General features: G+C 76.0%; 41 protein-coding genes and 1 tRNA gene. 28 read left to right on the top strand and 14 right to left on the bottom strand.

The window, feature by feature from the left end; genetic code table 11:
* Positions 1 to 129 precede the first annotated feature (129 nt).
* Genes ACI79B_RS12080 through ACI79B_RS12070 form a run of 3 tightly spaced genes read left to right on the top strand, consistent with a single transcriptional unit; the run spans position 130 to position 3,552 of the window.
* Positions 130 to 1,470: a 3-oxoacyl-ACP reductase gene (locus ACI79B_RS12080; protein WP_456928221.1), complete on the top strand. Its 1,341-nt coding sequence runs from the start codon at positions 130 to 132 to the stop codon at positions 1,468 to 1,470.
* Positions 1,470 to 2,321 (top strand): MaoC family dehydratase, encoded by an 852-nt coding sequence (locus ACI79B_RS12075; RefSeq protein WP_456928222.1) that lies wholly within the window; start codon positions 1,470 to 1,472, stop codon positions 2,319 to 2,321. The genes ACI79B_RS12080 and ACI79B_RS12075 overlap by 1 nt, the downstream gene beginning before the upstream one ends.
* A gap of 16 nt (positions 2,322 to 2,337) precedes the next feature.
* Entirely contained in the window at positions 2,338 to 3,552 is a 1,215-nt protein-coding gene (locus tag ACI79B_RS12070; protein ID WP_456928223.1) for an acyl-CoA dehydrogenase family protein, read from the top strand.
* Positions 3,553 to 3,573: 21 nt separating this feature from the next.
* Here ACI79B_RS12070 and ACI79B_RS12065 read toward each other — a convergent pair whose 3' ends face one another.
* The gene (locus ACI79B_RS12065; RefSeq protein ID WP_456928224.1) at positions 3,574 to 4,755 is read right to left on the bottom strand and encodes a hydroxymethylglutaryl-CoA reductase; all 1,182 of its coding nucleotides are present in this window, start codon (positions 4,753 to 4,755) and stop codon (positions 3,574 to 3,576) included.
* Between the two features lie 143 nt (positions 4,756 to 4,898).
* Here ACI79B_RS12065 and nagB point away from each other — a divergent pair, with 143 nt between their 5' ends.
* On the top strand, positions 4,899 to 5,681 hold the full coding sequence (gene nagB / locus ACI79B_RS12060) for a glucosamine-6-phosphate deaminase (protein WP_456928225.1): 783 nt from the start codon (positions 4,899 to 4,901) through the stop codon (positions 5,679 to 5,681).
* Here the strand turns inward: nagB and nagA are convergent.
* Complete coding sequence (gene nagA, locus ACI79B_RS12055) at positions 5,678 to 6,805, bottom strand: N-acetylglucosamine-6-phosphate deacetylase (protein ID WP_456928226.1); 1,128 nt, start codon at positions 6,803 to 6,805, stop codon at positions 5,678 to 5,680. The genes nagB and nagA overlap by 4 nt on opposite strands.
* A 158-nt stretch (positions 6,806 to 6,963) precedes the next feature.
* Here nagA and ACI79B_RS12050 point away from each other — a divergent pair, with 158 nt between their 5' ends.
* The 6 genes from ACI79B_RS12050 to ACI79B_RS12025 all read left to right on the top strand — a co-directional run bounded on the left by ACI79B_RS12050 (position 6,964) and on the right by ACI79B_RS12025 (position 14,318).
* Positions 6,964 to 8,727, top strand: coding sequence for a glycoside hydrolase family 2 protein (locus ACI79B_RS12050; RefSeq protein ID WP_456928227.1), 1,764 nt, complete (start codon positions 6,964 to 6,966; stop codon positions 8,725 to 8,727).
* A gap of 105 nt (positions 8,728 to 8,832) precedes the next feature.
* On the top strand, positions 8,833 to 10,362 hold the full coding sequence (locus tag ACI79B_RS12045) for an ABC transporter substrate-binding protein (protein ID WP_456928228.1): 1,530 nt from the start codon (positions 8,833 to 8,835) through the stop codon (positions 10,360 to 10,362).
* Positions 10,359 to 11,303 (top strand): ABC transporter permease, encoded by a 945-nt coding sequence (locus tag ACI79B_RS12040; RefSeq protein ID WP_457000144.1) that lies wholly within the window; start codon positions 10,359 to 10,361, stop codon positions 11,301 to 11,303. The genes ACI79B_RS12045 and ACI79B_RS12040 overlap by 4 nt, the downstream gene beginning before the upstream one ends.
* A complete protein-coding gene (locus ACI79B_RS12035) occupies positions 11,300 to 12,238 on the top strand; it encodes an ABC transporter permease (RefSeq protein ID WP_456928229.1) in 939 nt (312 codons plus the stop codon). The genes ACI79B_RS12040 and ACI79B_RS12035 overlap by 4 nt, the downstream gene beginning before the upstream one ends.
* Positions 12,235 to 13,254, top strand: a complete 1,020-nt coding sequence (locus ACI79B_RS12030) for an ABC transporter ATP-binding protein (RefSeq protein WP_456928230.1) — start codon at positions 12,235 to 12,237, stop codon at positions 13,252 to 13,254. Before ACI79B_RS12035 ends, ACI79B_RS12030 begins: the two co-directional genes overlap by 4 nt.
* Positions 13,251 to 14,318, top strand: a complete 1,068-nt coding sequence (locus ACI79B_RS12025) for an ABC transporter ATP-binding protein (protein ID WP_456928231.1) — start codon at positions 13,251 to 13,253, stop codon at positions 14,316 to 14,318. Before ACI79B_RS12030 ends, ACI79B_RS12025 begins: the two co-directional genes overlap by 4 nt.
* Positions 14,319 to 14,381: 63 nt before the next feature.
* Here ACI79B_RS12025 and ACI79B_RS12020 read toward each other — a convergent pair whose 3' ends face one another.
* A complete protein-coding gene (locus tag ACI79B_RS12020; RefSeq protein ID WP_456928232.1) occupies positions 14,382 to 16,121 on the bottom strand; it encodes a helicase-related protein in 1,740 nt (579 codons plus the stop codon).
* A gap of 307 nt (positions 16,122 to 16,428) precedes the next feature.
* On the opposite strand from ACI79B_RS12020, the gene ACI79B_RS12015 reads away from it, so the two are divergent.
* The 4 genes from ACI79B_RS12015 to ACI79B_RS12000 all read left to right on the top strand — a co-directional run bounded on the left by ACI79B_RS12015 (position 16,429) and on the right by ACI79B_RS12000 (position 20,887).
* Positions 16,429 to 16,947 (top strand): cupin domain-containing protein, encoded by a 519-nt coding sequence (locus ACI79B_RS12015; protein WP_456928233.1) that lies wholly within the window; start codon positions 16,429 to 16,431, stop codon positions 16,945 to 16,947.
* A 59-nt stretch (positions 16,948 to 17,006) separates the two neighbouring features.
* Positions 17,007 to 17,093 (top strand) — tRNA-Ser (locus tag ACI79B_RS12010).
* 90 nt (positions 17,094 to 17,183) lie between these two features.
* Positions 17,184 to 19,742, top strand: a complete 2,559-nt coding sequence (locus ACI79B_RS12005) for an EAL domain-containing protein (RefSeq protein WP_456928234.1) — start codon at positions 17,184 to 17,186, stop codon at positions 19,740 to 19,742.
* A 104-nt stretch (positions 19,743 to 19,846) separates the two neighbouring features.
* Positions 19,847 to 20,887, top strand: coding sequence for a GGDEF domain-containing protein (locus tag ACI79B_RS12000; RefSeq protein WP_456928235.1), 1,041 nt, complete (start codon positions 19,847 to 19,849; stop codon positions 20,885 to 20,887).
* Positions 20,888 to 20,922: 35 nt separating this feature from the next.
* Here the strand turns inward: ACI79B_RS12000 and ACI79B_RS11995 are convergent, their stop codons facing one another.
* The gene (locus ACI79B_RS11995) at positions 20,923 to 22,032 is read right to left on the bottom strand and encodes an NAD(P)/FAD-dependent oxidoreductase (RefSeq protein WP_456928236.1); all 1,110 of its coding nucleotides are present in this window, start codon (positions 22,030 to 22,032) and stop codon (positions 20,923 to 20,925) included.
* 80 nt (positions 22,033 to 22,112) lie between these two features.
* Here ACI79B_RS11995 and ACI79B_RS11990 point away from each other — a divergent pair, with 80 nt between their 5' ends.
* Positions 22,113 to 22,661 (top strand): mycothiol transferase, encoded by a 549-nt coding sequence (locus ACI79B_RS11990; RefSeq protein ID WP_456928237.1) that lies wholly within the window; start codon positions 22,113 to 22,115, stop codon positions 22,659 to 22,661.
* Here ACI79B_RS11990 and ACI79B_RS11985 read toward each other — a convergent pair.
* A complete protein-coding gene (locus ACI79B_RS11985) occupies positions 22,658 to 23,227 on the bottom strand; it encodes an LOG family protein (RefSeq protein WP_456928238.1) in 570 nt (189 codons plus the stop codon). The genes ACI79B_RS11990 and ACI79B_RS11985 overlap by 4 nt on opposite strands.
* A 7-nt stretch (positions 23,228 to 23,234) precedes the next feature.
* Positions 23,235 to 23,693, bottom strand: a complete 459-nt coding sequence (locus ACI79B_RS11980; protein ID WP_456928239.1) for a MaoC family dehydratase — start codon at positions 23,691 to 23,693, stop codon at positions 23,235 to 23,237.
* Positions 23,694 to 23,785: 92 nt separating this feature from the next.
* On the opposite strand from ACI79B_RS11980, the gene ACI79B_RS11975 reads away from it, so the two are divergent.
* Positions 23,786 to 24,265, top strand: coding sequence for an NUDIX domain-containing protein (locus ACI79B_RS11975; protein WP_456928240.1), 480 nt, complete (start codon positions 23,786 to 23,788; stop codon positions 24,263 to 24,265).
* Positions 24,266 to 24,267: 2 nt separating this feature from the next.
* On the opposite strand, the gene ACI79B_RS11970 is transcribed toward ACI79B_RS11975, so the two are convergent.
* Positions 24,268 to 25,071, bottom strand: coding sequence for an endonuclease/exonuclease/phosphatase family protein (locus ACI79B_RS11970; RefSeq protein ID WP_456928241.1), 804 nt, complete (start codon positions 25,069 to 25,071; stop codon positions 24,268 to 24,270).
* 131 nt (positions 25,072 to 25,202) lie between these two features.
* Here ACI79B_RS11970 and ACI79B_RS11965 point away from each other — a divergent pair, with 131 nt between their 5' ends.
* From ACI79B_RS11965 to ACI79B_RS11950, 4 genes are all read left to right on the top strand, one after another.
* Complete coding sequence (locus tag ACI79B_RS11965) at positions 25,203 to 25,994, top strand: hypothetical protein (protein ID WP_456928242.1); 792 nt, start codon at positions 25,203 to 25,205, stop codon at positions 25,992 to 25,994.
* 34 nt (positions 25,995 to 26,028) lie between these two features.
* A complete protein-coding gene (locus ACI79B_RS11960) occupies positions 26,029 to 26,919 on the top strand; it encodes a 1,4-dihydroxy-2-naphthoyl-CoA synthase (protein WP_456928243.1) in 891 nt (296 codons plus the stop codon).
* A gap of 11 nt (positions 26,920 to 26,930) precedes the next feature.
* Positions 26,931 to 27,263, top strand: coding sequence for a hypothetical protein (locus ACI79B_RS11955; protein WP_456928244.1), 333 nt, complete (start codon positions 26,931 to 26,933; stop codon positions 27,261 to 27,263).
* A 117-nt stretch (positions 27,264 to 27,380) separates the two neighbouring features.
* Positions 27,381 to 27,977: a TetR-like C-terminal domain-containing protein gene (locus ACI79B_RS11950; protein WP_456928245.1), complete on the top strand. Its 597-nt coding sequence runs from the start codon at positions 27,381 to 27,383 to the stop codon at positions 27,975 to 27,977.
* Positions 27,978 to 28,004: 27 nt separating this feature from the next.
* On the opposite strand, the gene ACI79B_RS11945 is transcribed toward ACI79B_RS11950, so the two are convergent.
* Together ACI79B_RS11945 and ACI79B_RS11940 are read right to left on the bottom strand one after the other, a co-directional pair.
* Complete coding sequence (locus ACI79B_RS11945; RefSeq protein ID WP_456928246.1) at positions 28,005 to 28,691, bottom strand: TetR/AcrR family transcriptional regulator; 687 nt, start codon at positions 28,689 to 28,691, stop codon at positions 28,005 to 28,007.
* A 52-nt stretch (positions 28,692 to 28,743) separates the two neighbouring features.
* Positions 28,744 to 29,205, bottom strand: coding sequence for a DUF5946 family protein (locus ACI79B_RS11940; protein ID WP_456928247.1), 462 nt, complete (start codon positions 29,203 to 29,205; stop codon positions 28,744 to 28,746).
* 153 nt (positions 29,206 to 29,358) lie between these two features.
* Between ACI79B_RS11940 and ACI79B_RS11935 the strand changes: the two genes are divergently transcribed.
* Entirely contained in the window at positions 29,359 to 30,471 is a 1,113-nt protein-coding gene (locus ACI79B_RS11935; protein ID WP_456928248.1) for an NDMA-dependent alcohol dehydrogenase, read from the top strand.
* 193 nt (positions 30,472 to 30,664) lie between these two features.
* Here ACI79B_RS11935 and ACI79B_RS11930 read toward each other — a convergent pair whose 3' ends face one another.
* From ACI79B_RS11930 to ACI79B_RS11915, 4 genes are all read right to left on the bottom strand, one after another.
* Positions 30,665 to 31,633: a glucosyl-3-phosphoglycerate synthase gene (locus ACI79B_RS11930; protein WP_456928249.1), complete on the bottom strand. Its 969-nt coding sequence runs from the start codon at positions 31,631 to 31,633 to the stop codon at positions 30,665 to 30,667.
* An 81-nt stretch (positions 31,634 to 31,714) separates the two neighbouring features.
* Complete coding sequence (locus ACI79B_RS11925) at positions 31,715 to 33,871, bottom strand: phage holin family protein (protein WP_456928250.1); 2,157 nt, start codon at positions 33,869 to 33,871, stop codon at positions 31,715 to 31,717.
* Positions 33,868 to 34,509 carry a DedA family protein gene (locus ACI79B_RS11920; protein WP_456928251.1) on the bottom strand — a complete coding sequence of 214 codons (642 nt, stop codon included), beginning with the start codon at positions 34,507 to 34,509 and terminating at the stop codon, positions 33,868 to 33,870. Before ACI79B_RS11920 ends, ACI79B_RS11925 begins: the two co-directional genes overlap by 4 nt.
* Complete coding sequence (locus ACI79B_RS11915) at positions 34,506 to 35,315, bottom strand: MBL fold metallo-hydrolase (protein WP_456928252.1); 810 nt, start codon at positions 35,313 to 35,315, stop codon at positions 34,506 to 34,508. Before ACI79B_RS11915 ends, ACI79B_RS11920 begins: the two co-directional genes overlap by 4 nt.
* Before the next feature lie 118 nt (positions 35,316 to 35,433).
* On the opposite strand from ACI79B_RS11915, the gene ACI79B_RS11910 reads away from it, so the two are divergent.
* Entirely contained in the window at positions 35,434 to 35,691 is a 258-nt protein-coding gene (locus tag ACI79B_RS11910) for a hypothetical protein (RefSeq protein WP_456928253.1), read from the top strand.
* 62 nt (positions 35,692 to 35,753) lie between these two features.
* Here the strand turns inward: ACI79B_RS11910 and ACI79B_RS11905 are convergent, their stop codons facing one another.
* Positions 35,754 to 36,230, bottom strand: a complete 477-nt coding sequence (locus ACI79B_RS11905) for an ANTAR domain-containing response regulator (RefSeq protein ID WP_456928254.1) — start codon at positions 36,228 to 36,230, stop codon at positions 35,754 to 35,756.
* 342 nt (positions 36,231 to 36,572) lie between these two features.
* Between ACI79B_RS11905 and glmS the strand changes: the two genes are divergently transcribed.
* From glmS to ACI79B_RS11875, 6 genes are all read left to right on the top strand, one after another.
* Entirely contained in the window at positions 36,573 to 38,555 is a 1,983-nt protein-coding gene (glmS, locus tag ACI79B_RS11900; protein WP_457000140.1) for a glutamine--fructose-6-phosphate transaminase (isomerizing), read from the top strand.
* Positions 38,556 to 39,124: 569 nt separating this feature from the next.
* Positions 39,125 to 39,382: a hypothetical protein gene (locus ACI79B_RS11895; RefSeq protein ID WP_456928256.1), complete on the top strand. Its 258-nt coding sequence runs from the start codon at positions 39,125 to 39,127 to the stop codon at positions 39,380 to 39,382.
* On the top strand, positions 39,379 to 40,710 hold the full coding sequence (locus ACI79B_RS11890) for a glycosyltransferase family 2 protein (protein WP_456928257.1): 1,332 nt from the start codon (positions 39,379 to 39,381) through the stop codon (positions 40,708 to 40,710). Before ACI79B_RS11895 ends, ACI79B_RS11890 begins: the two co-directional genes overlap by 4 nt.
* A 13-nt stretch (positions 40,711 to 40,723) precedes the next feature.
* Positions 40,724 to 41,356 carry a family 16 glycoside hydrolase gene (locus ACI79B_RS11885; protein WP_456928258.1) on the top strand — a complete coding sequence of 211 codons (633 nt, stop codon included), beginning with the start codon at positions 40,724 to 40,726 and terminating at the stop codon, positions 41,354 to 41,356.
* A gap of 2 nt (positions 41,357 to 41,358) precedes the next feature.
* The gene (gene wecB, locus ACI79B_RS11880) at positions 41,359 to 42,585 is read left to right on the top strand and encodes a non-hydrolyzing UDP-N-acetylglucosamine 2-epimerase (RefSeq protein WP_456928259.1); all 1,227 of its coding nucleotides are present in this window, start codon (positions 41,359 to 41,361) and stop codon (positions 42,583 to 42,585) included.
* Between the two features lie 10 nt (positions 42,586 to 42,595).
* Complete coding sequence (locus ACI79B_RS11875; protein ID WP_456928260.1) at positions 42,596 to 44,350, top strand: DUF2334 domain-containing protein; 1,755 nt, start codon at positions 42,596 to 42,598, stop codon at positions 44,348 to 44,350.
* Positions 44,351 to 44,417: the final 67 nt, after the last annotated feature.

Below are 44,417 nucleotides of genomic sequence, written 5' to 3'. Positions count from 1 at the left end.
CCCCCCCCCCGCCCCGCCCCCCCCGCGCCCCCCGCGCGCGCCGGCCCCCCCCGCGGCCCCCCCCCCCCCCCCGCCCCCCCCCCCCCCCCCCCCCCCCCCCCCCCCCCCACGTCTCGGAGAGGAACACCCGTGAGCGACTGGTACACGACCTTCGCCAACTCCGGCGTCGGGTCCGGCGTCGTCAGGCAGCTCGGCCTGCCCCGGCCGGCCGTGCTGCGCCGGTACGAGCCCGGGCAGCCCCTGCTGCCCGGCCCGGCCGTCGTCGGGACGGCGGGGGAGGGCCGGCTGGGCGGCACGCTGGCCGCCGTCCTCCGCGACGCCGGCGTGACCGTCCCGGCCGCCGACGACGAGGGCGAGCGGCCCGCCGCCGTCCTGCTCGACGCCACCGGCCTGACCGGGCCCGGGCAGCTGGCCGCGGCGCACGCCTTCCTCGCCCCGGCGGTCACGCGGCTGCGGCCCACCGGCCGGGTGCTCGTGCTCGCCGACCCGCCCGCCGACGCCGGCTCCCCGGCGCAGGCCGCGGCCCGGCAGGCCCTGGAGGGGCTGGTCCGGTCGGTGGCCAAGGAGCTGCGCGCCGGGTCGACGGCGAACCTCGTGGTCGTGCCGGAGGGCGCCGAGGCGTCGGTCGGCAGCGCCGTGCGGTTCTTCCTCTCCGGCCGGTCCGCCTACGTGGACGGGCAGGTGCTCACCGTGTCGGCGGCCGACGTGCCCGCGGACGAGGACCCGGTGCGCCCGCTCGCGGGGAAGGTCGCCGTCGTCACCGGGGCCGCGCGCGGCATCGGCGCGGCGATCGCCCGGGTCGTGGCCCGCGACGGCGCGCACGTGGTCGCCGTCGACGTCCCGGCGGCCGGGGAGGCGCTGGCCGCGGTGGCCAACGAGGTCCGCGGGACGGCGTTCCAGCTCGACATCACCGCCCCCGACGCCGCCGGGCGATTGGTCGCCCACCTGCGCGAGCGGCACGGCGGGGTCGACGTCGTCGTGCACAACGCCGGGATCACCCGGGACAAGCTGCTGGTCAACATGGACGCCGCCCGCTGGGAGTCGGTCATGGCGGTCAACCTGCAGGCGCAGCTGGACCTCACCCGCGCGCTGCTCGACGCCGACGGCCTGCTCCGGCCCGGTGCCCGCGTGGTCGCGGTGAGCTCGCAGTCGGGCATCGCCGGCAACCGCGGGCAGACCAACTACGCGGCGAGCAAGGCCGGCGTCATCGGCATGGTGCGCGCCTGGGCCCCGGAGTTCGCCGGGCGCGGGGCCACGATCAACGCCGTCGCGCCGGGCTTCATCGTCACCGAGATGACGGCGAGGATGCCCTTCGGCACCCGCGAGGTCGGCGCCCGGATCAACTCGCTGCAGCAGGGCGGCCTGCCGGTCGACGTCGCCGAGACGATCGCCTGGCTGTCCTCGCCCACGGCCGCCGGCGTGAACGGGCAGGTCGTGCGCGTGTGCGGCCAGTCGGTGCTGGGCGCCTGATGGTCACCGTGCTGGAGTCGGCGCCGGCGATGGCGCCGCTGTTCGTGCGGGCCGCGCTCACCGCGCGGGGCCGCGGCGGCGACCTGCCGGCCACCCGGCTGGCCCGCCGCGGCGTGACCGTGGACCCGGCCGAGGTGGCCGCCTACGCCCGGGTCTGCCGGTTCCCGCTGGCCGACGCGCTGCCGGTGACCTTCCCGCACGTGCTGACCTTCCCGCTGCAGGTCGCGCTGATGAGCGACCGCGCCTTCCCGCTGGCGCTGCCGGGCCTGGTGCACGTCCGCAACCGGATCGACGTGCTGCGGCCGGTCGGGCTGGGGGAGGGCCTCGACCTCGAGGTGTGGGCCGAGCGGTTCGCCGTCCACCCGCGCGGCGCGACCGTCGACCTGTGCGGGTCCGTGTCGGCCGGCGGCGCCGAGGTCTGGCGCGGCCGCTCCACCTACCTGGCCCGCGGGGCGCGGGCGCCGGAGGGCGCGCCCGCATCCGACGTCGACGTGACCGTCGGCGACCTGCCCCCGGGGACCGTCCGCTGGCGCGTCCCGGCCGACGCCGGCCGCCGCTACGCCCGGGTCTCCGGCGACGTGAACCCGATCCACCTCTCGGCGCTGACCGCTAAGGCCTTCGGCTTCCCGCGGGCGATCGCGCACGGGATGTGGGCCAAGGCGCGGGCGCTGGCCGCGCTGTCGGGCCGGCTGCCCGGGGCGCTCACCGCCGACGTCGGCTTCCGCCGGCCGCTGCTGCTCCCCTCGACGGTCGCCCTGGCCAGCGCGCCGGTGGACGGCGGGTGGGACCTCGCGGTACGCGACCCCCGGGACGGGTCCGACCACCTCGTGGGCACCGTCCGCCCGCTCTGACCGGAGGAGATGCACCGTGGCCGTGTCGTTCCAGCTCACCGAGGACCAGGTCGAGCTGCAGAAGTGGCTGCACGAGTTCGCCGCGGACGTCGTCCGCCCGGTGGCCGCCGAGTACGACGAGCGCGAGGCGTTCCCGTGGGAGGTGCTGCAGGAGGCGGCGAAGATCGGGCTCTACTCGCTCGACTTCTTCGCCACCCAGTGGTTCGACGAGTCCGGCCTCGGCATCCCGCTCACCATGGAGGAGCTCTTCTGGGGTGACGCCGGGATCGGCCTGGCGATCGTCGGCACCACGCTGGCGGCCGCCTCGGTGCGCGCCAACGGCACCGACGAGCAGGTCGGGCAGTGGATCCCCGCCATGTTCGGCACCGAGGCGGAGCCGAAGGTGGCCGCGTTCTGCTCGTCGGAGCCCGACGCCGGCTCCGACGTCGGGGCGATGCGCACCCGCGCGGTCTACGACGAGGCGACCGACGAGTGGGTGCTCACCGGCACCAAGACCTGGGCCACCAACGGCGGCATCGCCGACGTCCACGTCGTCACCGCCGTCGTCGACCCGGAGCTGAAGGCGCGCGGGCACGCCAGCTTCGTCGTCCCGCCGGGCACCAAGGGGCTCGCCCAGGGGCAGAAGTTCCTCAAGCACGGCATCCGCGCCTCGCACACCGCCGAGGTCGTCCTCGACGGGTGCCGGGTCCCCGGCGACTGCCTGCTCGGCGGCCGCGAGCGGCTCGAGGAGCGGCTGGCCCGGGCGCGGGAGGGCCTGCGCAGCGGCCGCACCCAGCCGTCGATGGCCACCTTCGAGCGCACCCGGCCCGGCGTCGGCGCCCAGGCGGTCGGGGTGGCGCGGGCGGCCTACGAGTACGCGCTGGACTACGCGAGGCAGCGGGTGCAGTTCGGCCGGCCGATCGTGGAGAACCAGGCGATCGCCTTCATGCTCGCCGACATGAAGACCTCCATCGACGCCGCCCGGCTGCTGGTCTGGCGGGCCGCGTGGATGGCGCGCACCGGCCAGCAGTTCACCTCCGCCGAGGGCTCGATGAGCAAGCTGGTCGCGGGCGAGACGGCGGTGCGGGTGACCGAGCAGGCCATGCAGATCCTGGGCGGCAACGGCTACACGCGCGACTACCCCGTCGAGCGCATGGCCCGCGACGCCAAGATCTACACGATCTTCGAGGGCACCTCGGAGATCCAGCGACTGGTCATCGCGCGGACGATCTCCGGCGTCCAGATCCGCTGAGCCGGGGTGCGCCGGGCCGGGTCACCGGTTGCGACCCAGCGCGTCGTGGCTGGTGACCCAGTCGCCGGCGAGGATCGCCGAGGTCAGTGACACGTCGCCGGCCAGCACCACGCCGGCGCAGATCTCGGCGAACTTCTGCACCTTGCCCGAGCCGTAGCAGCCGAGCAGCTCCAGGCACTCGCGCTGGGTGGGCAGCCCGGTGCCGCCGCCGTAGGTGGCCACGATCAGCGAGGTCAGCGTGGTCGACCAGTAGTAGTCGCCGTTCTCCAGCAGCTGGGTGTAGGTGACCCCGGAGTGCGACTCGCTGACGTTGGCCACGTCCTGGCCGGTCGCGATGAACAGCGCGGTCAGCCCGTTCGCCGCGTGCGCGCCGTTGTAGGCCGCGCCCGACATGAACGAGCCGGCCATGCCGATCTGCCGGTACTCGAACAGGTCCCGGGTGTCGACGCCGGTCAGCCGCTGCAGCACCTCCCGGGGGATGGTGGCCTCGGCGACGACGCGCTTGCCGCGGGTCATGAGCATGTTGATCTGCGAGTGCTTCTTGTCGGTGTCGATGGCCCCGGACAGCACGTAGCGCGGGTGGTCGGGGTGGTTCTCCCGGATCCACTCGCAGGCGGCCAGCGTCGCCTTGCCGGTCATGTTCTGGCCCGCGGCGTCGCCGGTCGTGTAGTTGACCCGCAGGTACCGCAGCGGCCCGATCTGGTGCTGGCCGATGTAGGTCAGCCGGCCCGAGCGGGTGGTGGCCTCGGCGGCGGCGCGGATGTCGTCGAGGTGCTCGTCGACCCAGCGGCCGAACTCCCGGGCCTGCAGGGCGTCGTCGAACATGAAGGCGGGGGCCCGCTGCATGTGGTCGTCGACGACGGTGGTGCGGATGCCGCCGCTCTCGCCGAGCACCCGCATCCCGCGGTTGTAACTGGCCACCAGCGTGCCCTCGGTCGTGGCCAGCGGGACGAAGAAGTCGCCCTGCGCGTGCTCGCCGCGCAGGGTCAGCGGGCCGGCCAGCCCGATGGGCACCTGGGCGACGCCGGTGAAGTTCTCGATGTTGCCGGGCAGGACGGCGGGGTCGAAGGAGTACTGGCGGACGTGGTCGAGGCCCGCGCCGGTGCGCTCGGCGACGAAGGCCTGGCGCTTGTCGGCCATCTCACGGGTGTAGTCGTGCTCGCGGTCCCGGGGGATGCGGGTGCGGTGGGCGGTGTCGGTCATCAGGGCACCTCGGCTCGGATGCGGACGGCGCACCCAGTGTGATCCGGCCCACGTTCGTCCGCGACTCCGGTCTGGACCCGCGGCCGGTCCGCGCGGCCCCGGCGCTCCCGCTCGCCCCGTGGGCGGGGTGGGACAGTGGCCGGGTGGAGGTGGTCGTCCTGCCCGGCCCGGACGACGTCGCCCGGGTCGCCGCCGACGTGGTCGCCGACGTCGTCCGGCACCGGCCCCGGGCGGTGCTGGGCCTGGCCACCGGGTCCTCGCCGGTCGGCGTCTACGCCGAGCTGGCCCGCCGGGTCGCCGCCGGGGAACTCGACCTCTCCGGCGTCAGCGGGTTCGCGCTCGACGAGTACGTGGGGCTGCCGCCCGGGCACCCGCAGGGCTACGCGGCGGTGATCGCCCGCGACGTCACCGGCCCGCTGGGCCTGGACCCGGCGCGGGTGCACGTCCCCGACGGCGGCGCGGCCGACCTGGAGGCGGCGGCGGAGGAGTACGAGCGGGCGATCGCCGCGGCCGGCGGCGTGGACCTCCAGCTGCTGGGGATCGGCGCCAACGGGCACGTCGGGTTCAACGAGCCGACGTCGTCGTTCGGCTCGCGCACCCGGCTGACGACCCTCGCCCCGCGCACCCGCGCGGACAACGCCCGCTTCTTCGCCTCGCCCGACGAGGTGCCGCTGCACTGCCTCACCCAGGGACTCGGCACGATCCTCGAGGCGCGGCGGCTGCTGCTGGTCGCGCAGGGGGGCGCCAAGGCCGAGGCGGTCGCGGCCGCCGTCGAGGGGCCGCTGACCACCGTCTGCCCGGCCTCGGCGCTGCAACTGCACCGGCGGGCGACCGTCGTCGTCGACGAGGCCGCCGCGGCGCGGCTGACCCTGCTCGGCCGCCACCGGCACACCCACGCGGCCCAGCCGCACCGGCAGCGGCCCTAGCGGACCCGGCGCCCGGCCGCCCAGACGGCCCTGACGGACCGGTCCGCGTCGAGGGCGACGAGGTCCGCGGCGGCGCCGGGCGCCAGCAGGCCCAGCCGGTCGCCGAGGCCGAGGACCCGCGCCGGGGTGGCGGTCAGCGCGGTCACCGCGGCGACCGGGCCGACGCCGGCGGCGAGGGCGGTGCGCAGCGCGGCGTCCTGGGTGAGCGTGGACCCGGCGATGGTGCCGGTGCCGGCCAGCACCGCCCGGCCGCCGCGCACGGTGACCGCCCGCCCGCCCAGCCGGTGGTCGCCGTCCCCGGCGCCGGCGGCGGCCGTCGCGTCGGTGACCAGCGCGACCCGGCCGGGCGCGCCGGCCACCAGCAACCGCGCGACGACGGGGTGCACGTGCACGCCGTCGAGGACGAGCTCCAGGGTGACCCGCGGGTCGGCCAGCGCGGCGCCGACCGGGCCGGGCTCGCGGTGGTGCAGGCCCGGCATGGCGTTGAGCGCGTGGGTGAGCAGCCGGGCGCCGGCGTCGAACGCGGCCGCGGCGAGCGCGGCGTCGGCCTCGGTGTGCCCGACGGCGACGACGACGCCGGCGGCGGTGAGGTCGCGCACCGCCTCCAGCGCGCCGGGCAGCTCGGGGGCGACGGTCACCTGGCGCAGCGTGCCGCGGGCGGCGGTGAGCAGCCGGTCGACGGCGTCCGCGGTGGGGGCGCGCAGGTGGCGGGGGTCGTGCGCGCCGCAGCGGGCGGGTGCGAGGAACGGGCCCTCGAGGTGCGCGCCGAGCACGGTGGGGTCCGCGGCGGCCACCTCGGCGATGCCCGCCAGGGACGCCTCCAGCCCGGCCAGCGGCGCGGCCACCAGGCTGAGCACCGAGCGGGTGGTGCCCGCGGCGCGGTGCACGGCCAGCGCGGTGCGGATCGCGTCGGGGCCGTCGTCGAAGGCCGCGCCCCCGCCGCCGTGCGCGTGCAGGTCGACGAAGCCCGGGGTGAGCTCCGCGCCGGCCAGGTCGAGGGTCTCGCCGGCGTGCCCGGGCGACGGGCCGGTGCCGGTGGCGGCGATCGTGTCCCCGTCGATCAGCACCCAGCCGTCGTCGGCGACCCCGCCGGCGTCGAGCAGCCGGACGCCGGTCAGCAGCACACCGGGATCCTCCTCCACACGGTGCGGCCGGCGGCGTGCGCGCCTGCGCGCCCGTCGTCGACCTGCGGTCGTCTCGCGCGGCCCGAGGCGGCCGCAGGTCGACACCCGGCGGCCGCGGGGCCGTGCGGGGCCCGCCCGGGTCCGGTGAGGTGGGAGGCGTGGACCGCCGCGACGACCCGACCGCCCACCCCCGCCCGCTGCTGCGCCGGCCCTGGCGCTCGCTCGACGGGGACTGGCAGTTCGCGGCGGACCCCGACCTCGCCGCCACGCCCGGCACCGTGCGGTTCGACCGCACGATCCGCGTCCCCTTCGCCCCGGAGACCCCGGCCAGCGGCATCGGGTGGACCGGCCCGCTGCACCGCGCCTGGTACCGCCGCCCGCTGCCCGGCCGGCAGGGCGACCGCCGCACGGTGCTGAACCTCGGCGCAGTGGACCGCGTGTGCGACGTCTGGGTGGGCGGCGCGCACGTCACGCGGCACGAGGGCGGCTACACGCCCTTCCGGGTCGACGTCACCGACTCCCTCGGCGACGGCGCCGACCTCCTCGTCCGGGCCGACGACGACCCCCGCGACCTCGAGGCGCCGCGCGGCAAGCAGGACTGGCGCGACGAGCCGCACGCGATCTTCTACCCGCGCACCACCGGCATCTGGCGCACGCCGTGGCTGGAGTCCGTGGCGCGGGAGCACGTCACCGACGTCGTCTGGCGCGGTGACCCGCGCACCCTGCGGGTCGACGTCCGGGTGGAGCTGTCGGTCCCCGTCACCCGCGCCCGGCTGCACCTGCGCCTGTGGGCCGGGGAGCGGCTGCTCGCCGACGACGCGGTCCGGGTCGACGGCACGGTGGTCGAGCGGACGCTGCGGGTCGGCGACGGCGGCACCGACGACCGCTGGCACCTGACCTGGGAGCCCGGCCCGGACCCGGTGCTCCTCGACGCCGAGATCGCGCTGGTCCGCGACGACGGCGAGGTCCTCGACGAGGTCGCGAGCTACACCGCGCTGCGCTCGGTCGAGGTCGACGACGGGCGCTTACTGGTCAACGGCCGGCCGGTGCCGCTGCGCCTGGTGCTCGACCAGGGCTACTGGCCGCACACCGGCGCCACCCCGCCCGACGTCGCCGCGCTCCGCCGCGACCTGGAGCTCACCCGCGCGCTGGGTTTCACCGGCGCCCGCAAGCACCAGAAGACCGAGGACCCGCGGTACCTCGCCCTCGCCGACCGCACGGGCCTGCTGGTGTGGACGGAGATGCCCGCGGCGTACCGCCCCGGCCCGACGTCGGCCGCCCGGCTGCTGCGCGAGTGGACCGAGGTGGTGGTCGCCCACCGCGGGCACCCGAGCGTGGTCGCGTGGGTGCCGCTCAACGAGTCGTGGGGCGTGCAGGAGGCGGCCGCCGACCGCACCCAGCGCGGCCTGGTCACCGCCCTGGCGGCCACGGCCGACGCGCTCGACGGCACCCGCCCGGTCTCGGCGAACGACGGCTGGGAGGCCCTCGGCGGGAGCATCCTCGGCGTCCACGACTACGAGCAGGACCCGGCGGTGCTCGCCGCCCGCTACGCCACCGCCGCCGACCTCGAGCGCCTGGCCGGCGGGCGGCGGCCCGACGGCCGGCTGACCGACCTCGACCGCGCGGGCGTCGCCGGCCGCGCCGTCGTCCTGTCCGAGTTCGGCGGGATCGCGCTGAACGCCGGGCGCTCCGACCCCGACCGCACCGAGCCGTGGGGCTACGCCGACGCCCGCTCCCCGGAGGACCTGCTCGCCCGCTACCGCGACCAGTGGGCCGCGGTGCACGCGAGCACCGCCCTGGCCGGGGCCTGCTGGACCCAGCTCACCGACACCTACCAGGAGGTCAACGGCCTGCTGACCGCCGGCCGGGTGCCCAAGTGCGACGTCGAGGCGATCCGCCGGGCCACCACCGGCGCCGGGTGACGGCCGGGTCGAGGAACCGTAACGATCACGGTCTCGAACTGCGGGGACGGCGGGACAGGGCCAGTGTCGGGGGCGGAGACGACACCGAGCCCCGCGGAGGTCCCCGTGCGCACGAACCGGCTCCTGCCCCTCGCCGCCGCGGCGGCCCTCGTCCTCTCCGCCTGCGGCGGCGGGGAGAGCGTCGACACCGGCGGAGGGGGAGGCGGGGGCGGAGGGGACGACGTGCTCGTCGCCGCGGTCAGCGCCGAGCCGGACCAGTTCGACCCGCACGTCACCAACGCCTACGCGAGCTTCCAGGTGCTGGAGAACGTGTACGACACGCTCGTCGTCCCCAGCGCCGAGGACCTCACGATGCAGCCGAGCCTGGCCGAGTCGTGGACGACCAGCCCCGACGGGCTGACCTGGACCTTCACCCTCCAGGACGGCGTCACCTTCCACGACGGCAGCGAGTTCGACTCCGCCGACGTCGTCTACAGCTACCGGCGGATCATCGACGAGGACCTGTCCAACGCCTACCGCTTCGCCACGGTCGCCGACGTGCAGGCGCCCGACCCGCGGACCGTCGTCATCACCCTGACCCGGCCGACGCCGAACCTGCTCGAGCTCATCGGGTCGTTCAAGGGCATGGCGATCGTCTCGGAGAACGCCGCCGAGGAGTTCGACCTGCAGAGCGAGGCCAACGGCACCGGCCCGTTCCGGCTGGAGAGCTCCGACGCCAACGCCACCACCCTCACCACCTTCGACGACTACTGGGGCGGGGCACCGGGCATCGACGGCGTCGAGTTCCGCTACATCTCCGAGCCCAGCTCCGCGCTGACCGCGCTGCGCAACGGCGAGGTCCAGTGGACCGACAACGTCCCGCCGCAGAACGTGGCGGACCTCGAGGACGACGAGGCGGTCGAGCTCGGCTCGGTCACCAGCGTCGAGTACTTCTACCTGTCGATGAACTACGCCGTCCCGCCGTTCGACAACCGGGACGTGCGCCGGGCCATCGCGACCGCGCTGGACCGCGACGAGATCACCCAGGCCGCCCGCTTCGGCACCGCGCAGCCCAACCAGACGGCGATCCCGCAGGGCAGCCCCTGGTACCTGGACTACGCGCCGTTCACCCCGGACGAGGAGGCCGCCCGGCAGCTGCTGGCGCAGGCCGGCGTGCAGACGCCGCTGACGATGGGCCTGATGGTCACCGACGAGTACCCCGAGACGGTGGCCGCCGCCCAGGTGATCGCCAGCGAGCTCGAGCCGATCGGCATCCAGGTGGAGATCCAGGAGGAGGACTTCGCCACCTGGCTGGACCGGCAGTCCCAGGGCGACTTCGACGCCTTCATGCTCGAGTGGATCGGCAACATCGACCCGGCCGACTTCTACGAGAACCAGCACCTGTCCACCGGCGGCAGCAACTACCAGGGCTACAGCAACCCGCAGGTGGACGAGCTGCTGACCCGCGCCGCCACCGAGCCGGACCAGGCCACCCGCAAGGGCCTCTACGACGAGGCCGCGCGGATCATCGTCGACGACGTCAGCTACCTGTACCTCTACAACCCCGACGAGGTGCAGGCCTGGGTGCCGGGGCTGACCGGCTACCAGGTGCGGGCCGACTCGGCGATCGAGTTCGAGAACGTGGAGCTGCCCTGAGCGGCTACCTGCTCCGGCGGGCCGGCCAGGCGATCGTCGTCCTGGCCGGTGTGAGCGTCCTCGTCTTCTCCCTGATCCACCTCGTGCGGGGCGACCCGATCCGCCTGGCCCTCGGCACGAGGTACTCCCAGGAGACCTACGACGCCCTGCGGGAGCGCAGCGGGCTGGACCTCCCCCTGGTCCAGCAGTACTTCCTCTGGGCCGGGCGGGCGGTGACCGGCGACCTCGGGGTGAGCTTCCGCAGCGGCGACACGGTGACCGCGCTGATCGCCGAGCGGCTGCCGGCGACGCTGACGCTGGCGTTCGCCGCGCTGCTGGTGGCGCTGGTCATCGCGCTGCCGCTGGGCATGCTCTCGGCGCTGCACCCGCGGTCGTTCGTCGACCGGCTGGCCACCGTGGTCAGCCAGTTCGGCATCTCGGTGCCCGACTTCTGGCTGTCGATCATGCTGATCCTGGTCTTCGCCGGGACGCTCGGCTGGCTGCCCTCGGGCGGCTACGTGCCACTGACCGAGGACCCGCTGGGCTGGGCGCAGCGGCTGGTGCTGCCCGCGATCGCCACCGGCGTCGTCTCGGGCTCGGTGATCACGAGGTTCGTCCGGTCGAGCACGCTCGAGGCACTGGGCTCCGACCACGTGCGGACGGCGCAGGCCAAGGGCGTCGCGACCCGCCAGGTGCTGACCTGGCACGTGCTGCGCAACGCCCTCCTGCCGCTGGTCACGGTCACCGGCGTGCAGCTGGCCTACCTGCTGTCCGGCGTCGTCGTCGTGGAGATCGTCTTCTCGTGGCCGGGGCTGGGTCAGCTGGCCTACCAGGCGGTGCGCGACCGCGACTTCCCGGTGCTGCAGGGCGCCGTCCTGCTGTTCGCCCTGGTCTTCCTGGTCGTCAACCTGCTGGTGGACCTGCTCTACAGCCGCATCGACCCGAGGATCACCCGCCGATGACGCAGCTGCCGACGCCGGGCGCCACCCCGGCCGTCCCCCCGCCCGCCGAGCCCCTGCCGACGGCGGCCCCGCCGCGCCCCCGCTGGCGGGAGACGCTCGGCCTGCTCGCCCGCAACCCGACCGCCGCGGTCTCGGCGGTGGTCCTGCTCCTGATCGTGCTCATGGCGGTCTTCGACGAGTCGCTCGCCCCCGACGGCCCCAACGAGCAGGACCCGTCGCTCCAGCTGCAGCCGCCGAGCTGGGACCACCCGTTCGGCACCGACGAGTTCGGCCGCGACATCCTCAGCCGGGTCATCCTGGGCGCGGCGACGTCGCTGCGCGTCGGTTTCCTCTCCGTCGCGTTCGCCCTGGTCGTCGGCACGCTGATCGGCCTGCTCGCCGGCTTCTACGGCCGGTGGGTCGACGACACGCTGATGCGGCTGATGGACGTGCTGTTCGCCTTCCCGGCGGTGCTGCTGGCCATCGCCATCGTGGCCATCCGCGGCGCCGGGCCGGCCAACGCGATCCTCGCGATCGGCATCGTCTACGTGCCGATCTTCGCCCGGGTCACCCGCGCCAGCGTGCTCGGCGTGCGCGAGGAGGTGTACGTGCGGGCCTCGCGCTCGGTCGGCGCCTCGGACTGGCGGCTGATCACCCGGCACGTGCTGCCCAACGCCGCGCCGCCGATCATCGTCCAGACCTCGATCAGCCTGGCCTTCGCGGTGCTGGCCGAGGCGGCGCTGTCCTTCCTCGGCCTGGGCCCGCGCCGGCCCAACCCGTCGTGGGGGCTGATGCTCGCCGACGGCCGCGGCTTCATCGAGCAGGCCTGGTGGTACACGGTGTTCCCGGGCCTGGCGATCGTGATCACGGTGCTGTGCTTCAACCTGCTCGGCGACGGGCTGCGCGACGTCCTCGACCCGCGGCAGCGCACCCTCATGGCCGGGGGCGGGCGGTGAGCGCGCTGCCCGAGCCCGCGGTGGGACGGGTCCTGGAGGTCGAGGACCTGCGGGTGGACCTGCGCACCCCGCGCGGGACGGCGCACGTGGTCAACGGGCTGAGCTACACCGTCGGGCCGGGCGAGACGGTCGCCGTCGTCGGGGAGTCCGGCAGCGGCAAGAGCGTGTCGGTGCTCGCGCTGATGGGGCTGCTGCCGGCGCGGACGGCGACGGTGACCGGGCGGGCCCTGCTGCAGGGCGAGGACCTGCTCACCATGTCCCCCGACCGGCTGCGGCAGGTCCGCGGGCCCGGCGTCGGCATGGTCTTCCAGGACCCGATGACCTCGCTCAACCCGGTGCTCACCGTGGGCCGCCAGCTCACCGAGGGCATCCGCGCGCACGGGGCGGTGTCGAAGGCCGCGGCCCGGGCGCGCGCGGTGGAGCTGCTCGGCGAGGTGGGCCTGCCCGACCCCGGCCGCGCGGTGGACCGCTACCCGCACGAGCTCTCCGGCGGCATGCGGCAGCGGGTGGTCATCGCGATCGCGCTGGCCAACTCGCCGGCGCTGCTCGTCGCCGACGAGGCGACGACGGCGCTCGACGTCACCGTGCAGGCGCAGATCCTCGACCTGGTCGAGCGGCTGCAGGCCGACCACGGCACCGGCGTCATCTGGATCACCCACGACCTCGGCGTCGTCGCCGGCATCGCCGACCGGGTGCTGGTCATGTACGGCGGGCGCTGCGTGGAGGACGGCACGGTCGACGACGTCCTCGAGCGGCCGGTGCACCCCTACACCCGCGGCCTGCTCGGCGCGCTGCCCGACCTCGCCGCCGACGACGGCGGCGACCTGGCCACCATCCCCGGGACGCCGCCCGCGCCCACCGACCTGCCCGCGGGCTGCGTGTTCTGGCCGCGCTGCCCGGTGCGCGGCGACGCCCGCTGCGAGACCCGGCAGCCGCCGCTGACGGTCGTCGACCGCGGGGACCGGGTACTGCCGCACCGGGCGGCGACCTGGTGCGCGGAGGGGGAGGCGTCGTGACCTCGACGACGGAGCGGGAGGTCCTGGTCTCCGCCCGCGGCCTGGAGGTGCACTTCCCGGTCCGCTCGGGCGGGCTGCTGCGCCGCACCATCGGCGTGCTGCGCGCCGTCGACGGCGTGGACCTCGACGTGTACCGCGGCGAGACGCTGGGCCTGGTGGGGGAGTCCGGCTGCGGGAAGTCCACGCTGGGCAACGCGCTGCTGCGGCTGGTCCCGCCGACCGGCGGCACGGTCACCTTCGACGGCACCGACGTCACCGCGATGGGGAGGAGGGAGCTGCGCGAGCTGCGGCGCCGGGCCGGGATGGTGTTCCAGGACCCGTTCGCCTCCCTCGACCCGCGGCGCACGGTGGCGCAGACGGTGGCCGAGCCGCTGGAGGTGCACGGCCTGCACCCGGGGCGGCAGGCGCGGGCCGCGCGGGTGCGCGAGCTGCTGGAGCTGGTCGGCCTGGACCCGGCGGTGGCCGCCCGCTACCCGCACGAGTTCTCCGGCGGTCAGCGGCAGCGGGTCGGCATCGCCCGCGCGCTGGCCGGCGAGCCGGACTTCCTGGTCTGCGACGAGGCGATCGCCTCCCTCGACGTCAGCGTGCAGGCGCAGGTGCTCAACCTGCTGCGCCGGCTGCAGCGGCAGCTCGGCCTCACGCTGCTGTTCGTCTCGCACGACCTGTCGGCGGTGCGGCACGTGTCCGACCGGATCGCGGTGATGTACCTGGGCCGGGTGGTCGAGGTCGGGCCCGCGGCCGCCGTCGCCGCGGAGCCGCAGATGCCCTACACGCGGGCGCTGCTGTCGGCGGTGCCGCTGCCGCACCCGGCGCTGGAGCGGTCCCGGCAGCGGATCGTGCTGCGCGGCGACGTCCCCTCGCCGGCGCGGGTGCCCAGCGGCTGCCGGTTCCGCACCCGCTGCCCCGACGTGTTCGAGCCCTGCCCCGACGTCGACCCGGCGCTGCAGCCGGTCGGCTCCGCGCCGGGGCACGTCGCCGCCTGCCACCTGCACGGCGTCGTGGGGGAGCCCGTGGAGCGCGAGCGGCCCGACCAGCCGGTCACCGCGGGCGACCCGGCGACCTGACCGGGCCGAGAACGCGCCGGGCGCCCCCTCCGGACGGCGGAGGGTGCGCCCGGTGCGTGTTCGTCAGCCGCGGCCGGTGCGGGTGGGGCGCCGGCCCTGACGGGAGCCCGAGCGGGGAGTCCGCCGCCCGTCCCGGCCGCCGGCGCGGGGGTGGCCGTCGCGGCTCCGCCCGCGGGGTGCGCTGCACGGGCGGCAGGTGGAGAACCACGGGGCGATCGCGGTGCCGCACTCGACGCAGGCGCTGGAGCGGCTGACCGCGATGGCGTCGGGCAGGAGCTCGCTGATCGCCTCGGCGCACTCCTCCTCGACCCAGGCGGCGTCGTCGGCGTCCAGGTCCGCGACGCCGGGGAACTGCCGCAGCAGCGCCTGGGCGTCGCGCGCGGCCGCGGCGGCCTGCTCGAACTCCTCGACGCTGCCGCCGACCGGGACGTCGGGCAGCACCAGCTCCGGCCGTACCGGCAGGCCCGCGGCGTGCCGCAGCGCGGCGCGGGCGAGCACGAGCCAGCGGGTGCGCCGCGGCGGCTCGTAGTCGACGGGCAGCTGCACCAGGCGCCAGACGGTGCGCAGGTCGCCGACGGCGCCGAGCGGCCCGCGCAGCAGCGGCAGCAGGGCCCGCACCCGCAGCACCAGCTCGCCGACGTCGTCCGGGGTCATCGCCCGGTCGTGGGTGGCCGTCCGGGCCCAGGACTCCCAGCGGACCAGGGCCTCGGGCAGGTCGGCCGCCTCCGTGGCGCCGAGGTCCTCGAGCTCCGGGCGCAGCCGCGCCCCGCGGGCCGGCAGGTCGCTGACCCGCTCGCCGCGGGCCACCTCGGCGGCGACGGTCACGAGCGCCGCCGACGCCCGGAGCCCGGGCACGCCGGCCAGGACGCCGACCGTCCCGTGCCCGGTCAGGCCGTAGCGGCCGGCCCGCCCGGCGATCTGGGCGGCCTCCCAGCTGCGCAGCGGCCGCAGCTCGGTGCCGTCGAACTTCGTCGTCTCGGCGAACAGCACGGTCGTGGCCGGGACGTTGATGCCGTGACCGATGACGTCGGTGGTGACGAGGACGTCGAGCTCGCCGGTGGTGAACCGCTCGATGACCTCGCGCCGGGTGGCCGGGGGCAGCGCGCCGTAGAGGACGCCCACCTTCCCGGGCCGGTGCCGGTCGAGCTCGGCGGCGACGGCGTAGACGGTCTTGCGGGAGAAGGCGACGACGAGGGTCTGCGGGCGGACGCGCGGGGTGCGCACCGGCGCGTGCAGGACGTCGAGCCGGGACAGCCGCCGGTGGTGGACGACCTCGACGTCGTCGGCGTCGGACACCAGCGGCGCCAGCTGCGGGTGGGCCTCGGCGGCCGAGATCAGGTGCATCTCGCGGTACTCGCCGGTGAGCAGCAGCCGGGCCCAGTGGTGCCCGCGGTCGGCGTCGGTGATCCAGTGCGACTCGTCGAGGACGAGCAGCTCGCCGCGCATCGGCGCCTTCTCCACCGTGCAGCAGAGGATCTCCGCCTGCGGGTGGATCTCCTCCTCGCCGGTGGACAGGCCGACGGCGCCCTCGGGCAGGCCGGCGGCGAGTTTGGCGTAGGCCTCGTGGGCGAGCTGGCGCAGCGGCGCGGCGTAGACGCCCGAGCCGGTGGCGGCCAGCGCCTGCAGCGACTCGTGGGTCTTGCCCGAGTTGGTCGGGCCGAGGTGGAAGACGACCCGCTGCGGCGGGGTCGCGCGGACGGGCAGTTCCGGCGCGGCGTCCTCGACCCACAGCTGCTGGGCGCGCCGCTCGGCGCGGGCGGCCTCACGGGCGGCGTCCCGCTCGGCGGCGCGGTCGGCCGTCATCGGGACGGGGCGCTCGCCGGCGGGGCGCCGCACCCGGCGGCGGGTGGACGGCGGGGGAGCGGTCTCGGGCAGGGGGTGTCCTTCGATCGACGTGCGGGGGCGGGGTCGACGCGACGTGCTCGCGGACCGGGTCGGGAGGACAACACCCTCCGGTCCCGGATCATGCCCGGCGGCGCCTCACCGGAGTCTCATCGGCCTCTCATCCAGGCCGCCGCGCGCCGCCCTAGCGTCGCCCTCCCGCCGACCGGCGGGACCCCGGCGCACCAGGGAGGCCGAGATGCCACGGACGGTCGCGAGGAGGACGAGGGTGGCGGCGATCGGGCTCGGCGCGCTGCTCGCGCCGGTGCTGGCGTCGGGCACGGCCGCGGCGGACCCCGACACTGCCGCCGCGCTCGACCCGGCCGGGCGGATCCCCCCGGCCAGTCCCTCGGCGGTGACCTCGGAGCTGCTGGCCCGCGGGTCCGCGGGGGAGTTCCGGCTCGAGGACGCCGAGGCCGGGATCAGCCTGGACGTCACGGAGCCGTCGGACGTGGCGGTGGTCCGGGCCACCCTGGCGCCACGCTCGTCCACCGGCTTCCACCGGCACCCCGGGCCGTCGGTGGTGGTCGTGGTCAGCGGCACCCTGCAGATGATCGAGCCCGCCCACCACGGCGGCGGCCGCTGCACGCAGGAGACGTACCGGGCCGGCAGCGCGTTCCCGCACCCGTCGGGGCCGCACACCTTCGCCAACCGCGGCGCGGAGCCCGCCGTCCTCGTCATCACCTACCTCGTGCCCGAGGGCGCGAGCCCGGCGCCGGTGCCCGTCGACCCGCCGCCCCGCTGCTGACGCCCCGCGGCGCGGCCGGGTGGGTCCTCCCGGGAGGCCGGGTTAGCCTCGACCTGCCGGGAGGGCTCGCCTAGTGGCCGATGGCGGCGGTCTTGAAAACCGCTATGGGGTCAAACCCATCGTGGGTTCGAATCCCACGCCCTCCGCTCGTGCGCCGATCGGTGCTGCGCACCCCTCCCGTCCCCTAACGTGCCCCTCCGCACGGAGATCCGAGTCGGACCGGTCCGGGGAGTGGCATGAGCGCAGGTGCGGCGCCGGAGGAGCCCGCGCTGGAGGACCCCGCGTCCGAGGACCCGGTCCTCGCGCTGGCCCGCAGTCGACGCTGGCTCGCCGAGGCGCAGCGGCTGGCCGCGATGGGCAGCTGGGAGTGGGACGTCCGCACCGGCTCGGTGACCTTCAGCGACGAGCTGTTCGCCGTCTACCGGCTCGACCCCGCCGTGGTGACGCCGACCTTCGAGATCTGCATGCAGATGGTCCACCCCGACGACCGGGGCCGCGCCGAGCAGGCCATCCTCGCCGCGCTCGGGGCGGGCGGGGTGTTCGACTTCGACCACCGGGTCGTCTGCGGCGACGGCGCGCTCATCTGGGTGCGCGCCCGCGGGTCGGTCACCCGGGACGAGGCCGGCAACGCCGTGCTGCTGGTCGGCACGGCGCAGGACATCAGCGAGCGGGTGGCGATCGAGGCGCGCCTGCAGGAGAGCGAGCGGCGGCTGCTGGAGGCGCAGCGGGTGGCGCGGCTGGGCCGGTGGGACTGGGACGCCGTCACCGACACGGTCACCTGGTCCGACGAGATGTACCGCATCTTCGGCGTGCCGCCGGACGCGCTGGTGCCCACGGTCGAGGGCTACCTGGCGCGGGTGCACCCCGACGACCGGGCCGAGCTGCTGCAGCTGCTCGCCGACGTCCGCGCGGGCCGGGAGGAGTACGGCCTCGAGCACCGGGTGCTGCGCGCCGACGGCAGCACCGGCTGGGTGGCCTGCCGCGCCGCCGTCGAGCGGGACGGGAGCGGCGCGGAGGTGCGCGTCCACGGCACCGCCACCGACGTCACCGAGCGCAAGGCGGCCGAGCTGGCGGCCGCCCGGGCCACCGCGGAGCTGGCCGGGCAGGCCGAGCAGCTGCGCCGGCTCGCGTTCACCGACCCGCTCACCGGACTGGCCAACCGGGCGCTGTTCGCCGACCGGCTGGCCCACGCCCTGGAGGCGCGCTCGCCCGCCGGCGTGAGCGTCCTGCTGGTCGACCTGGACGACTTCAAGGACGTCAACGACGTGCTGGGCCACCAGGCCGGCGACCGGCTGCTGGTCGAGGTCGCCGAGCGGCTCACCCGGTGCGTCCGGCCCGAGGACACGGTCGCCCGCCTCGGCGGGGACGAGTTCGCCGTCGTCCTGGCCGAGGCCGACCACGGTGAGCAGGTCGCCCGGCGCATCGGCGCCGCCCTCGACGCGCCCGTCCGGTTCGGTGACCGGCAGGTGGTGCCCAGCGGCAGCATCGGCCTGGCCCGCAGCACCGGGGGCGAGCACGTGCCCGCCGAGGTGCTGCTGCAGCAGGCCGACATCGCGATGTACGCCGCCAAGCAGGCCGGCAAGGGGCGGCACGCGGTCTTCGACCCGGCCATGTCGACGGCGGTCCTCGCCCGCGCGGACGTGGAGAGCGGCCTCCGCCGGGCGCTCGAGGACGACGGGCTCGTGGTCCACCTGCAGCCGCTGGTCGACGTCCGCGCCCGCGCGGCCACCCGGGTCGAGGCGCTGGTGCGCTGGCCGCGTCCCGGTGGCCTGGCGCTGCCGGCGGACTTCCTGCCCGTCGCCGAGCGCAGCGGGCTCGTGCACGAGCTCGGTCAGAAGGTGCTGCGCACCGCGTGCCTGCGCACGTCCGGCTGGCTGGCGGCGGACCGGCGCCGGTCGCTCTCGGTCAACGTCTCGCCGGTGCAGCTGCGCGAGCCGGACTTCGCGACGGCGGTCCTCGGCGTCCTCGCCGGCACCGGCGTGCGCCCCGGGCAGGTGCTGCTCGAGGTGACCGAGACGGTGTTCCTCGAGGCCGGGCCCCGGGTGGTCGGCCAGCTCGACGAGCTGCGCGCCGCCGGCGTCCGGGTGGCGATCGACGACTTCGGGACCGGCTACTCCTCCCTGGGCCGGCTGCAGGCGCTGCCCGTCGACGGCGTCAAGATCGACCGCTCGTTCGTGCAGCAGATCGGCGACGGCGCCGACGACCAGCCGATCCTCACGGCGCTGGTCACGCTGGCGCACTGCCTCGGGCTGGAGGTCACCGCCGAGGGCGTGGAGACCCGCGTGCAGGCGGCCCGGCTGGTCGAGCTCGGCGTGGACCACCTGCAGGGCCACCACCTCGCCCGTCCGGTGCCGCCCGAGGACCTGGCCGGCGCGGTCGCCGCCGCCGGCGTCGTCCTGCAGGCCGCCGGCGACCGGTCCGCGGGGCCGGGCCGGGAGCCGGTCGCGCTGCTCGTCGCGCCCGACGACGCCCGCAGCCGGGCGCTGCGCGGCGTCCTGCTGCGCGACGGCCTCTCCGTCGCCGCGCCGGGGGTGGCGGCGCGGGAGGCCGACGCCGTCCTGCTCGTGACCGGCCGGGGCGCGGACGCCGTCGACCGGGTGGCCGGGCTGGGCGCCGCGCCGGGGACCGCCGTCCTCGTGCTCTGCGACGACGCCGACCGGGCCACCCGGGCGCGGCTCCTCGCCGCCGGCGCCGACGACGTCCTCGTCGACCCCGGCTGCTGCCCGCCCGGCCTGGCCGAGCGGCTCCGCGCGGCGGTGCGGACGGCGGCCGGCGAGGCCCGCCGGCGCGACTGACCCCGCAGCGGTCCCCGGCGTGTCCCCCGGGACACGCCGGGGAGGCCCTCACTCCTGCGGGTGGGTCGGCTCATCCCGGGGGCCCGTGCTGCCGAAGACGGGGTGTGGCCATCCCCCGGGGACTGCGAGCCCGGCAGCCGCGCGCCGCCGCCCGCTCGCTGGTCCTCGTGCTGGGCATCTCCGCGGGCGCCCTCGCCGCGGTCAACGGCTTCGGCGCGAACGCCGCGTCTCCGCTGACCCTGGCGGCGTGCTGGACCGTCGTCGCCGTCCTCGTCGCGAGCGCCGTCGCGTGCCGTCGTGTCGCGCCCGAGCGGCTCGACCGCTGGGGCGTGTTCCCCCTGCTCGGGGTGACCGGGGTCCTGCTGGTCGCCGGGTTGAACCTCGTGACCGAGGACCCGTCGGCCGGCGCCCAGGCCTTCCTCGCCTTCCCGGTGCTGTGGGCGGCCGCCCACCTCCGACGGGCGGCCGTCACCGTGGTCACGGCCCTGGCCGTGGCGGCGAACGCCACCGTGCTGCTGCACCTGGCGCCGGTCGAGAACGCGGTCAGCGACGCCCTCCTCCTCGGCACCGTGCTCGCCGTGGTCGCCGTGATGCTGGAACGGGCCGGCGCGGTGCAGGAGCGGCTGGTCGAGGCGCTCGAGCAGCAGGCCACCGTGGACACCCTCACCGGCCTGGTCAACCGCCGGGTCTTCGACGACGCGCTCGCCGTCGCGCTCACCGGCCCGGCCGTCGCCGACGGCACCGCCCTGCTCCTGCTCGACGTCGACTCGTTCAAGCAGATCAACGACCAGCACGGTCACCCCGTCGGCGACGACGCGCTGGTCCACCTCGCCGGGATCATCCGGCGGCAGATCCGCGCCGGCGACGCCGTCCTGTCCCGGCTCGGCGGGGACGAGCTCGCCGTGCTGCTGCCCGGCTGCACCGCCGAGGTCGCCGTCGCCCGCGCCGAGTCGGTGCTCGGGACGGTGCTGTCCACGCCGCTCACGCTCCCCGACGGCAGCCTGCTGGCGATGTCGGTGAGCGTCGGGGTGGCGCACGCCCGCGGCGCGGCGGTCGGGATGCGCGAGTTCTACGCCGCCGCCGACCGCGCCCTGTACCGCGCCAAGCGCGCCGGCCGCGGCCGCGTCGAGGTCGCCCCCGCCTGAGGGGCCCGTCTCCCGCGCGCGGGAGGCGGGACGGCTCAGCGCAGGTGCCGGGCCGCGGCCGCCAGGGTGCGGGCGGTGAGCCGGCCGTCGGCCAGGCCCAGCGCCACGACGTCGTCGAACACCCGCTGGTCGGCCGCCGCCGCGCGGAACGCCGCGTCCATCACCTGCGGCCACCGGCTGACCCACGACGCCGCCGACGCCGCCCGGTGGTGCGCGCCCAGCCGCCGCCGCAGCGCCCGCCGGTGCACCGCGCCCGCGGCCGCCCCCGCCGACGCGGCCGCGCCGGCCAGCGCCCCGGACAGCACCGCGTAGAAGATCCCCTCGCCGGTCATCGGGTTGACCAGCGACGCCGCGTCGCCGGCCAGCAGCACCCGCCCGTCGGGCTGCCGCGGCCGGCCGGTGGACAGCGGCAGCCGGTGTGCCCGCAGCCCCGCGGGCTCGACCCCGGGCAGCATCCGGTGCAGCCCCTCCACCAGCGCCGCCCGGGTGGCCCCGCCGGAGACCAGCTCGCCGTAGCCGACGTTGGCCCGCCCGTCCCCGAGCGGGAACGACCACGCGTAGGCCGGCCAGCGCTGCTCGGTCGTCACCAGCACCTGGGTGCCGCCCTGGCCGGGCAGCTCGGGCGCGTAGCCGCGCAGCGCCACCGCCATCCGGTCGTCGGCGTTGCGCGGCAGGCCCAGCGTCCGCCGGACGACGGACTCCGCGCCGTCCGCGCCGACCAGCACCCCGGCGGTGAGCACCCCGTCGACGTCGACGCCGTCGCGCCCCGGCGTCACCCGGCGGACGGTGTGCCGCCGGAACCCCGCCCCCGCGTCGAGGGCCGCGGCGAGCAGCCGGGCGTCGAACACCTCCCGCGGCACCACCGACGACGGCCGGTGCGTGGCCCGCTCCACCGCCGCGCCGCCGGGCGAGCGCAGGGACAGCCGCGGCGCGGGGGCGTAGCCGGCGGTCAGCGCGGCGACGTCGGCGCCCAGCCCGGCGAGCACGTCGAGTGCCTCGGGGGCGATGCCGTCGCCGCAGACCTTGTCGCGGGGGAAGTCGGCCCGGTCGAGGACGAGCACCGAGGCGCCGTCGCGCCGCGCGGCCAGCGCCGCCGCCGCGCCCGCCGGGCCGCCCCCGACCACGACGACGTCCCAGCGCTCCACGGGGGCGACGCTAGGCAGCGCCGCGGCCGGCGGCCAGCCGGCGCTGTCCCGTCCGGCTCGACCGGCGCAGGATGGCCCGCGTGACCGCACCCGACGAGCGCGAGCTGCTGCTGCGCCTGCTGGCCAACCAGCGCACCGCGCTGCGCAACACCCTGTACGGGCTCACCGAGGAGCAGGCGCGGGCGACCCCGACCGCCAGCGAGCTGTCGCTGTCCGCGCTGCTCAAGCACGTGACCCAGGGCGAGCGGGCGAACCTTGCCGGCCGGGTCGGGAGCCGTCCGCACGCGGTGGAGGGCGATCCGCAGGCCGAGTGGATGGCCGGGTTCACCGTCGCCCCCGGCGAGACCGTGGAGGTCCTGCTGCACCGTCAGGCGGAGGTGGCGCGCGAGACCGAGGAGGTCGTGCGCGCCGAGCGCGACCTGGACCGGGTGGTCGCGGTCCCCGACGGCGTGGCGCGCTGGCTGCCCGAGGGCACCGTGTTCACCGTCCGCTGGCTGCTGCTGCACCAGATCGAGGAGCAGGCCCGGCACGCCGGCCACGCCGACGTCATCCGCGAGTCGATCGACGGCAAGGGCGCCTGGCAGCTGGAGGCGGAGGCCCAGGGCATCGCCGCCCCGACCTGGACCTAGGTCGGGGTGGGGGCCCACTTCCGCGGCGGGTGCTCGTAGCCCTCGACGAAGGCGAGCAGCCCGGCCGCGTCGGTCACCACGCCGAGCGCGTCGAGCCGGCGCCGCTCGAGGTAGCCGTCGTCGGCCATGCGGCCCAGCTGGGCCAGCAGCGGTGCCCAGAACCCGTCGACGTCGAGCAGCACCACCGGCTTGGCGTGCAGGCCGAGCATCCCCCAGGTCCAGGCCTCGAACAGCTCCTCGAGCGTGCCGGCGGCCCCGGGCAGCGCGACGAAGGCGTCGGCCAGCTCGGCCATCCGCGCCTTGCGCTCGTGCATGGAGGTCACCACCTCCAGCCGCGGCAGGCCGGGGTGGGCCAGCTCGTCGTCGACCAGGTGCTGCGGGATCACCCCGACCACCTCGCCGCCGGCGGCCAGGGCGGCGTCGGCGACGACGCCCATCAGCCCGACGTGCCCGCCCCCGTAGACCACCCCGACGCCGGCCTCGGCCAGGCCCGTGGCCAGGTCCGCGGCGGCCTTCCGGTGCGACTCCGGCCCGGGCCGGCTGCCGGTGAAGACGGCGACGCGCACGCGGTCGTCAGCCGCCGTAGTAGCGGTAGACCGGCTCGGCGATGCAGACCGGCTTCTCGCCGCCCTCGCGCTCGACGACGGCGGAGAAGGTGAGCTGCAGGCCGCCGGTGAACGGCGTGACGTCGGTGAGGGTCGCGGTCAGCCGCACGCGGGAGCCGACCGGCACCGGCGCGGGGAAGCGCACCTTGTTCAGGCCGTAGTTGACGCCCATCGCGGTGTCGGTGACCACGAGGACCTGCGCGAACAGCGGCACCAGCAGCGACAGCGTGAGGTAGCCGTGCGCGATCGGCCCGCCGTACGGGCTCTCGGCCTCCGCCCGCTCGACGTCGACGTGGATCCACTGGTGGTCACCGGTCGCGTCGGCGAAGGTGTCCACCCGGTCCTGGGTCACCTCGAACCAGTCGCTGGTGCCCAGCTCCCGGCCGAGGAGGCCGGAGACCTCGGCCATCGTCGTCGTGGTCGCCATGCGGGGTGCCTCCGTCGTCGTCGCCGGTCGTCCTCCCGATCCTGCCAGTGCGGCTTCCCGGTCCCCGCGCCGGCTGCGGTTCACTTGTCCGGGTGGCGACCATCCGTCTGACCCCCACCGACGGCTGGACCACCTGCTCGCTGGGGCACCGGCACTGGGGGCGGGCCGGTGCGGCCGGCCTGCTGGTGCACCGCGACGGCGACGACGGTCCCGAGCTGCTGCTGCAGCACCGCGCGCTGTGGTCGCACCACGGCGGGACCTGGGGGACGCCGGGCGGGGCACTGCACCTGGACGAGACGCCCGAGCAGGGCGCGCTGCGCGAGGTCGAGGAGGAGCTCGGGCTGGGCGCCGCCGACCTCGTGCTCGGCGCGCGCTCGGTCGACGACCACGGCGGCTGGGCCTACACGACCGTCCTGGCCCGTCCGGTCGGCGACCTCGACCCGTCCCGGCTGCGGCTCGACGGCGAGAGCACCGGCGTCGCGTGGGTGGCGCTGACCGCGCTGAACCAGGTCACGCTGCACCCGGGGCTCGCCGCCTCGATGGACCGGCTGCGGCCGCTGCTCGCCGCCTGAGCTCAGCCGACCGTCACGGTCAGCGCCCGGTGGTCGCCCACGCCCAGCCGGCGGGCGGCGGCGTCCCGGGCGGTCACCCGGCCCAGCGCGAGCAGGTGGTCCAGCTGCAGGCGCGGCCCGTGCGCCGGGAAGCTCGCCTCCTGCACCAGCGCGGTCGCGCCGAGCAGCCGCGCCGGCAGCCCGCCGGGCAGGTTGAGGTCGCCCGCGACGACCACCGGGCCGGGCAGGGACGCCACCCAGCGGCGCAGCCGCCGCAGCTGCCGCACCGCCGTCGGCGGCGAGAACGACAGGTGGGTGGCGACCACGGTCAGCCCGTCCAGGCAGGCGGCGACGGCGACCCGCGGCTCGTCGGGCACCCACCACAGCCGCGGCCGGCCGGTGGCCGGGTCCGGCGCCCGCAGCGGCAGCCGGGCGCGGCCGGACCCGAGCCCGAGCACCGCCCAGTCCCGCACCGGGCGGCGGACCAGCAGCGCGACGCCGTACGCGGGGCCGTCCGCCGCGCTCTCCGGCCCGCGCAGCCCGGGCGGGTCGGCGGCGGCCCAGGTGCCGCGGAACGGGCTCGGCGTCCCGGTGAGGGTGGCCGCGTGCCGCCAGTCGACGGCGTCCAGCGCGCCGGCGAGCACCGCGGCCTGGTCGGTGCCGCCGGAGCGGGGCTGGCCGGCGTCGACCTCCTGGACGGCGAGCACGTCGACGTCGAGCCCGGCGACCGCCGCGGCGAGCGCGGCCGGGGCCAGCACGCGGCCGTCGGCGCCGCGGCCGGAGGCGAGGTTGAGGGTGCCCACGCGCAGGGCGGCGCCGTCGGGCACGGGTCCGACGCTAGCGGCGGCGGGTCGCCCGTGCGCGGGACTCGGCTGGCCGCGCAACCCCGGGGCTGGTACTTCGTTGTACCGGGAGGTGTGAGGGCAGTCTCACCACCTCGACGGAGAGGGGTCGACCCATGGGCGCGCGGCACCGCGCAACGGAGGACGTCGTCGCAGGGGATAGCGCCGCGGCCGCCGGGCCGGCTCCCGAGACCGCGGGGCAGCGCTTCTGGTGGCGCGCGCTCATGTCCTTCGCCGTCACCGGGATCGTCGTCGCCCCGCTGATGGCCACGGCCGGCACGGACGCCTCCGGGGCCGTGGCCGGCGACGGCGGCACGGGCGTCTACTCCGGCGACCCCGGGGTCGCGCAGCCCTCGACCTACGCCCGGCTGACGCCGTCCTTCGGCGTCCCCGGCACGCCCGACGGCTTCCTCTTCCCGGGCTTCGGGACCCCGGCCGCCTCGTCGCAGCGCGCCGGCGGCGGCTCCGCGTCCCCGGCCGGGCTGACCGGCATCGCCGGCTCGGTCGCGGCCGCGACGACCGCGGCCACCGCCCCCGCCGCCCCCGCGCCCGCCGCCCCGGCCGCCCCGGCGCCCGCCGCTCCGGCCCCGGCCGGCGCCGCGGGCGGCACCCCCGCCGGCTCCGGCTCGTCCGCCGCCCCGGCCCCCTCCGCCGGTGCCCCGGCGCCCACGGTCCCGACGTCCCCAGCACCCGCCCCGGCCCCCGTCCCGACGGCGCCCGCCCCGGCGCCCACGGACCCCGTCGGTGACGCCGTGGGCGGCGTGGTCGGCGGGGTGACCGACACGGTGGGCGGCGTGGTCGGCGGCGCCACCGACGCGGTCGGCGACGCGGTCGGCGGCGCCACGGGTGCCGTGGGCGGGGTCGTCGGCGGCGTCACCGGCGGCGTGGGCGGTCTGGTCGGCGGCTGAGGCGGGGCCGCGGGCGCCCGGATAAGTTCCTGTCATGAGCGCCCGCGACGACGTCTCGGAGATCTTCGACAGCGCCGCGTGGCAGCCGGTCGACGGGTTCGACTTCGCCGACGTCACCTACCACCGCGCCGTCGACGCCGGCGTCGTCCGGATCGCCTTCGACCGGCCCGAGGTGCGCAACGCGTTCCGCCCGCAGACCGTCGACGAGCTGATCACCGCGCTGGAACACGCCCGGCTGACCACCGACGTCGGCTGCGTGCTGCTCACCGGCAACGGCCCGAGCCCGAAGGACGGCGGCTGGGCGTTCTGCTCCGGCGGTGACCAGCGGGTGCGCGGGCGCTACGGCTACGAGCACGAGGTGGGCCGCAGCAGCGGCCGGCTGCACGTCCTGGAGGCACAGCGGCTCATCCGGTTCATGCCGAAGGTCGTCGTCTGCGTCGTCCCCGGCTGGGCGGCCGGCGGCGGGCACAGCCTGCACGTCGTCAGCGACCTCACCCTCGCCAGCGCCGAGCACGCGCGGTTCAAGCAGACCGACGCCGACGTCGGCAGCTTCGACGGCGGCTTCGGCTCGGCGTACCTGGCCCGCCAGGTGGGCCAGAAGTTCGCCCGCGAGGTCTTCTTCCTCGGCGAGGAGTACTCCGCCGAGGACGCGCACGCGATGGGGATGGTCAACCGCGTCGTCCCGCACGCCGAGCTGGAGCGCACCGCGCTGGACTGGGGCCGGCGGATCGTGGCCAAGAGCCCGACCGCGCAGCGGATGCTCAAGTACTCGTTCAACCTGATCGACGACGGCCTGGTCGGCCAGCAGCTGTTCGCCGGGGAGACGACCCGGCTGGCCTACACGGCCGAGGAGGCCGTCGAGGGCCGCGACGCCTTCCTGGAGAAGCGCGACCCCGACTTCTCCCGCTTCCCCTGGCACGTCTGAACGGAGGACCCGTGATCGTCGAGGTGGTGGGCGGCGCCGACGAGCGCCCCGAGGTGCGGGTCGTCGACACCGACGACCTGACCAAGCTGCACCTGGCTCTCGGTCAGGTGACCGACGAGGAGGCCGACGAGGTGCTGCGCGAGGCGGGCCTCGGGCGGCTGCAGGACGACGGGACCGGCCTCCTCGACGCCGCCGCGCTGCGGGCCGCCGCCGAGCCCGACGCGGACGTCGCCGACTGGGGCGAGCGCTTCGACCGGATGGTCGAGCAGGCCCGCGAGCACGGCTGGGTGAGCGACGACGGCGCCACCCTCCAGGTCCACGTCGAGGGCGCCGCGGGCGCGTGAGAGACGGATCCCGGCGGTCCGGTCGGGTGACGATACGGCCCCGGTCGTTGTGGTCACTCCACTGACAGGCCAGGATGTGACCGTGCGCAACCTGATGTCGTGCGAACGAGTTCGCTCGTGAGCGGCACCCCCGGCCGCCCGCTGAGCGCCGAGCTGTCCGAGCAACTGGTCGCCGTTGCGGTCGACATCCTCGCCGACGAGGGCTGGGGCCGGCTCAACAGCGACCGGGTGGCGGCCCGGGCGCGCGCGGGCAAGGCCGGCATCTACCGCCGCTGGCCGTCGATGGCGGCGCTGGCGAGGTCGGCGGTCAGCCGCTTCACGCTGGTCCACGCCCCCGAGGACGAGGGCTCCCTGCGGGCCGACCTGGTCGCCCTGGTCGCCTCCTGGCGTCGGCCGCTGTCCCGCGAGGAGCGGGCCGTGGCCAGCCTCGTCGGTGCCGCCCGGCACGACGAGGATCTGCGCGCCGGGCTCGAGGCCGCCCTGGTACGCCCGCTGACCGAGGCCGTCGACGTGCTCGGCGAGCGCTGGGCCGCGCGGGGCGACGAGGTGCCGGCCGACCGGCTGGCGCTGCTGCGCTCGGTGCTCGAGGCCTTCTGGTGGCAGCGGCTCACCGTGGCCGGCGACGGCGGGATGGTCGCCGACCGCGTCGAGCAGGTCGTCGACGACGTGCTGCTGCCGATCGTGGTCCCGGCCGCGGAGCCCGCCCGCCGCTGAGGCGGGGCGGACGGTCCGGGGAGCGGGTCAGACGGCGCGCAGGGCCCGGGCGGCGTCGTCCGCCATCATCGAGCCCACCACGCCCGCCTCGTAGCCGGTGAGCAGCCGAGCGGCCAGCTCGCGCGCGGTACCGGCGACCTCCGCCGCCTGCTCGGGCGCGGGCATCGGCGAGCGTGGCTGGGTGATCAGGATGCGCGTGACCGCCAGCCAGGTGGCCGCGACCACCGCGGCCGTCGTCCGCGGGTCGGCGGGGGCCGGGCGCTCGGCGCACGGGCCGGTCCAGGCCTCGACCAGGGCCTCGCTCAGCCGGGCCTCGGCCGTGTGGTGCAGCTCCCGCTCGGAGGCCTGCAGCGCGGGGGAGCGGTCGAGGTCGGCGACGGTGCAGCGCCCGGTCGGGTCGGCCAGCCGCTCGACGAAGTGCCCCACCGAGTCGACCAGGTGCTCGCGCAGCGCGGTCAGCGCCGGCACCCCGGCGGGCCGCTGCCGCACCGCGGCCGCGGGCCCGTCCACCCACGGCGTCCGGTCGGCCCAGTAGAGCTCTTCCTTCGTCGTGAAGTGGTTGAAGACGGTCTGCACCGCGACGTCGGCCGCGGCCGCGACGTCGGCGATGGTCACGGCGTCGAAGCCGCGCTCGGAGAACAGTCGCTGCGCCGTCTCGCGCACGTGCGCGCGGGTGAGGGCCTTCTTCTGGGCCCGACGGGACTGATCACTCACGGTGCGAAGGGTAGCAACGCTGCGTTGCCGGTCTCGCCGAAACGGAACGACATCATCCGGTCGGGGCGTGCCGCCAGTCGTCGGCCACCGCCCCCGCCCACGTCTCCACCAGCACGGTCAGGTCGATGACGTCGAGGTCGGCGGCGACGTCCGCGATCGTCGTCGTCCACTCCCGCGGGCGGGCCGGGAGCGGGCCGGCCGGCCCGGCGCCGAGGGCCGCCAGGGCGGCGCGCAGCGCGGGCGGATCGGCCGGGTCGGGGTGCTGGGCGGCGTAGGCCGCCTCGGCCAGGACGAGCGCCGGGGCCGGCGCCCCGTCGGGGGCCGGGTCGTCCCGGAGGCCACGGACGGTCTCCTCGAACAGCCGGGTGCAGGCGGCCGAGGCGCCCGGCCGCGCGGCGGGCTCGCCGGGCAGCGGCACGAGGACCGACCCGCAGCCGGGGCAGCGGGTGGTGGGCCGGGGGGTGCCGGTCCCCGTGCCGGGGGCGGGCGGGGCGGCGGGCCGGAGAGCGGGCACCCGGCGATCCTGCCGCACCCCGGCCGGGGACGGTGCGGGGAACCGCACGTGGCACCGGGTGCCACCCCGCCGTCGGGGATCGTCGTCCCGTGGGGTTGGCTGCACGACGGCGGCCGCGCGGGCGGGCGCCGGGCCAGAGGAGGGCCGGGACCGGTGAGGACCAGGGGAGCGGTGCTGCGCGAGGCGGGCACCGAGTACGAGATCGTCGACCTCGAGGTCGTGGACCCGGGTCCCGGCGAGGTCCTCGTCGAGATGGCCTACGCCGGGCTGTGCCACTCCGACGAGCACCTGCGGCACTCCAACCCCGGTGGGCGGTACCCGATCGTCGGCGGTCACGAGGGCTCGGGCGTCGTCCTGGCGGTCGGGCCCGGCGTCACCTCCGTCGCGCCCGGCGACCACGTCGTCACGAGCTTCCTGCCCGCCTGCGGGCACTGCCGGTACTGCGCCACCGGCCGCTCCAACATCTGCGACAAGGGCGCCACCATCGCCATCGGGCAGCTGCCCACCGGCACCTACCCCTTCCGGCTGGACGGCGAGCCCCTCGGCGGCTTCTGCATCGTCGGCGCGTTCGCCCGGCACACGGTGCTCAGCGAGTTCTCCTGCGTGCGCATCGACCCGCACCTGCCCCTGGACACCGCGGCGCTGCTCGCCTGCAGCGTCCCCACCGGCTGGGGGTCGGCGGTCTACTCCGGCGGCACCCGCCCGGGCGACGTCGTCGTGGTGGTCGGTCTCGGCGGGGTCGGCGTCAACGCCGTCCAGGGCGCGGTGCACGCGGGCGCGACGCACGTGATCGGCGTCGACCCGGTGGCCATGAAGCGGGAGTTCGCGGAGACGCTGGGGGCCACGCACACCGTGGCCGACGCCCGCGACGCCGCACAGCTGGCCCGCGAGCTGTCCCGCGGCACGGGTGCGGACGTGGTCGTGGTGACCGTCGGGAAGATGTCGGCCGAGGTGATGGCCGGGGCGTCGGCGTGCCTCGGCAAGGGCGGCACGCTGGTGCTCACCGCGCTGGCCGACCACCCGCGCGAGGGCCACGTGGACCTCAACGGGCAGATGACCACCGTGTTCGAGCACCGCGTGCAGGGCTCGCTGTTCGGCTCGTGCAACCCCTTCCGCGACATCCCGATGCTGGCGCGGATGGCCGAGGAGGGGCGGCTGGAGCTGGGCCGGCTGGTCACCCGGCGGTACGCGCTGGACGAGCTGAACCAGGGCTACCGGGACCAGGCGGCCGGCGAGACGGTCCGGGGGCTGCTCGTCCACGGCTGACTGCGGTCGCCGCACCCGGGGGCGGGGCAGCGCCCCGGGTGGTCGCGGGCGCGGGCGGCTGTCCCGCGCATGCTCGTGCTCTGCCCACACCTGTGTGCAGAGCACGAGCTCCCGACAGGGGGATCCCGCGCTCCCTCGCGCTCTGCCTACACCCGTGTGCAGAGCACGACTGCCGACAGAACCCCCCCGAGGGTCAGACCGCCCCGGCCCGGGAGGCCCGGTACTCGGGGACGGTCACCATCGGCGGCCGCTCGTCGACGGCGACCGGCGTGCTGACCGGCAGGAACCCGCCGCCGTCGGCGCGGAACTGGGTGAGCAGCCCACCGGCGCCGGGCCGCCCGCTGCGGGCCAGCACCGCGGAGACCACCTGGCCGGCCATCCGGCCCAGCGCCTCCTGGTCCTGCGAGGTGTGCCGGCGCACGCCCAGGTCGACCTGCGCCAGCCCGTGCAGACCTAGCAGGCCGAGCAGGTCGACCAGCAGGCCCACCTCCACGCCGTAGCCGGAGACGAACGGCACCTGCTCCAGCGCCTCGCGCCGGCCGGCGTACTCCCCGCCCAACGGCTGCACGAAGCCCGCGAGCTCCGGCCACAGGGCGTTGAGCAGCGGGCGCGCGGTGAGCTCGGTGACCCGGCCGCCGCCGGCCTGGGTGACGCGGCCGTCGACCTCCAGCGGCCGGGTGTAGCAGCCCTTGACGTAGCCGACCTGCGGATCGGTCAGCAGCGGCGCGAGCAGCCCCGGCACGTAGTGCGTGACGTCGCCGAGCAGGTCGGCGTCGAGGAAGACCAGCAGGTCGCCGGTGGTGGCCGCGAGCGACTTCCACAGCGCCTCGCCCTTGCCCGGCCGGCTGCCGTGCGCGGGCAGCACGTCCGCGGCCGCGACGACGTCGGCCCCGGCGGCGCGGGCGACCTCGGCGGTGCGGTCGCTGGAGTCGGAGTCGACGACGAGCACCTCGTCGACCAGCGGGACCAGCCGGACCCAGTGCTCGACCAGGCCGGTGACGAGCCCGCCGACCGTGGTCTCCTCGTCGCGCGCGGGGAGGACCAGGCTCACCCGGTGGCCGCCGCGGCGCTTGGCCCGCAGCAGGCCGAGCACGTCGACGTCGGCGACGGAGCGGACGGCGGACGTGCGGCCGGAGAACCAGGCGGCGGCGTCGGGTCGCATCGCCCCACTGTCCCGGAGCCCTCCGGCCCGCCGCCACGGGCCCGGCCGGTGTTCACGGAGCCGTAGCCAGGCGTTCCGCCGTCAGACGCGGCTGGCGTTCCGGAGGGCCGCGGGGCTGTCCGGTCCCACCTGCGCGCCGGCGCCGTCGGGCTCCGGGTGCCCGAGCTCGGTCAGCCAGCCGCGCAGCACCCGGTGCAGGTGCTCGGCGCCGACGATCTCGCCGGGCGGCGTCAGGACCCGGGGGTGGGCGAGGAACCCGCGCTGCTGCGGGCCGCCGAGCCCGCCGTGCGACCCGACGTGCGGCTCGAAGGGCGAGGCCTCGTCGGTGTCCGGGTCGTAGCGGCTGTTGACCACGACGTCGGGGCAGTGCGGGAACGTGGACACCCGCGCCACCAGCGCGGGCGCGTGCTCGCCGTAGACGGCCAGCGGGTCCTCGCCGACGACCACGCCGGTGGCCAGCCGGTGCAGGCCGTCGCGGCCGAGGACGACCGGCCCGTGCTCCTCGGAGTGCACCAGCACGAAGCCCACGCCGTCGTGGTCGACCAGCGCCGGCAGCAGGTCGGGCCAGTGGTGCTCGATCTCCTCCAGCGGCACCCGGCCGGGCAGGTCGGGGAAGGAGACACCGGCGGTGTGGCCGGAGACGACGACCACCACGCCCGGCGCCACCCGCGCCACCCGGCCCGGCTCCCCGGACGGCGTCCGGTGCGCGTGCTCGCCGGCGCCGGCGGCCACGACCCGCTCGCGCAGGCGGCGGGCGATGAACCCCGGCCCGGACGCCACCTCGGCCAGCGCGCTGGTCACCTGCCAGCCCTCGGCCGCGCGGCGGCTGTCGCGCGGCTCGGGTCCGCGCCGCCCCGGGTCCGGGGTGCCGCCGCAGTGCCGGCCGACGAAGGACTCGATCGTCTCGCCGAACCGCTGGGCGAAGGCCTCGCCCTGGGTCTGGCCGTGGTCGGACAGCAGCACCACGTGGTACGGCCGCGGGGCGAGCTCCCCGGCGCGGGCCAGCCGGCCCACCTGCTGGTCGATGCTGCGCAGCACCTCGAGGGTGTCGAAGCGCTCGACGCCGCTGTGGTGGGCGACCTCGTCGTAGCCGAGGAAGTCGGCGTAGACGGCCGGGCGGCCGGCCATCATGTCCTCCAGGACCGCCGCGACGACGACGTCCCGGGCGATGACCGTCGTCCCGGGCCGGGCCAGCGGGTAGATCCCGCCGCGGCTGACCCGGGGCCGCACGTCCCGGCGCCGCTCGCTGGCGGCGGCGACCACCTCGCGGTAGACGTCGACCAGCGAGACACCGATGGTGCGGACGGCGTTCACCGGGTTGGCGAAGTAGGCGTAGTAGCCGGCGCCCACCCGGTCGCGGCCGCGCCGCGCGCGCCGGCTCCGCCGCGGCACCACGACGGCCAGCGAGCTCATGGTCAGGCTGACGTGCGGGGCGTCGCCGGTGAACAGGTTGCCGCGGCTGGCACCGTCGCCGGCCAGCAGCCCGCGGCCGTCGGAGTGCCGTCGCTCCACCTCGGCGGCGTCGGCCGGGTGGGAGACCGCGACGACGTGGTCGCGGTCCTTCTCGTAGTAGCGGAACCCGAGGACGTCGTGGTTGGAGCCGTGCAGGATGCCGCAGACCGAGGCGCCGGTCTGCGAGCTCCAGTCGGTGTGCCAGGAGGTGAGCGCGTGGCTGCCCGACCGCAGCCACGCGGCCAGGGTGGGCATCGACCCGTCGCGGACCGCGCGCCGGACGGTGTCGGCGCCGAGCCCGTCGATCTGCAGGAACAGCACGCCCGGCGGGCAGGGCCCGGCCGCGGAGGCGGAGCCGGCGCGGCGGCGGGCGCGGCGGAAGAAGAGCTCGTCCTCGTCGATCGCCAGCGCGCTGCTCACCACCGCCGTCACCGCCGCCATGGCGACGACGACCAGGGTGGCGGTGCCCAGGTCGGTGACCACGACGCCCGGGATCGCGAAGGAGACCGCGAGCACCCCGGCGCCCAGCAGCAGGAAGCTGCCCAGGCCGAGGGTGAACAGCGCGAGCGGCAGCGCCACGCGCATGACCAGCGGCCAGACCACGCCGGCGAGCAGGCCGAGCAGCAGCGCGGTCAGTGGCGGCTGCCACCAGGCGGGCATCGCGAAGCCGGCGAGCCAGCGGTCGAGGACGACGAGGGCGAGCGTGGTCAGCAGCCAGGTGAGCAGCACCCGGGCCGGTGCGCGCCCGCGGCCGAGCACCCGTCCGCGCTGGTCCGGCCGGCTCACGCGGGGCCGCACGACGTCGGGCTGCCCTCGTCCTCCGGCTGCCGCTCCGGCTCGGCGGAGCGCCGGCGGCGGGACCCGACCAGGTTGAGCACCGCGCCGACCACGAGGACCAGCAGCGTGGCCACCAGGGTGGCGATCAGCGGGCTGTCGAAGATCCCGCCGCTGGCCACGCCGAGCAGCGCGTAGGCGACCGCCCACAGCGAGGCGGCCAGCAGCGAGGCGGGCAGCAGCCGCCGCCACGGGTAGGCCAGCGCGCCGGCGGCCAGCAGCACGGGGATGCGCCCGGCGGGCAGCAGCCGCCCGGCCACGACGATCTGCCAGCCGTGCCGGCGGAACTGCCCGCGGACCTCCTCGATGCGGTCGGCGTGCTGCCCCCGCGCGACCCAGCGCACCGCGGCCGGCCCGCCGAACCGGCAGACGGCGAAGGTGGTGACGTCGCCGAGCCAGGCGGCGAGGGCGGCGACGACGAGCACCGCGACCAGGTTGAGCTCGTGCGCGGTGACCGCGAACGCGGCGGCGGCGCCGACCAGCGGCCCGGTGGGCACCACCGGGACGATCGACCCGAGCAGCACGCCGCCGAACAGCACCGGGTAGCCCAGCGACCCGTCGGTCCAGGCGGCGGCGAGGGTGGTGCTCATGCCGCGTCCGCCACGGCGGGGAGCGCGACCGGCCGGCCGGGCTCGGGGACGACGACGGTGGTGGGCAGCCGGCGGCCGGCGACCGCCTCGGCGAAGGCGAGCGGCGGCTCGGTCAGCAGGCGGCGGTAGCGCCCGGCCAGCCCGGGCAGCGCCGTGCCGCCGCGGACGGCGAGGGTGCCCCAGTGCACCGGGACGGCGACCTGCGGGCGCACGCGCGCCACGGCCTCGGCGGCCCGCTCGGGGTCGAGGTGGCCGGGGCCGAGCGTGGGACCCCAGCCCCACACGGGCACCAGCGCGACGTCGACCCCGCGGTCGCCGATGCGGGTCATGCCCTCGAACAGGTCGGTGTCGCCGCAGGCGTAGACGCTGGAGCCGGCGCCCTCGAGCAGGTGCCCGACGGCGACCGTCTCCGGGCCGTGGGTCAGGCGCGGGCCCCAGCGGTGGCCGCTGTGCACGGCGGGGACGGCGGTGACCCGGAGCCCGCGGTGCACCAGCGACTCCCCGGGGGCGAGCTCGTCCACCCAGCGGACGCCGCGCGAGCGCAGCCACGCGCCGGCGCCGCGCGGCACGACCACGCGGGCGTCGTCGTCCAGCAGCCGCAGGCTGGGCAGGTGCAGGTGGTCGGCGTGCAGGTGGCTGACCAGGACCAGGTCGGCGCCGGCCCAGGCGGCCGGGGGCGGGAGGGGGGCGACCCGCCGCAGCGGGCCGAGGGAGCGGGTGAGCACCGGGTCGGTGAGCACCGTCGACCCGGCCAGCTCGACGCGGACGGTCGAGTGGCCGATCCAGTGCAGCCCGGGACCCTCCACGCGGCCAGTATCGACCCGGGGGCCGACGGGCCCGCGGACGCCGTCCCCCGTCCGGGGAAGCCGGCCCGGCGTGCCGCTCCGGGTGCGGCGGGGACGGATGCGTTCCACCATGCGTCCCATGACCTCAGCGGGGGCCCCGGGGTTGCCACGACCGGCGCAGGACCTGTCCGGCGAGCTGCGGCGCATGGCGCTGCACCTGGAGACGGCGGCGGTGCTGGAGCTGCGGGCGGAGCGCACCACCGACCCCGTGCAGGGGGCGGTGCTGCGCCGGCGCGCCGATCAGCGCCGCCAGGAGGCCGCGCGGCTGCGCGAGCAGCTGGCGGCCGGGGGCATGGCCCTGCCACCACGCGACCGGCCGACCACCCCGGGCCCGTAGCCCGCCCGTCCAGCCTGCCGACGGCGACCTCCGCATCGTCCCGGCCGGCCTCGTGTCGCGCGCTACTGCTCCCCGGAGGGCACGGACCCCGCCTGCTCCTGTTCGACCGCGTCGAGTGCGCCGTGTGCCGACGGCGCGCCGTTGTTCTGGTGTCCCGCGACGGTCAGGCGCCGCCGCACGCACTGGGAGGTGATCTCCCCGGCGACGTCCCGCACCTTGCGGCGGTGACGTTGGGCCAGCTCGTTGAGGCGCTCGAACGCCTGGTCCTCGTTGATCCCGTACTCGTGCATGAGGATCCCCTTGGCCCGTTCGATCACCGGGCGTGAGGCGAGCGCCTCCCGGAGCTGCGCCACCTCCCGTCGCAGGGCCGCCACCTCGCCGGTTCGGTCGGCGGCCACCTCCTGTTCGAGCAACCGGGTGATCGTCTGCCGGACCTCGGCCAGGAGGCGCTGCGTGGGTTGCACGCTCTCCTCGATCGCGTACAACAGGTTCTCCGCGAGGTGCAGGCCGTCCTGCCTGAACAGATGCTCTTCTCGCATGGTCCGACTGTCGCCCCTCGCCGGGGTGGGGACCAGGGTCCACGGGCTCCGGTCGTGACGGCTCGCACCCTGGCTCGCGGAGCGTGTCCTCCCGACCGCGAGAGGCTACGGGGGACGAGCGCGCCGCAGACCCTTACACACGGTGCCCGCAACTGCTAGCTTCGCCGCCGCGCGGGCCCTCAGATCCGGGACCGGCCCGAAGCGACCGGCGCTCGAGACCTGAGCGCGGCGCAGAACGGCGCACGGGGGTCGCTGCACGCACGGGGGTCGCTGCAGCCGACGCCGTCATCCGCCGCGACCGGGCCGGTCCGGGCCGCAACCGCCACCAGGTGGTCCGTCCGGGTGCTCCCCGGCCGGTCCTGGGGCGCTGCTCCTCTGCTCCGCAGGCGTTCTCTCGGTGTCCTCCGTGCCCGCGCCCCACCGCGCCGGTCGCCAGCCGGTCCGTCGGAGCGCCTTCCCGTTCCCCACCCGCGGCTCCGGACGACCGGTCCGCGGACCCGCCGACGACATCGGAGGTCCACCGTGTGCGGCATCGTCGCCTGTCACCGTCCGAGGGGGGCGTCGGCCTTCCTGGTGGACGTGCTGCGCCGCCTGGAGTACCGCGGCTACGACTCCGCCGGGGTCGCGCTCAACGACGCGGCCGGGAACGGCCCGAGGGTGATCCGCACGGTCGGCCGGGTGGCCCGCCTGGCCGCGCTGATCCAGGACGAGTGTCCGATGGCGGACGCCGGGACCGGCATCGGGCACACCCGCTGGGCCACGCACGGTGGGGTCTCCACCGGGAACGCCCACCCGCACACCGACTGCACCGGCGCCGTCGCCGTCGTCCACAACGGCATCGTCGACAACGCCGTCTCCCTGCGCGGCGACCTCGAGGCCCGGGGGCACGTCTTCTCGTCCACGGTCGACAGCGAGGTCGTCGCCCACCTCGTCGAGGAGCGGCTCGCGGAGACGGGCTCCCTCCCGGCGGCCGTGGTCGCCGCCGTCCGCTCCCTGCGCGGCACCTGGGCCCTCGCCGTGGTGGCCGGCGGCTCCGACTCGGTCGTCGTGGCCTCGTACCGCTCTCCGCTGGTCGTCGGGTCCAGTGAGGACGGGCACGTCGCCGCCAGCGACGTCACCGCGCTGGCCGGCACGGTCCCGATGGTCAGCGTGCTCTGCGACGGCGACGTCGTCGTCCTCGGTGACGAGGTGACCTGGCTGGCCCCCGACGGTCGCGAGCAGCCCCCGCGGGCATCGGTCCGGCTCGAGTGGGCCGCCGAGGACGTCGAACGCGGCTCCTACGACGACTTCATGGAGAAGGAGATCGCGGAGCAGCCGACGGTGGTGGGGCGCCTCCTCGAGCGCGTGCTGCCCGGCGTCGCCGACGGCGGGTTGTGGCGCGGACTGCGCGTGCCCGACCCCCGCCTGTTCCGCTTCGTCGCCTGTGGGACGTCGTTGCACGCCGCACAGGTCGTCGCCCGCACGTTCAGCACGCTGTCGGGCTGGCCCTCCGAGGTCGTCGTCGCCTCCGAGTACGACGAGACGGTGACCGGACGCTCGGACCGGTGGCTGCTGACGGTGGCCGTGTCCCAGTCCGGTGAGACGACGGACGTCCTGCACGCGCTGGAGGACGTGGGCGGACCGGTCCTGGCCATCACCAACCGGCCCGCCTCCACGCTGGCCCGCCGCAGCGATGCCGTCCTCGAGACGGGCTCCGGGCCCGAGATCGGCGTCGCGGCCACCAAGACCTTCACGTCCCAGGTGGTCGCCGGGGTCGCGCTGGCGCTGTCCCACGCCGCGGCCACCCGGGCTGCGACCCCGGCGCAGGTGGCCCGGCTGGGCCTGCGGCTGGGCGGGCTGCCGGGACGCCTCGAGGCTGCACACACGGCCGCCTTCCCCGTCGCGATGGCGCTCGCCGACGAGCTGGCGGGGCAGAGGTCCTTCTTCTACGTCTCCCGTGGCGCCGGGCTGCCCTACGCCGCAGAGGGGGCGCTCAAGCTCAAGGAGATCACCTACCGCAACGCCGAGGCGCTGCCGGCGGGCGAGTTCAAGCACGGGCCGATCGCTCTGGTGGAGGCGGGCACGCCGGTGCTGCTCCTCGAGAGCGGCGACCCGACCCGGCTGGCCGGCGCCGCCGCCGAGCTGGCCGCCCGCGGCGCCCGGATCATCCGGGTGGGCAGCGGCGCCACCGACACGTTCCCGGTGCTGCCGCCCGGCCCACCGCCGGTGTGGGGACCCCTCGAGGGCGTCCTCGCCTTCCAGCACCTGGCCCGCTGCCTGGCGGTCACCCTCGGCCGCGACGCGGACAAGCCGCGCAACCTCGCCAAGTCCGTGACCGTCCTGTGAGCGTGCTCCCGGCCCCGGGATCCACGACGTGCCGGGAGGTGTGGCCGACGGTCGCGGGTTCCGGGTCGGAAGTGCCGCACTCTCCGTCCATTCGTCTGCACCACGTCGTCACTACAGCCACCACTCACGAGTGGACGATCTCCGCGCGATCAGCCATTCCGAGATCGCTACTGCCCGCAATCGACAAACTACGATCCAGCAGAGCTTGAAGGGTTTCGCACCTCTCGGGGCGGTGTTACGTTCCCTGGACCCAGACCGAGGGTCGAGCTCCCAGCGGCGCGCTCGAGACGGCGAGCGCCTCGCAGACCAGCGCAGTCGTCCGCGGAGCTCCCTTGCGGCACCCGGTGCCGCCACGGATCGAACGACCCGCGAGAACCGTGGCGTCGCCATTTCGTGGTCCCTTCCGGCTCACTGCGCCGGATCGACCGTCAGACCGCTCCTCGTCGGCGACGAGCGTCCAGCAGCTCCACGCCCGGCACCGCGTCGCCGACGAGACCTGCACCATCCACGGGGGGGATCCGTCCTGTCCGTGAGCGTTCCGCAGTTTGCAGCGCCGCGTTCGGGAGGGGGTGATCCAGGTGCACTACACGAGTGGTTTCTGGAGCTTCGCCTCCATCGTGACGGGTGAGTCCCTGCCCACCGGTCACGTCCTGTGGTTCACCGCGCGGATCCTGCTGGACGTCGCCGGCGGCTTCTTCCTCCTCTACCTGCTCCTGCTGGGCGGCCTGGCCGTCGTGGCCCTGGTGGCTCCGGGTCCCAGGGTCCCGCAGGTCGCCGGCACGCTGCCTCCGGGCCGCGGGCGCCACCGCCGGGGCGGTGCGCGATGAGCCTGTCGGCCGCCGGGCCGCTGGGCCCGATGGAGGCCGTGGACCGGGTCCTCGTGAACGCGGCTGTGGCGCTGGTGGTCCTGAGTCTGGTCTACGGGATGTCGCTGCTGCTGGCGTCGCGCCGGGGGCCCCGTCTCCGGGCGACCCCCGCCTGGCCCGAGCCCGACCTCTTCTTCGTCTTCCTGCTGCCCTGCCTGGACGAGGAGCGTGTCATCGCCAACTCGGTGCGCCGCCTGCTCGCCGTCCCTGGCGACAACTACGTGGTCATGGTGATCGACGACGCCTCGACCGACCGCACCGCCGCAGTGGTGGAGGAGATCGGCGACAGCCGCGTGTGGCTCTACCGGCGCACCCTCCCCGACGCGCGCCAGGGCAAGGGAGAGGCGCTCAACGCGGCCGTGCGGTACCTCGTCGGCGGCCCTCTCCAGGGCGCGGACCCGCGACGCACCGTCGTGGTGATCGTGGACGCGGACGGCCGGCTGGAACCCCACGCCGTCGCGGAGGTCACCCCCTACTTCACCGACCCGCGGGTCGGCGCGGTCCAGATCGGCGTCCGCATCAACAACCGCTTCGACAGCCGGCTCGCGCGGATGCAGGACATGGAGTTCGTGATCTACACCGAGGTGTTCCAGCGCGGCCGGCGGCACCTCAACTCGGTCGGGCTCGGCGGCAACGGCCAGTTCATGCGGCTGTCGGCGCTGCAGTCCCTGGGGGACAGCCCCTGGAGCCGCAGCCTGACCGAGGACCTGGACATGGGCGTGCGCCTGCTCGCCACCGGATGGCGCAACGAGTACTGCCACACCGCGGCGGTCCACCAGCAGGGGGTCCCCGAGGTGCGACGGCTGGTGCGGCAGCGCAGCCGCTGGTTCCAGGGCCACCTGATGAGCTCCCGGCTGGTGCTCAAGGTCATGCGTGAGGTGCGCGGTGTGGCGGCGCTGGACCTCGTGTACCACCTGACCGGTCCCGTCCTGCTCCTCACCGCCTCGTGCCTGACGGGCTCGTTCGTCCTCTCGGCGCTCGCCTCGATCGTCTACGCCGTCACCGGGAGCCATCCCGACTGGACGTGGCTGCTCGTCACCTACGCCCTGTCCTTCGGCCCCGCGCTGGCCTACAGCGTCGTGTACTGGCGCCGGGAGCGCGCCGAAGGACCCGGACTGCTCCGGTGCTGCGGCTGGGCTCACGCCTACGTCGTCTACGGGCTCATGTGGTACGTCGCCGGGTGGTGGGCCGTCGCCCGGATCATCAAGGGGCAGCACGGCTGGGCCAAGACCGAGCGGACGGTGGAGGCCGAGGAGCCTCCCGTGCCGCAGCGGGCCGGTGGGCACTAGGGGGGCTCCGCGGGTGCGTCGACCCGCGCTGCTCGCGTTCCTCGCCGTGGTCCTCCTGACGGTCGTCGTGCTGACGCAGGCGCTGTGGCGGCCGCTGGTCGGCGACGGGCCGTGGCAGGTGGTCTTCGACGGCTACGGCTCCGTGGAGACCAGCGGCGACTCGGCCACCCTCGCCCCCCAGAGGACGAGCAGCACCGACCCGGAGCGCACCCACGCCGCGCTCGTGGTCACCCGCGAGCACTACGGCGACTTCGTCCTCACGGCCGAGCTCAGGACCGTGGAGCAGTTCCGTCCCGGCACCCCCAACCCCTGGGAGGTCGCGTGGCTGCTGTGGCACGTGACCGATCCGCAGCACTTCTATGCGCTGGTGCTCAAGCCCAACGGCTGGGAGCTGTCCAAGCAGGTGCCGGGGCGACCGGGCGGCCAGCACTTCCTGATGAGCAACGACACGCCCCGCTTCCCCCTCGGGGAGTGGAAGCGCGTCACGGTCACGCAGCGCGGCGGGGACATCAGCATCGACGTCGACGGGCGGTTCCTCGCCCACTACGTCGACCCCGACCCGTACCCCCGCGGCGCCGTCGGTCTCTACGTGGAGGACGCCCAGGCGGTCTTCCGCGACATCAGCGTCTCCACCGAGGGGGTCTGACCATGTCGACGACCGGCCAGCACGAGCAGCGGCGGAAGGTCATGCTCGTCTACGGCACCCGTCCCGAGGCCGTCAAGATGGCCCCGGTCGTGCGGGCACTGTCGCAGGACGGACGCTTCCGGCCGTTCGTGACGGTCACCGGCCAGCACCGGGAGATGCTGGACCAGGTCAACGAGGTCTTCGACATCGTCCCCGACCACGACCTGGACCTGTGCCGGCCGGGGCAGAGCCTCACCGACATCACCACGGGGACCCTGACCGGGCTCGCCCCGCTGCTCGCGACCGAGCGCCCCGACATGGTGCTCGTCCAGGGCGACACCACGACGTCCTACGCCGCCGCGCTGGCCGCCTTCTACGTGCAGGTCCCCGTGGCGCACCTGGAGGCGGGCCTGCGGACCAGCGACCGGTACAACCCGTTCCCGGAGGAGATGAACCGGCGGCTCACCTCGCAGCTGACCACGCTCCACCTCGCGCCGACCGCCACGGCGCTGGCCAACCTCCTGGCGGACGGCATCGCGCCGGAGGCGGTCGTCGTCACCGGGAACACGGTCATCGACGCCCTGCACTGGACCGTCCTGCGGGACCTGCCCTACCGCGAGCCGGCGCTGCGGGTGCTGGACCGGCTCGAGGCCCCGGTGCTGCTGGTCACGGCCCATCGGCGGGAGAGCTGGGGCGAGCCGTTGCGGCGCGTGGGGCGGGCCGTCGCCCGGATCGCGCAGCTGCACCCGGAGCTCCTGGTGGTCTTCCCGATCCACCGCAACCCGGTCGTGCGGGCCGACGTCCTCCCGTCGCTCGCGGACCTGCCGAACGTGCTCGTGACCGAGCCGGCGGCCTACGGCGACTTCTGCAGGCTGATGGCGCGGGCCACCGTCATCCTCACCGACAGCGGCGGCGTGCAGGAGGAGGGCCCCAGCCTGGGCGTCCCGGTGCTGGTCATGCGGGACACGACCGAACGCCCCGAGGCGGTCGCCGCGGGTGCGGCTCGGCTCGTGGGCACCGACGAGGGCCGCATCGTCTCCGAGGTGCACGGGCTGCTGACCGACGGGACCTCGTGGGCCGCGATGTCCCGCGCGATCAACCCCTACGGGGACGGGCGCGCAGCCGAGCGCACCGCGGCGGCGGTCGCCCACTTCTTCGGGCTGGGCGATCGCCCGGCCGAGTTCGCCACACCCGAGCGATCGACGGCGCCGCGACGGCAGCAGGCCGCGCAGCTCTCGACCGTCCACTGAGGAGGTAGTGATGCAACGACACAGCGGGAGCCGGCCGGCTCGACGGATGCGGTGGCTGGTCGCGCTGCTCTCCGTCCTCGCGGTCCTCGTGGCGCTGGGTCCTCCGGCGCTGGCCGCTCCACCGGCTCCACCAGGACCGCCGGGGACCGACCCGGCCGATGCCCCGCCGGCGCCCGGCCTGGCGACCGACGGCGACGAACCGGCGGTCACGGAGATCCCCCCACCGCCGCGGCCGCAGCAACCGCAGCGTGAGGCCGACGCCACCGCCCTCCCGGAGAGCGCGCTGGCGGATGCGACCGTCGCGGCCACCGGCGCCCTCGTGCTGTACGACAGCGGCGGGGAGTGGGGCTGGCTGGGCGAGCTGTACGCGCAGCAGACGGCGAACCTGGCGGGTCGTTTCGGCAGTTACCACGCCCAGCCGGTGAGCAGCTACCAGGCGGGTCAGATGGCGAGCTACGAGTCGGTCGTCTACATCGGGAGCACGTACGACGAGCCGCTCCCGCCGGCCTTCCTCTCCGACGTCCTGGCGACCAAGCAGCAGGTCCTGTGGATGGGGTTCAACATCTGGCAGCTGTTCAACGCCTCGCCCACCTTCGTCACTGACCGCGGGTGGAACTGGGTCGGGTACGACTTCGCGACCGTCAACCAGGTGCGGTACAAGAACCAGGCCCTGGAGCGGGACGGCACGAACAACCAGGGCGGGATCATGAACGTCACGATCACCGACCCGGCGAAGGCGACGGCGCTGGCCCAGGCGGTGCGGTCGGACGGCTCGACGTTCCCGTGGGCGACCCGCTCCGGCAACCTCACCTACATCGGCGAGATCCCCTACGCCTACCAGGGGATGTCCGACCGGTACCTCGCCGCGGCGGACCTCTTCTACGACGTGCTCGCTCCGGAGACCGGAGTGCGGCACCGCGCGCTGGTGCGCATCGAGGACGTGGGCCCCGACGCCGATCCGCAGGAGCTCCGCGCCATGGCCAACACGCTCTCGAACCTGCGGGTGCCGTTCAGCTTCGGCGTCTTCACGCGCTACGAGGACCCCAACGGGGTCTACAACAACGGGACACCGAGGAGCATCCGGCTCCGTGACGTCCCCGCGGTCGTCGACGCCATCAAGTACATGATCTCGCGTGGCGGGACGATGATCATGCACGGCTACACGCACCAGTTCAGCCCCACGCCGAACCCCTACTCGGGGGCCTCCGGTGACGACTTCGAGTTCTTCCTGGCCCACGTGGACGCGACCGACACGGTGCGGCTCGACGGGCCGGTGCCGGGCGACGGCGCGGCGTACGTGAACTCCAGGGTCGACGCGGCGGCGGCGGAGTTCCGGGCCGTGGGCCTGCCCGTCCCGACCATCTTCGAGTTCCCGCACTACGCGGGCTCGGCGGCGGACTACCGGGCCATCGGCCAGCGGTTCACCACCCGCTACGAGCGGACGCTCTACTTCGGTGGGCTGCTGACGACCGGGCAGCCGGACTACAGCCGCATCCACGGGCAGTTCTTCCCCTACCCGGTGACCGACATCTACGGCACGAGGGTGCTGCCGGAGAACATCGGGAACTACGAGCCGGAGGCGTTCAACAACCACCCGGCGAGGTTCCCGGCCGACATCGTCGCGTCCGCGCGGGCGAACCTGGTGGTGCGGGACGGCTACGCCTCGTTCTTCTACCACCCGTACCTGGGGACGGCGGCCCTCCGGGAGATCGTCAACGGCATCAAGGGCCTCGGCTACACCTTCGTGGCGCCGAGCGCCGTGTGACCGCACGGGGAGGGTGCCGGGCAGCCGGTCCGGCACCCTCCTCTCCTACGACCAGCAGGAGGAGGGT

This window comes from Geodermatophilus sp. SYSU D00879 (assembly GCF_054050375.1).
The sequence above is the reverse complement of the archived record's forward strand: the minus strand, read 5'-3'. Positions and strand labels throughout refer to the sequence as shown.

Bases quoted from the DNA above. Each gene is read 5' to 3' on its own strand.
- ACI79B_RS11905 (WP_456928254.1), bottom strand. From the start codon at position 36,230: ATGCGAGAAGAGCATCTGTTCAGGCAGGACGGCCTGCACCTCGCGGAG.
- ACI79B_RS11960 (WP_456928243.1), top strand. From the start codon at position 26,029: ATGAGCGCCCGCGACGACGTCTCGGAGATCTTCGACAGCGCCGCGTGG.
- wecB (WP_456928259.1), top strand. From the start codon at position 41,359: ATGTCGACGACCGGCCAGCACGAGCAGCGGCGGAAGGTCATGCTCGTC.
- ACI79B_RS12075 (WP_456928222.1), top strand. From the start codon at position 1,470: ATGGTCACCGTGCTGGAGTCGGCGCCGGCGATGGCGCCGCTGTTCGTG.
- ACI79B_RS11875 (WP_456928260.1), top strand. From the start codon at position 42,596: ATGCAACGACACAGCGGGAGCCGGCCGGCTCGACGGATGCGGTGGCTG.
- ACI79B_RS11930 (WP_456928249.1), bottom strand. From the start codon at position 31,633: ATGCGACCCGACGCCGCCGCCTGGTTCTCCGGCCGCACGTCCGCCGTC.
- ACI79B_RS12005 (WP_456928234.1), top strand. From the start codon at position 17,184: ATGAGCGCAGGTGCGGCGCCGGAGGAGCCCGCGCTGGAGGACCCCGCG.
- ACI79B_RS12035 (WP_456928229.1), top strand. From the start codon at position 11,300: ATGACGCAGCTGCCGACGCCGGGCGCCACCCCGGCCGTCCCCCCGCCC.
- ACI79B_RS12020 (WP_456928232.1), bottom strand. From the start codon at position 16,121: ATGACGGCCGACCGCGCCGCCGAGCGGGACGCCGCCCGTGAGGCCGCC.
- ACI79B_RS11920 (WP_456928251.1), bottom strand. From the start codon at position 34,509: ATGAGCACCACCCTCGCCGCCGCCTGGACCGACGGGTCGCTGGGCTAC.
- ACI79B_RS11890 (WP_456928257.1), top strand. From the start codon at position 39,379: ATGAGCCTGTCGGCCGCCGGGCCGCTGGGCCCGATGGAGGCCGTGGAC.
- ACI79B_RS11910 (WP_456928253.1), top strand. From the start codon at position 35,434: ATGACCTCAGCGGGGGCCCCGGGGTTGCCACGACCGGCGCAGGACCTG.
- ACI79B_RS12065 (WP_456928224.1), bottom strand. From the start codon at position 4,755: ATGACCGACACCGCCCACCGCACCCGCATCCCCCGGGACCGCGAGCAC.
- ACI79B_RS11980 (WP_456928239.1), bottom strand. From the start codon at position 23,693: ATGGCGACCACGACGACGATGGCCGAGGTCTCCGGCCTCCTCGGCCGG.
- ACI79B_RS11965 (WP_456928242.1), top strand. From the start codon at position 25,203: ATGGGCGCGCGGCACCGCGCAACGGAGGACGTCGTCGCAGGGGATAGC.